Raw genomic sequence first — 46,306 nt, forward strand, 5'->3', positions numbered from 1 at the left:
CCGGTCCGTCAACCTTCGCTCGGCCTGCCGCCACCTACCGGCAGCTCCTCCCTACTGTGCAGTTCATCGAAGGAGTTCGACCATGGCACATCGCCGTACCGTTTCCCCGCTCGAGCGCGATTTGCGCGATATCCAATTCACCGTCAACCGCCTGGTGCAGCAACTGGCGCCGACGTCGCGACGCCGGTTCAACCAGGAGGCGGCGCGTAGTCTGCTGGCCGCGGTGAGCTACAAGCTGGATGTCCTGCAAGCGGTGGCGCGCGCGTAAGCGCGGCGTGAACGACGCTGCCCGGTGGGCCCGCCGGGCGCGGCTTGACCTGATTGTGGCCGGATACTATACCACCGGCACATCCAGCATGATTTCCTCGGCGCATAAGGCTACCGGCTATGGATATCCCCGAACATCTGCGCGATACGCTGCTGCTGCAATTGGCCAACAGTCAGAACGGGATTGCGGTGCTCGATCCCGACGATGTCCTGCTGTATTACAACCAAGCGTTCGCCGAGTTGTTCGCCTTTGGCCAAACGCCGATGTGCGGCCGCACGCATACCGAGGTGTTGCGCTGGATCTATCAGCACGGACTCGTTACCGACCCGATGCAGTCTTTTTCCGATTGGCTGCACATGGCTTATTACGAACACCGCGCGCATGTTTTCCATAATTTCGAGATCGCGTTGAGCGATGGCCGCTGGCTGCTGTTCAGCAAGCAGGTACATCCGACCGGCAATATGTCGCTGGTGGCCGCCGACATTACCCAGGCCAAACAAACCGCGCTTGCTTTGCAAGCCGCGCATCAGGAGCTGGAATACCTGGCGATGACCGACGAGCTCACCGGCGTTGCCAACCGGCGGCATTTCTTCAAACGCATCGGCGAGGAGTTCGATCTTTCGCGCAACCGTAAAACCGCCATCAGCCTGGCGATGCTCGACCTGGATCATTTCAAGCGCGTCAACGATCAGTTCGGCCACCCGGCCGGGGACGAGGTGCTGGTCCACTTCGGTGGCATGCTGCGCGACGTGTTGCGCGGGCGGGATTTCCCGGGGCGGGTCGGCGGCGAGGAGTTCGCCATTCTGTTCCCGGAGACGGCGCAAGCGGATGCCTGCGGCGCGCTGGAGCGGCTGCGCACGACGGTAGCCTCCTCCCCGCTGAACCAGGTGGCCGCCGGGTTCAACTACACGTTTTCCGCCGGACTCGTGGCCTTGAGCGACCAGTTCAGAACCTTCAACGAGTGGATCAGCGCCGCCGATCACGTGCTCTATCAAGCCAAAGCCGCCGGTCGCAACCGTATTGAGGCGTGTTGATGTTTTGACGTCTGAGATCAGGCCAACGGTAGTGCTTAGGAGACCTCCGTCATCGGGTGGCGCGCCCCGAAGGGTTTGGCCAACAGGCGGCCGCCTGACAGCGTTGCGTTCCTTGGCATCGCAGAATAACTGCGACCTGCGTCGCGCGCCTTGCATTCGGCCGCCTGTTGACCAAACGCAGTGGCAAATAACTTGTTCAGAGGGTCCCTAGGGGGTGGGACTGGGCGGATAACAGACCGGGCAGGCCGGGTTGCCGCACTTGAGGCCATATTTGGCCAAGGTGGCATGCCACTCTGCGCTCTTCGCCTGTTGTTCCACGGTGACCACAATGCGCATCGGCGGTTCGAGCGGCAGGTATTGGTTGGGCGGCAGCCCGGCATCGGCGGCCCAGATTGGCGCGGCGGCCAGGCCGAAGAGGGCCGGGGCGAGCCGGGATAGGTGCGATTTCAACGAGATGACCATATCCGCATCATAGTTCAGTTGGCCATCCGGTAGTTAATACATAAATTAGTATTATGTTTTATACAAATTGATTATAGTGTCTGCCGTTAATATTTAATTTAGGAACGGTAGAATGAAAGCGCTGCGAGGATGGCTGGGGGCCCTGATGGTGGTTTCGCTGCCCGTGTGCGGCATGAACGTGCTTGATTTAGCGCCGGGCATGCAGGTCGAGGGGGAGATCCAGTTCAATCAGAGCCACTATCCCTTGCCCAAGGGGGAGTGGACGGTGGTGTTGGCCACCAAGGGGGAAGGGACGATTCCTCAGGGGCGCAATCAAGTGGCGACTTTCAAGGTGGCGAATGTGTTGTTGGCCCATACGCAGCAGGGCCAGTTGGTGGCATTGCTGCGCTTTAGGGGTAATGCCACCGCGTTTCCTCCCACAGGGATTCGTGGTTGGAAAGATGACCCATGCAACCGTGCTCAACGTAATCTTTACTTGCTCAACGCCTACGATGGCAGCTTCTCTTTCCCGGAATGCTTGACCACCCAACCCGTCTACGGTTTTGCCTATAGCAACGATGCTTATTTCGGCACGGTAACGCATTGGCTGACCCAGCACGGCATCAGCGTGCCCGGCACTTTGCTCTATAGCAACTACAGCCGCTATGGCCGCGCGCAATTCATGCAGACCTCGCTGTGGATCAGCCCGAGCGCCTTCGGCTACCAGGACGACGATCAGCGTCTTAAGGATCTCAACAAATGGACCGCCGGCGGCGTCGCGGCGGACAACATCCCGCTGGTCGAGGCGCTTAACGATCTATCGGGCCATTACGCCGACGCGCTGCATCATGCCTTTGACGGCGAAGCGGCCCCGGCGGTGGATTTGGGCGTGCTCAAGCGGGTTCGCTGACCAGGCTCCAGGCCACGGCGGCCTCGGCGTGCAGGCGCGTGGTGTCGAATACCGGCAGCGCCGTGTCGGCTTGCTGAATCAGCAAGCCGATTTCGGTGCAGCCGAGGATCACGCATTGCGCGCCGCGTTCGAAGAGTCCATCGATGATCCGTCGATAGGCGTCGCGCGAGGCATCGCGGATCACGCCTTGGCACAGCTCCTGATAAATCACGTGATGGACGGTGTCGCGTTCGGCGGCCTCGGGCAGCAACACCGATAGGCCGTGCCGCTGTTCCAGCCTGCCGCGGTAGAAATCCTGTTCCATGGTGAAGCGCGTGCCGAGCAGGCCCGCGCGGCTGAAGCCGGCGGCCTTGATCGCGTCGGCGGTGGCGTCGGCGATGTGCAACAGCGGCAGCCGGGTGGCGGTCTCGATCTGTGGCGCCAGCTTGTGCATGGTATTGGTGCACAACACCACGCACTCGGCACCGCCGGCTTCAAGTTGCCGCGCCGCCTGCGCCATGCGTTCGCCGAGCGTGTCCCAGTCGCCTGCGGCCTGCAGTGCCTCGATGGGGGCGAAATCCACGGTCAGCATCAGGCTCGGGGCGTTGTGCTGCCCTCCCAGGCGTGTCCGCGTGGCTTGGTTGATCAGACGATAGTATTCGGCGGAGGACTCCCAGCTCATGCCGCCGATGAGGCCGATGGTTTTCATGTTGTGCTCGATATCGGAGAGGAAAAGGGCTTGCCCTATTATGTCCGTATCGCGCCGGCCATGCTTAGAACCTCTAAACAGAACACATTTCGCGGTTGGGTAGCGTGCGTTCGCGAAGCAACGCACGGTCGTGGGACTCGCTCAAGACGTGCATTGCCTGCGGCGAACGCACGCTGCAAGACCTGGGCGGATGCCTTGCCGGTACTTTTGTTAGAGATTCTTACTCACTGCAGACCAGGCAGTCGCGCCCGTTGCGTTTGGCTTGCAGCAGCGCCGCGTCCGCGCGTCTGAGCAGGTTTTCGATCGACTCCCCCTCGCGCCATTCAGCCAGGCCTATGCAGGCCGTGACGCCGATGCGGGCATCGCCGACGATTTCCTGATGGTGGCGGATGGTCGCCAGCACGCGCTCTGCTACGCCGCGGGCTTGTTCTAGGCGGGTGCGCCGCAACAGCAATAGAAACTCCTCGCCGCCCCAGCGCGCGCAGGCATCGCCCTCGCGCACCGCCTGCTGAATGCATTGGCCGACGGCGATCAACGTCTGATCGCCGGCCTCATGGCCATAGGTGTCGTTGATCTGTTTGAAATGGTCGACGTCGAGCATGGCCAGGGTCATGACGCCGATATCCGCGTCCGTGTGACCTTGCTCGGAACGAATACGCTCAAGCATCATGCGCCGGTTTTCCAGGCCGGTCAGCGGGTCGACATGGGCCAAGCGGGCAATATCCGCTTCGGCGGTCTTGCGTTGGGTGATATCGAAATGCGCTCCCATGATCCGCAGTGCCCGGCCCTCGGCATCCCGCTCCACGACCCGGCCGAGGTCCCATAGCCATGTGACCTGCCCATCAGACCCCAGGGTGCGATATTCGGCCTCGTATCGGGGGGTCTTGCCGTCAAGATGGTCATAGTATTTGGCCACGGTGGTATCGCGGTCATCGGGATGCAGTTTGGCATACCAAAGATCGAAATGCGGCGCCATGTCGCCCGGCTGGAAGTTCTGCAGGTTGAACACCTGCAGTTCGCCCGTTTGCGGCAACCCTTGCCATAGGCATAGACCGGTGCCGTCGAGCGCGGCATCCAGTTTCTCTGTCAGCGCGTGAATTGTCTGCCGGGCCTGCGCCAGTTCGTCGCGGAGACGCGCGATCTCGGCATACAGGTTCTGCGTATCGTTCTGCACCATGCTCCACCTTACCCTTACCCCTCGGATCCTTTGGCGGCAGGGGAAGTTGTAACGAGTGATTATTTACATCTTAACTATTTATTTATCATACACGTGCCTCGCGATGGCTTGAAATGACAATCTAATGAACGCGTGTCATTTCTCGCACGGCTAAACGTAGACATCGACAGTACCCCCTAATGGGGAGGCCCCCGAACGCACTGCACTTTGGCTCGGCACAGTAACCGTCGCGGGCTGCCGGCGTGTGTTGCGCATCGCGTCGGCTTGTTGTTGCTGATGCTTTAATTCGTCGACCTTCTGCTGCAGAGCCTTGATTTTTGCCTTGCCCTCCGGCGTCGTCCGCGATGGGCAATTTTGCCAATCGGCCAACTCCGCTTGATATTTCGCCAACTGGGCATCCAACCCCGCGGGTGGGGCATTGGCGGACGGCGAACCGTAAGCCGCAATGGATGTGGTGCAATCGCTCGATATTGCGCTGCTCATATCGCTTATCTCCGTCATGGCAGTCCATAGAAGGACTGGCGCGTGAGGCCGAGAGGACATGACATAAGTCGGATGCCGAAACGATTTCTGACGGTGTGTTCGAAAACATCGCCCGGTCCGAGGACCGGGCGTGGGTTAAGCGCGGCAGAGGTAGCGTAGCCAAAGATCGCCGTTTATCTCGGTTGGCCGGGCGCCCTCGGCCAGCAACACCTGCGCCAGGCGGTTGCGGGCTTGGTCGAGCGCCGGATCGCCGGGCTCGGCCAGGATCATCGCGTCGACGTGCGCCACCGACGGCACGGCGGCGATGGTCCGCTTCACCAAGGTCAACAAGGCTTGCACCGCCTTGCCGTCGGCTTCGCGCGCGGCGAAGTCGCACAGGATCAGCCGTGGACCTTCCTGTCGGTAGGTCAGGGTAAAGTGCTCGGTCTCGATGGTGTAACCCAGCAGAAAATCACTGGCGAGAAAGTACTCGGCCCGCGGCGAGAATCCCTGGCGCCGCAGGTGGCGGCTGACGTCATCCATGATCGGTGTGTCCACCGGTTTAGCGCTGGATGGCGTCGGACATTTTGCCGAGCAGATTGACCATGTTCTGCAGGTACTGCAGCACGTCCTGCAGCACCTGCTTGGCGTCGCCTTGGGCCGAGTCGCTCTGGCGCAGGCACTGATCGATCTGCTGCTTCAAGTACTCGGCCTGGGCCGTTTGCTGTTGACTGGCCAGTGTCTCCTTGCCGGCGGCGAGATTGGCGCCGCCATCCATGACCTGGCCGACGGCGCGGCCGGCCTCGCTGATCGGCGTGAGGCCGGAGCCGGCCGCCGCGCCGGCGCCGATCATGCCGAGCACGCCGGCGGCGATACCGACGGCGGCCTGGGTCTTGGCCGCTTGGTAGGATTTGTCCGCCGCGTCCATCTGGGTGCGGTAAGCCGCCACGGCGATCGCTTGCGAGGCAACCAGAAAGGTTTGCTGGATCTGGTTGTTGATCTTGTTCAGATCGCGGGCCGACTTTTCCGCCATGATCAGCGCGGCGGCGATCGACATGGTGACGTCAGCGCCATTTTGCAGCGGGTACGAGGCGGCCAGGCCAGCGCTGCTGGCCAAAGGGGTATTCAGGGTCGTCATAGGGTTTCTCCGGAGAAGGGTTAGGCGGCGGCAGTGATCATCATCTGCGCCGCGCCAAGTTGGTTGAGGCCGCCCAAGCCGCCTTGCAGCGCTTGGCCTGCGCTCTTGATTTCGTCTTTGGCCGCGTCCTGCTTGTTGGCGATGATGGCTTGGAACGCGCGCACCAGCGCCTGTTGGAAGTCCATGTCGGCAATGAGCCGCTGAATCGCCCGTTGCAGCTTGGCCCGGTCCAAGTCGATGGCATGCTTGCCGATCGCAGCGGACGAGGACAGCGATACCGTGGTGACTTGCTTGGCGATGTTGAGCGTGGTGGTCACCGAGGCGCCGAACACCGTCTTGGCGATTTGCTGGCGCACCTCGCGCTCGACCTGCTTGGCCACCGCTTTGAGCGTGACTTCGCCGCCGTTCTTGACGGTTTGCGTCGCCACGTCGGTGACGGCCTTCTGCACCAGTTTCTCCACATTTTCCGTGCTGAAGCGCTCGATCATGTCCTTGCTGGCCTTGGCCAGGCTCTTTTTGAGCGTTTCGCTGGTCAGTTCGGCGGTTTCCTTGGCGATTTGCTTGGCGGCCGATTCGATGCCGGCCTTGGTGCCTTCCTTGATCGCGCCCGTCAGTGCTTTGCCGGCTTCGCCGCTTTGCATGACGCGCGAGGTGGCGCGGCCGATGCCCTTGCTGCCCATCAGCCCCTTGGCGGCCTTGCCGATGTCGAAGCCCATGCCGACGAGATCGAACGACATTTCCACCTTGCCGGCAATGTCGGCGATCTTGTTGTAGGTATCGGCGTGTTTCGGATCGGCCAGCGCCAGCGTCGAAGCCACGGCCTTGACCACCCCGGCGACGCCGGCGGCCAGGTCGGCCAGGCCGCCGATCACGTTGCCGGTGACGAGTTTCGCTACCCCGACCACCAGCTTCACGGCGGCGGTGATCCAGTTGCAGATGGTGCCGAGGATGCCGGACTTCTGGGCTTTCTTCTGGTCCGCCAGCGCTTGGTCGATCTGCTGGCGCAGGTCGTCGCATTGTTTCAAGCGGATCTGGTTGGTCGCCTCGATGCGGTTTTGCTGGCCCTTGGTGTCGATTTCCGCCAGCTTGAGGTTGTTGTTGTACAAGCCGGCGGCGGCCGCCGCCATCACCTCGGCCACCGATTTGCCCTCGAAGTTGGTGGCGGTGAGCGGCAGGCCGCTCTGCGTCAGCACGCGGTCGAGCGATTGTTGCGAGGTCTGGGCCGATACGCGCTGGCGCGGCGGCGTCGGGCGAAAGCGGTCCACGCTGTCGGCCATCCGCAAGGCCTGTGCCGGCACGGGCGCGTGCGGGGCGGGTTTGGCCGGCGCGGCGGCGGAATGATCGGTTGGCCACAATGCGGCCGACCCCAATGGGGTGAGGGTGCTAATGGTCATGAGCGCTCCTGTTGTTGCGGACAAAGTGACTGCATGTGCAGTACTTGCTGTTTCAGTTCTTGATATTCCGGTTTGGCGGCACACCAGTTGAGCGCGGCGTCGAAGGCTTGCCGAGCGACGCCGAGCTGGCCGAGCGCGTGCAGGCTCAAGCCGGCAAGGTAGGCGGAGCGGGGGTCGTCCAGGCGCAATTGCCCTGTTTGGCTAAAACTATGCACGGCCTCGTCATGCTCTCCCAGCCGTTGGCAGGTCAGGCCCAACGCCAGCCAGTAATCGAACTGCCAGTGGCTGAGCCGGGTCAGGATGAGCAGCAGCTTTTTGGCGCCGATGAAGTCGCCTTGGTCAAACCGCTGGCAGGCATCGGCGTAGAGGTTGTCCAGATCCGCCGGATCGATATCCAGCAGCGCCTGCATGGTGGCGCCCTGGCGTAGCGCCTCGCGCACGAACTCCATGGATTGCGGCATGGCGGCGTCTCCCGTTCTGAGCGGGGCAAGGCCGGGCTTGCCCCGCGTGGCTTGGCCGATTAGAAGTTGCGGATGACGCCGCTCACCGCGTCGGAAATAGCTTTGATGAAGGAGCTGATCTGGCTGATGCCGTTGTTGTAGTTGCTCATGTACTGCTGCATCTTGAGCTGGTACTGGGCGGACAGGTTGCTGGCCTGATCGGCGGTGGCAGACAACGCGCTTTGAATGCGCGTCATCTGCTCCTTGTCGAGCCCCTTGCCATCGGGATGGCCGATCGACTTCAGATAGTCGTCGATGTTCATCGGACCCTTATCGGTTTGGATCACAATGTTGTTGTCGCGGCAGAACTGCAGCACGTCCGGCGGCACGTCTTGCTTGGCATTGGCATCGGTCATATTGGTAATGATGCCGTCCAGGTTGGCCGCCTGCTCTTTGGCGCCCTCCGCCAGTTTGTTTTGCTGATCCATCTGCTGGCTCACCGTCAAGATCCAGGTGGCGTTGAGATTCACGAAGTGCATCATGGTGTTGATCATGATGAGCAGCGGGTTGACGACCTGATAGATCACCGGGTTGTGCGTGACCGGCGCGGACGGACTCGGCCCTGGCGCGGGGGCCGGCGAGTTGCCGTTTTGACCGTACACGTTGGTGTCGTAGTCGACGTAGGGCGGCGGACCGAAGTTGTTGCTGATGGTTGTCATGGCATTCTCCTTTAAGGTGTTACAGGAACGAGCGACGGATGGCCGAGGCGCTCGTCTTGGGGACGGCGGCGGTCGAAGGCGAGGGGAGTGTCAGCGCCTCCTCGATCACCGCCGGAGGCTGGGATTGCACATAGCGCTCCAAGCGTGCGAGCTGCAGCCGCAGGCGCGGCTCGGCTTCTTGCCAGGCGGTTTGCACCACTTGGCTGAGCGTTTGCAGCGCGTCGCGCGCCTTGGGGTCGTTCTGGGCGCGGGCTTCCAACTGGTGGATTTGCTGTTGCAGTTGTTGCGCGCGCTGCATCTGTTCAGTCAGCTCGGCCTGGGCTTGTTGGCTCTGCAAAGCGAGTTCGCGCTGCGTCGATTCCGGCGTGTATGTCATGGGGTGGAGGCCTTGGGGTCGTTGAGCATGACAGTCATGCTAGAGAGCGCTCGGCGCCGGGGCTGTGGCAATCTGGACGCCTGTTTGGTTTTTTCCTTCGGAGAATTCTTGGTTGTCCGGCGACCCCGGCCGGGCGCCAGGCGTCCGGCCGGGGAGGGCTTAGCGCGCGTTGGGCAGCGCGCGCAGAATCGGGTCGGGGATGACCTTGAGCAAATCGCGCAGCAGCATGACGGTTTCCAGCGTTTTGTTCAGATAGTGCAGGATCGTGTCCGTCACGCCTGTGCCGGCACTGGCCTTGAGCGCGCTCAGAATGTCTTGCAGCTGCGCCTTATCCAGCCCCTTGCCGTCCGGATGGCCGATCGACTTCAGATAGTCCGTTAGCCGTCGCGGGCCGTGCTGGGTTTGGATCGAGATGCCGTTGTCGATCAGGAAAGTCATCGTGTCCGCCGGCAAGTCTTTGCGCGTTTCCGGTTGGTCCATGCCGGTGAGCATGACATTGAGCAGCGCCTGGTGATTTTTGGCGTCGTACGCCGTGGGCTTGCCAGACAGCAAGGTGGCGATGCCTTGCAGCACGCGCTTGCCGGTGTCGATTACCGGCACGATGAAGTTGTCGATGATCGTGGTGGCGATCTGCTTGAGCCGCTCGAGCAGCGTTGGTGACGCCGTCTGTTCCGCGCCTTGGGTGGCGGTTAGCGGTCCCTGTGCGGCGGGGCGAAGGGCGAGAGAGTCGGTCATGTGTTTTCCTAGCAGTGGAAGGTTAAAAAAAGGGCCGCCGGTTGGCTCGACGGCCCTGAGCATCCGCAGCGGGGGGCGCCGGCAGGTGTTGCGCCAGCTGTTGCAGCGCGGCCAGCAGCCGCTTCTGGTTTTGCCCCCAGGGGCCGCGTGTCTGGGCCTCAAGCGCCAGCAGCGCCTGTTGGGCCTGGGGATCGTCTTTGGCGCGTTCCAATAACGCGTGGATGTGTTGTTTCAACTGCTCCGCCTGGCGCAATTGGGTAATGAGCGCGGCCTGGGTCTGTTCGGCGAGCTGCGTGGCCGAGGGGTGCGCGCGGGACGACGGCATGGAAAATTCCTGTGGTTGGTTGAGTCTGCGGGCAATGCTAAACCAGCCGCTGGCGGCGCCATTTTGGGATTGGTGGCCGGAATTTTGTTTTTTGGGCCGTTGGCGCCGTTAATCGTGGGTAGATTTGATGGATATTTTTAGACTATGGGATAATCACAGCCGGATCGGCTGGTCCGACATGATTCCTTTCCGCTTTGGACTCCATGGATATAGAACTCAAGACGCTTACCGCACGGTTGCTGGCGCACCGCGTGGTGAGCCGCAGTGACCCTTTGGCGCGCCGCGCGCTGCTGGACGATATTTTCCGCAACGAGCTCGACCGCCGTTTGGCGGAGGTCGGCTTGCGCCTGGTGGAAAACCCGTATGCCGAACATATCGCCGTGGCGCTTTTGCCGCCGATGATGGAGCCGGTGTTCGGCGCGGATGACAGCTGGATCAACAACAATCTGGGCTTGCCGCGCGACGGGGTGGCGCTGCTGGTGATTCTCTGGGCGCAGATCATCTTGCCCAAGCGCGAGCGTCAGATCTCCCGCGTCGAGGCCGGACGCGAGAATCAGAGCGACATGTTCGGCGCGCAAAAGCCGGTGGAGACGGGAGAATCGGTATCGACCGGCGTGTCGGAAGACGCGCTGTACGCCGATTTCGGCAAGGCATTGGGCGGTCGTACCCGTTTTAACGCCAATTTGGGCCGGCTGGCCAATTTGGGCTTCGTCGTGCGCCGCAACCGCATGCTGCAGGAAGGTCCGATGCTGGATTTGATGATCGATTACAGTCAGATGGCGCCGCGCATTATCGAAGGGGCGCTGAGCGACGTGCTGTCGCGCCGCCAGGCGTTGACGCCTGATGCAGCGTCCGACGCGACGGGAGGCCGCTGATGTTTCAAATGAAGTCGGTGGAAATGGTGCACTGGGATTTTTGGCAGCGGCTGTCGGTGCCGCTGGATGCCCAAATCGTCACCATCATCGGGCCGAACGGCTCGGGCAAGACCACGCTGTTGGACGCGCTGCGCACGCTGTTGGCGATCAAGTGCTCCGGCAAGCGCGATTACAAGCGCTACGTGCGCAACAACCGCGAGGCGTTCGCCTATCTGCGCGGCGTGGTGGACAATCCGCGCCGCCTGGGCGGCGGGCTGTATCCGACGCCGTTTTTCCCGATCGTGAGCGACACGGTGACGCTGTTGTGCCGTATTCGTAAACAGGGCGGCGATTGGGTGCGCCATTACGCCATTCTCGACGGGGATGTGGCGCTGGAAGAGGCCGAGGGTCGCGCGCAGTGGCTGGGCGTGCACGAATACCGCCGTCAGCTGGAAATGGCCGGATTGACCTCGGCGGTGGCCGAGGTGCTGGCCTTGGAGCAGGGCGATACCGACAAATTGACCGAGTACTCGCCGCGGCAATTGCTCGATCTGGTGTTTCAGGTGTTCGGCGACAAGGACGTGCTCGACAACTATCAGCGTGCGCGTGACGAGCAGAAGGCGACCGAACTGGAACTGACCGCGTTGACGCGCCAGGAGGAGGCGTTGGAGACGCGGGTCGAGACCATGCGTACCCGCGCCAACCGCTATGTCGAATGGCGCCAACTGAACGAACGCGTGGCGCAGATCCGCGATCAAGCCTTGCCGGTGCTGAGCCACATGGACGCCAAAGCCGGCGTGGGCGGGCTGTGGCGGGATTACCGCGGTCAGCTGCAAGCGCTGCGCCTGGCGGAAAAAGCGCAGGGAGATAGCCTGGATTTGGTGCGCAAGCTGCAGCAAGCCGAGCAGAGCGCGGCCACGGCCCGCGAGGCGGCGGAAACGCGCCGCCAGCATCTGCAGGATGCCTTTATCGCGCACAAGGCCGACGTGGCGGCGGTACAGGGGCAGTTGAAGGAGCGCGACCGGCTGCAGGCGCTTGCCGGCAAACAGTACGGCGACGACGGGGCCCAGCTGGCGCAGAAGCTTACCGGCTTGCGCGCCGAGACCGAGGCTGTGCGCGACGGGCTGCGCGCCATGCGCCAGCGCCGCGCCGAGTTGACGCAGCATGTCGAGGCGCTGGAGGTCGGCCGAGGCCGTCAGCCCGACGAGGTGCGCCAGTTCCGCGCCGCGCTGGACGAGGCGAACATCCGCCACCTCATGCTGTCGGACATCGTCGAGGTGCTGGATGCGGGCTGGCAGGGCGCGGTCGAGGCGCTGCTGCGGCCGTACCGCCATGTGGTGCTGCTGGAGGACGGCGGCGACCGGCGCGCGGCGTGGGCGCTGGCCGAGCGGCTGCGTTACCGTCATTTTCTGGTGCATGAGCGCGATCAAGCGCCGAAGGCGCGCGCCGGCAGTTTGCTGGAAGTGGTGCGCTTTTCCGCCGCCGCGCCGGAATGGCTGTATCGCCAGCTGGGCAGCGTCACCAAGGTGGAGAACGTGGCGGCGGCGGAAAACGTCGACGGCGATTGGATCACCCGCGACGGCTATTTCAAGGAACGCCGCGGCGCGCGCCATATCGGCGTGGCCGCGCACGAGTACGCTTTTGGCGAGGCGGCGCGCCAGTCGCGCCTGGCTGCCTTGCGCGAGGAAGTGCGCCAGCTCAATCAGCGCATGTTGACCGAGGAGGAGCGTCACGTCGCGCTCTCGGCCGAGGCGGCGCAATTGGCCGAGTATTTGGGCGGGATGGATGCCATCGCCGCGCTCGACGCCCGCGCGGAGGAATTCGCCGCGTTGGAAACGCGTTTGGCCGGCTTGAAGGAGGAAGTGGCGCGATTGGGCGGTCAACTGGCCGAGGCGCAGCAGGAAAAGAGCGATGCCGAGGCGCGCCATGGCGATGCCCGCCTGGCGCATGACCGCGTCTGCCAGCGCGAGCAGGAAGGCCTGACGCAGTTGGCCGCGCTGCGCGCGCAGGTGGAAGGCAGCCGGCGTCAGGTGCGCCGTCTGTTGGCCGAGCTGCGCGAGGGCGCGGCGAGCTTGCCGCGCGAGCAACTCGCCCCCGAGGCGCTGGCGGCGCTGCTGGACGAATACGACAGCGCGGCCGACGCGCGCCATCAGCTCAACTATCTCCAGGAGCGGTTGCAAAGCGGCGACTGGGAAACCGACGAGACCGTGCTGGCGCTCAAGGACAAGCTGGTCGACGATCTGACCCAACTGGCCCACGAGCGCCAACGGCGTCAGCAAGAGGTCGACCGCGCGAGCGGCCTCACCGACGACGCGCGCGCGGCCTATATCAACAAGCTGCGCGCCACGGTGCGCACCTACGGTCAAAACGTCAAGCGATTGGGCGAATTGGCGGGCATCGGCGTCGAGGTCGAATTGCCGAGTCTCGACAACGATGACGCGGTGCTGGCCCAGGCCGGGTTGGTGCTGCGCTTCAATTTCGACCAGAAGGGCATGATGGGCATGAACGACGGTGAGGCGTCGGGCGGTCAACAGGTGATGAAGTCGCTGATTCTGCTCATTGCGCTGATGATGGACGAGGCCAATCCTTCCGGCTTCGTGTTCATCGACGAGCCGTTCGCGCACTTGGATATTTTCAACATCGACCGCGTGGCGGGCTTCCTCAAGGCCACCGAGGCGCAGTATTTGATTACCACACCGAACACGCACAACATCAATATTTTCGCGCCGTCCGAATTGACGCTGGCGACGCGCAAAAAACGCCCGGGCGAAGTCTGGGCGCCGCCTATTTTGCAGACGCGGCGCCGCGTCGAGAGCCGGCCGGCCACGGCGTAGGGAGGAATGGGATGTTTTATTCGATTGCGGCCATCGCCGTCGGTGGTTCGCTCGGCTGCTTGTTGCGCTGGTTCCTGAGCATACAGCTCAATAGCCTATTCCCCACGCTGCCGCCGGGCACGCTAGCGGCCAATCTGGTCGGCGGTTATCTGATCGGCGTGGCGGCGGCGTTTTTCGCCGGGCACCCCGAGTTGCCGCCGCAATGGCGTCTGTTGGTCATCACCGGTTTTCTCGGCGGGTTGACCACGTTTTCCACCTTTTCGGCGGAAACCGCCACGCTATTGCAACAGGGGCGGCTGTTCTGGGCCTGCGGCGAAATCGCCGTGCATGTCACCGGCTCGTTGCTGATGACCTTGTTGGGCCTGGCGACGGTGCAAGGGCTGCGGTCGCTGTAACCGCCAGGCGATAGCCATTATGCATTTGTGGTTGCTTTTTGCCGCTGGCGGCGCAAACTGCGCTTATCTCCACAACAGCAAAAAAGGATTGCGCAATGGCTACTGTCACCCTCAAAGGTAATCCCGTCGACGTGGCGGGCGCGCTGCCCGCCAAGGGCCAAGCGGCGCCCGACTTCCAGCTGACCGCCGCCGACCTGTCCGACGTGTCGCTCGCGACGTTCGCCGGCAAGAAAAAAATCCTCAATATCTTCCCCAGTGTCGATACGCCGACGTGCGCCACCTCGGTGCGCAAGTTCAACCAGCAGGCGTCCGGCCGCGACGACACCGTGGTGTTGTGCATTTCGGCCGATTTGCCCTTTGCCCAACAACGCTTCTGCGGCGCCGAGGGACTGGCCAACGTCAAGACGTTGTCCACCTTCCGCCATCCGGAATTCCTGCAAAGCTACGGCGTGAAACTGGCCCAGGGGCCGCTTGCGGGGTTGTGCGCCCGCGCCGTGGTGGTGCTCGATGCCGATAATCGCGTGCGTCATGCCGAGCTCGTGTCCGAAATCGCCAACGAACCGGATTACGCCGCGGCGCTGGCCGCGTTGTAATGCCCTGGCGCCGCCCGCGCCGGCATGGCCGGGCGGCGCATCTGCCTTCTTCCCGTTTTCTCCGCGTGCCGGCGCTTTGTCGGGCGCGCCAATGCCTGCCGTCGGTGGTGGTTGCGCCAGGCCGTCATTGAAATCATCGATTGGCCATCCTCGCCGCCGGTGCAGGAACTGGCGCATGCGCGGCGCACTCCTCCGGGTATCGGTCACCCACCCTCAATCTCATGGACGCCCTTTCTTATTCCGCTCATGCCCCGCGCGGGCTGGATCTGCTGTTGCGCGAAGCGTTGCTGGCCTTGCATTGCCCGGCAACGAAATTGACCAGCTTCGATCACCATTCGGCGGTGGTCATCGCGCTCAAGACGCTGCCTGATATGCGCGTCGCCGTCGTGGACGATCGGTTGTGGATCTGGAGCTGTCTGCCCGGGGTGACCGAAGCGCAGGTCATGCACGCGGCGGCGGCGGTGCTGGCGCTTTTGTTGCAGCCCATCGACGGCGTGGCCTGCGGCCAATTGAATTTGGGCCGTGGCGCAAGCGGTTATGAATTGAAAGCCTTGCTCGACGCGGATACGTTGCGCCGAAAAGGACTGCAAGCCGTATTGGGGCAGTTTTACCAGCGGCTGGCCGATTTTTGTCAAATCCTAGACGTCAGGAAATAACGCGATGGTACAAATGACGGGACTCGATCGTCGCACGGTCAATGTGGCGTCGGCCGGCGCGGTCATCGCCGCGACGGTCGGCGAATCCATTGTGACGGTCGGCAACGACACGGCGCGCCTCACCGCCAACAAGGCGAGCGGCGCGAATCCCTTTGACGACGATTGGCAAAGCGATCCCTCAAACCCTTTCCGCGATGAGGGCGACGAGCCGATGGACGTTGCTGCCCCGGCCGGCTTCGCGCCGGTTGAATGCGCGGACAGTCTTAACACGTTCAAACGGGCGCTATTGGATTTGCTGAATCTCTATTTGCGCAACGCGGATGAGGGGTTCTTGCCGGCTGGCGGCGTCAACCCGAAGTACGTCGAGAAAATCAAAAGGGATATCGCCCACCACCCAACCATCGCCAGGATGATCCGGCTCGAGGCGGATGAGGAAAATAAGCCGGTCATTCGCTGGCAACACGGCGGGCCTGCGGACAAGGCGGCGATTCAACGGTTATTGGATGCGTTCCGCGAGCGCCATAAAGGCAAGGGCGCGTTTTATAAGCTGCTGGGTCAATTCGATTTCTTGCGGGCAGGTTATCGCGTCATCGGCCAAGCCCAGCAAGAGACACTGTTGCGACAGGTGGCGCAACCGGCCCGGCACGCCCCTGGCCGGGCCGACGTGGTCAACGTCAAGGAAGCCGCCCGGCGGCGGATCGCCGAGCACTTCATCGGCGTCGGCAATCACGAGAAACCGATGGCGGATACGGCATTTGCCGAATTGATCAAATATTATGCCAATGAGATTCCGCAGCTGAATTGCGTTCAAAAAAAGGTTGCAGCGCTGGCCCGCACACACGTCATGCATTTGAACGATCAGGGCTTATTCGACGCGTTGATGCGTGAGTTGCATCAGGTGAAGACGGATAACCGCATCGAACGGTTCAGCGATGGCTTGGCGCACGGCTTGACTGCGTATGAGAAAGCGCTGGATGAACAGATAAACCATATCGTGTATGAATATTCACCGGACGGCGTGGCACAAAAGCTGCTGGAACGGATCGTCGGCGACGTGCTCGACAAGGGGACCGGTCAATATGCCAAAGTGGAGCCGCATAGCCGCAACCCTTTCGACACGACGTGGTTGCTGCAGCGCTCCCCTGTGGTCGGACAAATACGCGAGCTGACCAAGCGTAACCACGAGGCGCTGTTAAATCAGGTGTCGGCAGGCTATGCCTCGGCGTTGACCGATAATTTGATCAAAACCGTTTCGACTTTCTCGGCGGGCGACTTCTTTCAAGGCAAAAGTTTGGAACGGGTGGCGCTCAATGTGGCCAAGCTCAATAACGCGCTGTGCCAAGTCGAGGCATGCAGTACGGCATTTTACCAAAAGCGGCGTGGCGCCTTAACCGAGCATGGCGTCGCGGTATCCTCGCTGGACAGCGTCTTCCGTGATAAGCAGGGCCATTTGCATGCCGCGATCGGTGATAAGTTGGTCGACAACAACAAAGCGGTGCTGGCCTTTTTTAACCGCGATATTGCGGCCATATCGCCCGCGCGGCCCGATCAACCTCGCGCGGCGGTGGGCAATGCCCGACAGTTGCTAGTGCTTGCCCGGCAGGCGGCCGACGCGCTCGGCGATATTCAGCAACAGTCCTGGCCGGCATGGCTCGAACCGCGCCGGCAGGCGATGCGCAATGAGATGCGGCAGGCTGTGGTCCCGTTGCAAAGCGCCATTTTGGACAAAGTGCCCCCGGTCAAGACATGGCGCGAAACGCTGCAGGCCGGCTTGCGCCAGGCATTCCAGTTCACTTGGCCCCGGATTGCCGCCGGTGCCGCCGGGCTCGGGGCGGGGGTGGCGCTATTGGCGGTGGCGGGATTTGCCTGGCCGCTGTTGGCCGGTCTCTTGGCGGCGGGTGTCGTCGTTCTGGTGGGCTGGGTCGGCAAAAATCTCTACGATAGTCTGCAGTGCCGCCGCGAGCTGGCGGATTTACGGCTGCGGATCGACAAACAGCTTGAGCGCATGGCCGCCGTTTAGCCGCGTGACGAGCCCGCCTTGCGCCGGATGACCACGGTGCGGGCGATCTTGTCATGCAGCGCCTGTTTGCGCGCATCGACGATCACCCAGGCGTGGCCTAGGCCTAGAGTGAGATACGACAGCGTGCATGCCAGCGTGCGCAGCCAAGCCTGGCGTTGCCCCAGCGTCGCGCCGGTGTCGGCGTCGACCACTTCGGCGCGCAACAGATATTTGCCTGGCGTCGCGCGGATGCGGGTCAGGCAAAACACCGTCAGCACGGCGGGCAAGAGCCAGCGTGCCAGCGCCATGGCCACCAGCGGCAACGTGGCGCGCCAGCAGGCGCCGTCGGCGCCGCAGGCGGCCAGGACGTGCCAGGTCAGCCCCGGCACCGGCCAGAGCTTGGCCATCAGGCTCGTCAGTCCCAGCACCAGGAGTTTGTCGACGAGCCAGGCGCCGGCGCGTGGCACGAAGCCTACGTATTCAACATCGTTCATCGTGGGGAAACGGCTGTGCGTCGGCCGGTCAGTGTAGCCGGCCAACATGACGGCATTATTCGGCCGCGTCGGCGATGAGGCTTTCGCGGTGCTTTTGCGCCAAACGTTGATAGTGCTCGGCCGAATAGCGGAAGTAGGCGATCTCCTCGGCGCTGAGCGGGCGCACCGGCTTGACCGGGTTGCCGAGATACAGATAGCCGGACTTCAGATGCTTGCCGGGCGGCACCAGGGAGCCGGCGCCGATGAGCACGTGCTTTTCGATGACCGCGCGGTCGAGCACGATGCTGCCGATACCGATCAGCACCTCGTCGCCGATGGTGCAGCCGTGCAAGGTGACGTGATGGCCGATGGTGACGTGCTCGCCGATGACGAGCGGCGCGCCTTGCGGGTCCTCCGCGCGCTTGTGGGTGACGTGCAGCATGGCGAAGTCCTGCACGTTGCTGCCCTTGCCGATCTGGATGCGGTTGACGTCGCCGCGAACCACGGCGCAGGGCCAGATCGAGGTGTGCTCGCCCAAGGCGACGTCGCCGATCACGACCGCGGCGGGGTCGATGTGGCTTGTCGCGTCGATTTGCGGCTTGATCCCGTCGTAAGATCGGATATTGTGATTCATGGCCTCGGTCCTCATATAACTGACATTGCTTAGGGCCTGTCTGCAAACTATTTGTGAACTGCGCTGGCCTGGCAAATGGCCAGATGCTAGGCGGGGGGCGCCGGCCTTAGTCATTCTAAGGCCAAGCCGCGCAACGACGCAGATGGCCGTTTGCCAGGCCAGCCCTTCGGGGCCGGCGTCTGCCGGCGCATCGCTTTGTCGTTTGCCCCTGGCAGTGAATGACACTGCGGCGGGGCGCACTCCTCGCGCTGCATCCGGCGGACACCGGCCGCAGCCGCAAATAGTTTGCAGACAGGCCCTAGTCCCCTATGATACCCAACGCAAAGGGATGCCAAAAGAATGACAGTCAATCCGCTTCTTGATTTTTCCGGTCTGCCGCGTTTCGGCGAGATCCAGCCTGAACACGTCACCCCGGCGGTGGACGCCCTGCTTGAGGCGGCACGCGATACGGTGGCCCAGCTGACGGCCGCTGACGCGCCGACGGACTGGGACCATTTTGTCGAGCCGCTGAACGACGCCACCGAACGGCTGTCCCGCTGTTGGGGTGTCGTCAGCCATTTGAACGCGGTGGTCAACACGCCGGAAATCCGCGATGTCTACAACGCCAATATTCCCAAGCTGTCGGCGTTTTGGAGCGAGCTGGGACAGAATCTGGCGCTGTATGCCCGGTTCAAGGCGTTGCGCCAGTCGCCGGCCTATGCCGGCTATAACGCGGCACGGCAGAAGATCGTCGAAAACAATCTGCGCGATTTCCGGCTGTCGGGCGCCGAGTTGCCCGAGGCGCAAAAAGCGCGCTTCGTCGAGGTGCAAAGCCGCCTGGCCGAACTGTCGGCGCGCTTCGAACAGAATGTGCTCGATGCGACCGACGCGTTTACCCTGTATCTCGATGACCGGAACGACCTGGCCGGCGTGCCGGAAGACGTCTGCGCCATGTTGGCGGCCAACGCGGCGCAGGACGGCCGGGACGGCTTCAAGCTGACGCTGCAGTTCCCCTGCTATTTGCCGATCATGCAATACGCCGATAACCGGGAATTGCGCCACACGCTGTACGACGCCTACGTCAAGCGCGCGGCCGAGTTCGGCCCGGCCGAGCACGACAACGGTCCGGTCATGCGCGAGAAACTGCAATTGCACCGCGAGGAAGCGAGCCTGCTCGGCTTTGCGCACTTTGCCGATTTGTCGTTGTACACCAAGATGGCCGAGAGCCCGGCGCAAGTGATCGGCTTTTTGCGTGATCTGGCAGTGCGTGCCCGGCCGTTCGCCCTGCGCGATCGCGCCGAGCTTGAGGCCTTTTCGCGCGATGAACTCGGCTTGCCCGAGCTCGCCGCTTGGGATCTGGCCTATGCGTCCGAGAAATTGCGCGTGGCGCGCTATGCCTTCTCCGACCAGGAGGTGAAGCAGTATTTTCCGGAACCGACCGTGCTGGCGGGATTGTTCCAGGTGGTGCGCACGCTGTTCGCGGTGGAAGTGCGCGAGGCCAAGAGCGCGGTTTGGCACCCGGAAGTGCGTTATTACGAAATTCTGCGCGACGGCAAGGTGATCGGCAGTTTCTATTTCGATCTCTATGCCCGCGAAGGCAAGCGCGCCGGCGCGTGGATGGACGATGCGCGCGGCCGCCGCGTCCGCGCCGGCAAGCTGCAGACGCCGGTGGCCTACCTGACCTGCAATTTCAGCGCGCCGTTCGGCGGCAAGCCGGCGCTCTTCACCCACGATGAGGTGATCACGCTGTTCCATGAGTTCGGCCATGGTTTGCATCACCTGCTCACTTGCGTCGACGAACTGTCCGTCGCCGGCATCAACGGCGTCGAGTGGGACGCGGTCGAGCTGCCGTCGCAGTTCATGGAGAACTTCTGCTGGGAATGGGAGGTGTTGCGCGGCATGAGCGCCCATGTCGACAGCGGCGAGCCGTTGCCGCGTGCGCTCTACGATAAGATGATCGCGGCGCGCAATTTCCAATCGGGCATGCAGACCGTGCGGCAGTTGGAGTTCGCGCTGTTCGATATGTTGCTCTATAGCGACTTCGACGCCGACCGTGGCGATTGGCTGCAATTGCTCGACACCGTGCGCGCGGAAGTCGCCGTGAATTTCCCGCCTGCCTACAACCGTTTCCCCAATAGCTTTGGCCATATCTTTGCCGGTGGTTACGCGGCGGGGTATTACAGCTACAAGTGGGCGGAAGTGCTGTCGGCCGACGCTTATAGCGCTTTCGAGGAGGCTGGCGGCGCCAATGGGCAAACCGGCGAGCGCTTCTGGCGCGAGATTTTGGCGGTGGGCGGTTCGCGCCCCGCGCTGGCGTCCTTCCGTGCCTTCCGCGGACGAGACCCGCAGATCGATGCCTTGTTGCGTCACGCCGGCATGGTGGAAGAATTAGCGGGTGCTGGGAACTAATTTCAATCGCGATAACTCAAATGAGTCTGTTGTGTAACCAACAGCAGCGAGCTTGGACGTAAAGTCTTCCCCAAGGACTCAAATCGTCGGCCCCCGTTTTTTAACGGGGGCTTTTTTTGGGCCTCGTCTCGCCTGCGGCGGCAAGCGGCCATGCGCTGTCCTCGGCCAGGGATCACCGTTATCCGCAGCGGATACGACAATGCCAACCGGCCAGGACGCGCAGACGCGTTCTATCAGTCTTTTTTGGGCTGTTGTTGCGGCGCGTCGCTCTCGGGACGCTGATTGAACGACGGGGTGCGAATCGAAAAGCCTGGCATGATGGGCGCCAGCGTGGAACGCGAAGGACGGGAGGTGGTGGTGCTGGGTTGCTTGCTGAAATGGGGCATTCGACTGGAAGGGCCTGTCATGATGGTTCTCTGGTTACGAAGACGATTTCATTGTATGAACTGGCGGATTGTCTGACAACACAAATCCTCCTTTCCTATGCCAAAGGCGTGTTGTATCCAATATCCAAAGTACCAATACATGGAATGAGTTGTGTAGTTCGTTGAAAAATAACGACAAATTGGAATATAACCGTAATATCCTAATATGCGCCTAAATCCGTCTTGGTGTGGTTAATTTGGTTGGCCGTCGATCCATGATGACGGAATGCCGCGGCGTATGCGGTTTGCGCGCGGTCAAACCTCTCTGTAGATTTGCCTGTATAATCAATTCATTATATTAATACATGACTTGCATGCCTTCCCTCGCCATACCCGCCGTGCCGTCACGCGCCTTGCTGCAGCTGTCCGCCGGCATCATTTGCCTCGCTTTTTCGCCCGTGCTGGTGCGGCTGGCCGATGTCGGCCCGGTGGCGGCGGCGTTTTATCGCCTGCTGCTGGCGCAGCCTATCCTGGTATTGCTGTTGATCCCGCGCTTCAAGAGTGGCGAATCGCTGGCCTGCTCCTGGTGCGCGCGCTGGTGGGCTTGGTTATCCGGGGTGTTTCTGGGCTTGAATCTGGTGTTGTGGAATCAGTCGCTCTCGATGATCAGCATTGCCAACGCGTCGCTGGTCGATAGCCTCGCGCCGCTGTTCATCACGTTGTTCGCCTGGTGGGGCATGGGGGAACGTCCGTCGCGGCAATTGGCGCTGGGCATGGTGTTGGCTGTGGTGGGAACGTTTTTGCTGATCCTGGGCGAGGGCGGCGGATTTGCCGGCATCCATGACAGCCGACTGGTGGCCGGTCATCTGGTGGCGCTATTCGGCGCGCTGCTCTATGCCGCGTATTTCCTGGCGCTCAAACAGGCGTTGCGCCGCGGCGCGTTTCCGCGCGTCATGCTGGCCAGCTGCATGGCGGCCACGGTGACCTTGGTGCCGCTCTTGCTGTGGCGAGGCGGCGCGCTGTTGCCGCATGGCTGGATGGCCTGGAGCATGTTGGGCGCGATGGCGCTTTTGGTGCATTGCGCCGGGCAGGGGTTGGTCGGCAAAGGATTCGACCGCCTGCCCGCTGCGACGGCCTCGTTGATGCTGTTGGCTCAGCCGGTGGTGTCGGCCCTGCTGGCATGGGGTTTGTTCAGCGAAGCGCTGGGCATGCTGCAGATCGCCGGCGCCGGCACGGTGCTCGCGGGCGTGTACTGGGGCGGTAAAAAATAAGCGCAGGCGCCATGCCGTCGTTATGCTTGAGTTGATTTGCTTGAATCATGCATCATCGGGACGTCCGACCTTGATGATGGAGTTGCCTTGAAGCTTGCCACCTGGAATGTCAATTCACTGAAAGTCCGCCTTCCTCACGTGCTCGACTGGCTGGCGTCCAGCCAAACCGACGTGCTGTGCCTGCAAGAGCTCAAGCTGGAGCAAGAGGCGTTTCCCGAGGCCGAGCTCGCGGCGGCGGGCTATGGCGCGGCCTGGTTCGGCCAGAAAACCTACAATGGCGTGGCAATTTTGACCCGCCTGCCGCTTGCGCCACGCGATGTGGTGCGCGGCATGCCCAACTATCCGGATCCGCAAAGCCGGGTCATTGCCGCCACGGTGGGCGACATACGCGTGATCTGCGCCTATTTCGTCAATGGCGAGGCGATAACGTCGGATAAATACCAATATAAGCTGGCGTGGCTTGCTGCAATGCAGCATTATGTGGCGGGCGAGATGCGGCAGCATGATGGCCGCGTGGTGCTGCTGGGCGATTTCAATATCGCGCCGGCAGACAGCGACGTCTACGATCCGGCCGCTTGGCAAGACAAAGTGTTGTGCTCGCAGCCGGAGCGCGCGGCATTCGAGGGGCTGCTGGCCCTCGGGTTGACCGATGGTTTCCGCCGCTTCCACCCGGATACGGTGGCCTACAGTTGGTGGGATTACCGCGCGGCGATGTTCCGCCGCAATCTTGGCCTGCGCATCGATCACATCCTCTACGGCCACGCGTTGGCCGAGCGCGTGCGCGACGCGGCGATCGATACGACGCCCCGCCGCTGGGAGAGGCCTTCCGACCATACGCCGGTATGGCTCGCGCTGGACGATTCATTTTCGACTTGATTGGACCCCATGACCCGCAATCCACCGCAACTGGACGATGATTTTTATTACCGGGATGTCCCGGATTACATGACCGAGGTTTACGACTGGGCCTACGTCAATCCGCGGCATGCGGCGCTGCTGGACCGCAACGTGGTGGTGCGGGTGTTGTTGTTCGGCAATGATCAGCGCCTGATGCGCGCCTATCTCGACCGCGTGCGGCCCGGCATGCGTGTTTGGCAGGTGGCGCACGTCTATGGCGACCTGGTGACGCGCGTCGCGCGCCGTGTCGGCGTGGCGGGGGTGTTCGATTTGACCGACGTGACGCCGGTGCAGATCGCCCATGCCTCGCGCAAGCTCAGCGGCCTGCCGCAGGCGCGTGTGGTGCAGACCGATGCCGCCACGTTTGAAGGCGAGCGCGACTATGACCTGGTCACCAGCTTCTTCCTGCTGCACGAGGTGCCGGACGCCAAAAAACGCGAGGTAGTGGACAATATGTTGCGCCATGTGCCGCCGATGGGGCGGGCGCTGTTCGTCGATTATCACCGGCCTGCGCCGTGGCAGCCGATCGGCTGGTTGCTGCGCTGGGTGAATCGCTATCTGGAGCCGTTCGCCTACGCGCTGTGGCGGCACGACATCCGCCATTACGCCAGCGACGCCGCGGCATTCGACTGGCACAAGCGCACGGTGTTCGGCGGCGTGTACCAAATCGTGGAAGCGACGCCCAAAGCGCTTGGGTAGCGTGCGTTTGCGAAGCAACGCACGGCCTGCGGGCGTGCGCAAGACGTGCATTGCCTGCGGCGAATGCACACTACAGAGTCGAGTGGGTTATTTTTCCACGAACGCGCGCTCGATCGCGTAGTGGCCGGGTTCGCCCATGCGCGGCGATTCCATGAAGCCCATGCTGTCCAGGATGGCGCAGCTGTCTTGCAGCATGTTCGGACTGCCGCAAATCAGGACGCGGTCGTTGGCCGGGTCGAGCTGCGGCAAGCCGATGTCGGCCGCCAGCTTGCCGCTCTTGATCAGATCGGTCAGCCGTCCCTGATTGCGGTAAGGTTCGCGGGTCACGGTCGGGTAGTAGATCAGCTTGTCGCGCACGACGTCGCCGAAGAATTCGTTGTTGGGCAATTCCCGGACGATGTAGTCCTCGTACGCCAGTTCGCTGACCCAGCGCACGCCGTGTATCAGCACCACCTTCTCGTAGCGGTCGTAGACTTCCGGATCCTTGATGATGCTCATGAACGGCGCGAGGCCGGTGCCGGTCGACAGCAGATACAGATGTTTGCCCGGCAATAGGTTGTCTTGCACCAGCGTGCCCGTCGGCTTGCCGCTGACGATGATGTCGTCGCCGACCTTCAGGTGCTGCAGCCGCGACGTCAACGGGCCGTTTGGCACCTTGATGCTGAAAAACGCCAGGTTTTCTTCCCAGTTGGCGCTGACGATACTGTAGGCGCGGATCAGCGGGCGTCCTTCCACCTCCAGGCCGATCATGACGAACTGACCATTGATGAAGCGTAGCCCCGGGTCGCGCGTCGTGGTGAAGCTGAACAAGGTATCGTTCCAGTGATGAACGCTGAGAACGCGTTCGGAAGTCAAAGTCGCCATATGCCAAATCTGTCTGATATTTAACTGAAATGTTTGCCATTCTACCGTTGAATGGACTGGCGCGATAGAACAGATACGACCTGAACATGCACATTTAGGGCATATGTGCGGCTATGACCATACCTATAGTATGGTTATAAGATGTTGATTGGTCGTCGTTTTTTGTGGCGATGGTTGTGGCCGTGTATCGTTCGATTGCCGGACAGCGCAGGCTGTGCGCCTGCAGCGGAAGCGTGTCATGTCGCATGACAAATGAGAAATTAAAAGGGCGAACCTAGCGGTATCGCCCTCTGGTTGGTGCATCACACAAACTGTCTCATTTATCCTGCATGCCAACCGTGCATGCAATGAGACGCCAACGACGTACGAAAAGACCGACGCTGCGTTGCGCAGCCCAACTACATCCTCACAACCAGACACTCCATCAAGCGCGCCTAAAGGGTTTTGCGCCCGGGCGCCGCGAGCCCATCACGGGCTTAGTAGCGGGGAACCCCGCTTGTTCGATGACGCTTACAACGTCTTGGCTGTTTACGTAATCTGGCCTATCGGCTGCCAAGCGACCTGCATCGTCAGTGATGCTCCAATATGCTACCTTGTGGCGCACAATCTCAACCGAGAAGGAAACGGTCTGCAGCCGAACAACTGCCCCAGATGCATGCATTACCTCCTTGCTATAACCTGATTGCAGTATAGATTCCCTTGTCCTCGCCGCAAGATTTTTATCGCGAATTTTGCACCGCGTCAGGGTGCGCTGCCGCCAACTCGGCCTGGTGCGCATTCGGGTGCAGGTGCTGCTCGAATTGGCGGGCGGCCGCCTGCCAGGAAAAGCCCTCCGCGACCGCACGCACATGCTCGCGGTCAAGCGCCAGCGCTTGCAGGCACGCTTGACGCAGGTCGGTGCCGAGCACGCCGGCGCCGCTGTCGCCCACCACATCCAGCGGGCCCGCCACCGGGTAGGCCGCCACCGGCGTGCCGCACGCCATCGCCTCCAGCAATACCAGGCCAAACGTGTCGGTCAGACTCGGGAAGACGAACACGTCGGCTGCGCGGTAAAAGCGCACGAGTTCAGGCTGGGGAAAGATGCCGGCGAAGTGAACTTCGGGATACTGTTTTTTCAGTTTGGCCAGCAGCGGGCCATCGCCCACCACCCACTTGCTGCCCGGTAGATCCAGACGCAAGAAGGCCTCGATATTTTTTTCCACCGCCACGCGGCCGATGTAGACGAAGCGCGGCGGCTGGCTTTCGTCGAGCCGTTCGCGCGGGCCGGGCGTAAACAGTCCGGTATCGACTCCCCGGCTCCAGAGCACGACATTGCGGAAGCCGCGCGCGCGCAAGTCGTCGACGATCGACTGCGTCGGCGCCATGACCGCGCTCCCGGCGTTATGGAAGCGGCGCATCCAGGCGTAGCTGATTGCCAGCGGCAGCCGGGTGCGCGCCTGGATATATTCCGGGAAACGGGTGTGATAGGCGGTGGTGAATGCCTTGTCATGGCGCCGGCAGAAGCGGCGCGCCGCCAGGCCGAGCGGGCCTTCGGTGGCGATATGGATGGCGTCGGGGTTAAAGGCGGCGATCATGCGCGCCACCTTGCGATAGGGGAACAGCGACAGGCGAATATCCGGGTAGGTGGGGCAGGGCAGCGTGGTGAACGATTGCGGCGTGATCATTTCCACCGTATGGCCGAACCCTTGTAATTCTCGGATCGTCTCCGTCAGCGTGCGAACCACGCCATTGACCTGGGGACGCCAGGCGTCCGTCACGATCAGGATGCGCATATCTTCTCCTGTGCGGGGGCTTGTTCGATTGCGGGTTCAGCATCGGCGACGGCGTCGCCGCTGAGAATATCGGTCCAGTACACCACCGACAGCGTACCGTCGGCCGATTCGACCAGCGCCGACAGGCTCTCCACCCAGTCGCCGCTATTGCCGTAGAGCGTGCCGTCCAGGTCGCGCACCTCCGGCTTGTGAATATGGCCGCAAATCACGCCGTCGTAACCGCGGTGGCGTGCTTCGGCGGCCAGAATCTTCTCGAAGTGGCTGATGAAATTCACTGCGTTCTTCACCTTGTGCTTCAGATACTGCGACAGCGACCAGTAAGGCAGGCCGAGTTTCGCCCGGCACCAGTTGAAGCCGCGATTCAGTTGGAGGATCAGGGTGTAGAGCGAGTCGCCGATATACGCCAGCCACTTGGCGTATTGGATGACGCCGTCGAACTCGTCGCCGTGCGTGATCAGCAGGCGCTTGCCGTCGGCCGTGACGTGTTCGTCCTGCATGCGGATGGCGATGCCGCCGAAGTCGAGTCCGGCGAACTGGCGCGCCATCTCGTCGTGGTTGCCCGGGATATAAACGACGCGCGTGCCTTTGCGCGCCTTGCGCAGTACTTTTTGCACCACGTCGTTGTGGCTCTGTTTCCAATACCACGATTTCTTCAATTGCCAGCCGTCGATGATGTCGCCGACCAGATAGAGCGTGTCGGATTCGGTGTGGCGTAGAAAATCCAGCAGATGGTCGGCCCTGCATCCCGCTGTGCCGAGGTGGACGTCGGAGATCCAGATGGTGCGAAAGCGCCGGTGCGTCAGGTCGATGTCGTCTCGTTGCATGGCAGTCTCCCGGGCGATGGTCTCGCGCCCATCCTGCCTGTGACCGGTGACAGAAAGATGAGTTTTTGATGAAGACAACATGAAACTTAAGCCGTGATTAATCGGGTTTTGTTGCAATTCCTGCTCGAATGGGAGGGCCGGAAAGGGGTAGCATCAAAGCTTGCTGCCCAACCGGTGAGGAGAAATGGCAATGCGCATTCTGGTCGTGGAGGATGACCCCTTGATCGGCGACGGTCTCAAGGCGGGGCTCGCGCAGCTCGGTTTCGCCGTCGATTGGCTGATCTCCGGCAAGGAGGCGTTGCATGCGATGGATGCCGCGCCGTATGACGGGGCCGTGCTCGACTTGGGGTTGCCCGGCTGTGATGGCATGACGGTGTTGGCGGCGTGGCGCCGCCAGGGCCACAGTCTGCCGGTATTGGTGTTGACGGCGCGCGACGCCATCAACGACCGGGTGGCCGGGCTTGATGCCGGCGCCGACGATTATTTGATCAAACCGTTCGCGCTGATCGAGGTGGCCGCGCGGCTCAGGGCGATGCTGCGCCGCAGCCAAGGGCTGAGCAGTCATCTGTTGACGCATGGCGATGTCAGCTTCGACCCCGCTGCGCGTTGCGCCTATTTGTGCGACCGCCCGGTCGAGCTGACCGCGCGGGAATTGGCCATTCTCGAAGTGCTGTTGCTCAACAAGGGCCGGGTGCTGCCGCGCGAGTTGATCGAAGAGAAACTCTACAGCTGGGACCACGATCTGGAGAGCAACGCCATCGAGGTCCACATTCATCACTTGCGCAAAAAGCTGGGCCGGCATTTGATCCGCACGGTGCGCGGCATCGGCTATACCCTGGGGAGCGAAGCGTGAGCCGCGTCAGCTTACAGCGTCGCATCGTCGTGGCGCTGTTGTTGATTGCGCCGATGATGTGGCTGTTGTCGACCGTGGTGGCGCTTTACCAGACTCGCGAGGAGATCAACGAGCTCTACGATGCGCAACTGCAGATGCTGGCGCATCAGTTGATGACCAGCGTGCGCGCCGAAGCGAACGCGCGGCCGCCGATGCGCGGTTATGTCGACGTCGATGGCGACGAGGATGGCGACGCGTTGGCGCAAGCCGTTTGGCGCCGTGACGGCCAACTGATCTGGGCCGACGGTATCGACGCCGATTGGCAGCCGCCGCCTGGAGAGGGCGGTTTTGTTCTTCGCCGCACGCACCATGGCGAGTGGCGCGTTTATGTTCTGCGCGCCACGGATGGCGAACGGGTGGTGGCGGTGGGCCAGCGCGTCAAAGCGCGCAACCGTGCCACGTTGAAAGTGGTGATCAGTCAGTTGTGGGCGTGGCTGTTGCCGTTGCCGCTGCTGTTGTTGGCGCTGGTGCTGGCGGTACGCCGCGGCCTGGCGCCGCTGAGCCGGCTGGCGGGCGAGCTGGCGCGGCGGCGTTCGGACGATCTCAGTCCGGTCGATCATCCGGTGCCGGCCGAGGCGCAGCCACTGATCGCCGCGCTCAATCAATTGTTCTCCCGGGTCGAGCAGAACCTCGAACATGAGCGGCGCTTTACCGCCGATGCCGCGCATGAGCTGCGCTCGCCGCTGGCCGCGCTGCGGGTGCAGGCGGAGGTGGCGCAATTGGCGCGCGAGCCCGAGGTGATGACGCATGCGTTGGATAACCTGACTGTCGGCATCGAACGCGCCACGCGGTTGGTGGATCAGCTTTTGGCCTTATCCCGTCTTGACCCTTTGCAGGGGCTGGCCAACGCGCAACCGATCGACTGGGCGGCATTGGTCGATGGCGTGCGCCGCGAGGTGGCGCCGCTGGCGGCGCGGCGCGGCTGTTCGCTGCAGGTCGTGTGGCACGATCCGGCGAACCAGGTGTTGCCGCTCTCGGGCGATGCCACGTTGTTGTCGCTGATGTTGCGCAATCTCTTGGAAAACGCCTTGCGCTACAGTCCGCCGGGGGCCGCCGTGCAGCTGATATGCGACCGTGGCGGTCTGGCGGTGGAGGACAACGGGCCGGGCATTGACGCCGCCTGGCTTGAGAAGGTGCGGCAACGTTTCGTGCGCGAGCCCGGCCAACGCGAACCCGGCAGCGGGCTGGGGCTCTCGATCGTCGAACGCATCGCCGAGCTGCATGGGTTGCATTTGACGCTGAGCAACCGATCGCCCAACGGCTTGCGCGCGGCGCTGACGCCGCAGGATGCCGCCTGACGCGAAGGACCCTCTGAATAAGTTATTTACCGCTGCGGCACGGTGGGGAATGTTACAGTAGCGCTTCTATGCCGACAGTATTTTCCTCCCTTTCCAGCGAGAGCATCGACCTTGGACGCGCCCAGCAGCGGCTGACCGCCTTGCGCTGGGGCATGCTCGGTTTGTGTCTGTTGCTGCTCGCCGCTGCCGCCGCCGTGCCGGTGCGCCTGGCGTGGTTGCCCATCGGTCAGGCGTTGGCGACCTTGGCGCTGATCAACGCCGTGCTGCCGCAGCTCAAACGGCGCGGCGTTGCGCCGCTGTTGTCGATTCGCATCGGTCTGTTGGCCGACGTGGTGGCGTTAAGCGAAGTGTTGGCGTTCAGCGGCGGCGCCGCCAACCCGCTGGCCTCGCTCTATCTGCCGCCGGTGTTGTTTGCCGCCCTGTTGAGCCCCGGGGTGTTTTCCTGGGGGCTGTCGGCGCTGGCGCTGGCGGTGTATGGCGCGCTGTTCGTCTGGCATCTTCCTTGGCCGGTGGCCGACGCCGATGCCGCCTATGCCTTTCATGCCCACCAGATGGGGATGTGGTTCACTTTCGCCTTGTCGGCGCTGTTGATGACGGGCTTCATATCCTGGCTGGCGCGGCAATTGGCCGACCGTGAACGCGAGTTGGCGGTGGCGCGCGAAAGTCAGCTGCGCGACGAACAACTGGTCGGCATCGGCATGCAGGCGGCCATGGCGGCGCATTCGTTGTCGACGCCCTTAAATACCCTGACGTTGCTGGCCGACGAATGGGCCGAACTGCAGCCTGCGGGGCTGGCGGCGGACGAATTGGCGCTGATGCAAAGTCAGCTGCGGGTCTGCCGCGACGCGCTCGCGCGGTTGAAGTCCAATGCGCAGACCGGGGCCGTGCCGGTGCGACTGTTCAGCGCCATCACCGAACGGCTCGAAGGATGGCGCTCCCTACGTCCGGACGTCACCTTGTCCTGGCAGCCCTACGATTGCCAAGACCCCTGGGTCGTGTTGGATGCGGCCTTCTGGCCGGCCCTGTTCAACCTGATCAACAACGCCGCCGAAGCCGGCGGCGGCCAAGTCGGCATCGGCGCCCATTACCAGGCGGGGACGCTGCGGGTGGACATCGTCAATCGAGAAGGCTGCTTGAGTGACGCCCAACTGCACGCGGCCGGGCTGGGTCAACTGCAGTCGGGCAAGCCGGCCGGCCTGGGCCTGGGCGTGATGCTGTCGCATGCCACGCTGGCGCGGCTGGGCGGCAGCCTGACACTCGACAACCGGCGTGCCGGCGGCGTGCACGCGCGCATCACCCTGCCTTTGAGAGCGTGCCCGCCATGAGATTTCTGTTGATCGACGACGACGATGTGTTTGCCGGCGTGCTGGCCCGGGCGCTGACCCGGCGCGGTTACGTGGCCGATCGGGCTGCAAGCGAGGCTGAAGCGCTGCTGGCCTTGCCGCGCGGGTACGACCGCATCGTGCTCGATCTGAACTTGGGCGGCGACAGCGGGTTGCGGCTGCTGCCTTTGCTGCGCCGGCAAAGCCCTGGCAGCGCGGTACTGGTGCTGACCGGCTACGCCAGCATCGCCACCGCGGTCGAGGCTACCAAGCTCGGCGCGGTGCAATACTTGGCCAAGCCGGCATCGGTCGAGGAAATCCTGCAGGCCTTCCTGCAAGTCGAGCCCGATGCCGCATTGCCTGTCAGCGCCAGGCCGATGTCGGTGCGTCGGCTCACCTGGGAGCATGTGCAGCGCGTCTTGGCCGAACATGACGGCAATATTTCCGCCACGGCGCGCGCATTGAACATGCATCGCCGTACCTTGCAGCGCATGCTGGCCAAAAAACCGGTTAGCGAATAATGCCAATAGCATAAAATTATCGTTGAGCAATCACTCTATTCGTTCTAGGGTTATTTCATGGCGTGCCGGAAAAACGCCACCAACCCGGGGAGAAGGAGAGCGATGCAATACGGACAGATGATGGATCAGCCGCTGCTGATCTCGAGCCTGATCAAGCATGCCGAGCAGTACCATGGCGACACGGAGGTGGTCTCCCGCCTCAGTGACGGCAGCATTCACCGCTATACCTGGGCCGAAGCCGCCCGCCGCGCGCGGCAATTGGCCAACGCGCTCGGCACGTTGGGGCTGAAGCCGGGCGAATGCATCGGCACCATGGCCTGGAATACCTATCGCCATCTGGAAGCGTATTACGCCATTTCCGGTCTCGGCGCGATCTGCCATACGGTCAACCACCGCTTATTCCCCGATCAGGTTCGTTACATCGTCGACCATGCCGAGGACCGCGCGCTGTTGTTCGACGCCGACTTCCTGCCGTTGGTGGAGCGGCTGGCGCCCGAGCTGCCGCATGTGCGGACCTGGATCTTGCTTGGCGCGCGCGCGCAAATGCCGGCGCACAGCCCGCTCGCCAATCTGCTGTGTTACGAGGACCTGGTCGCGAGCCACAGCGACCATTACGCGTGGCCGCAATTCGACGAACGCACGGCGAGCGGGCTGTGCTACACCTCCGGCACCACCGGCCATCCCAAAGGCGTGCTGTACGCGCATCGCTCGACGGTCCTGCACGCCTTGGCGAGCTCCTTGCCGGATGCCTTCGATCTATCCGCCGGCAGCTGTGTGCTGCCGGTGGTGCCGATGTTTCACGTCAACGGCTGGGGACTGCCTTATAGCGCGGCGCTCAATGGCATCAAGCTGGTGTTGCCCGGCAACCGGCTCGACGGCGCCAGCATCCATCAGCTGATCGTCGAGGAAGAGGTCACCATGGCCACGGGCGTGCCGACAGTGTGGCTCAATCTGCTGCAGCATTGCGAAACCAACCGATTGCGCCTGCATGGCCTCAAGCGCGTGGTGGTGGGCGGGTCGGCGGTGCCGGATTCGATGACCGGACACTTGGCCGAGCACGGCGTAGAGTTGCGTCAGTTGTGGGGCATGACCGAAATGTCGCCCTGCGGCACCATGAGCGCGCCCAAGTTCAAGCATCGCCACGGCGGCACCGCCCTGATGCGGCAGCTGCAGGCGACGCAAGGCCGGCCGCTGTTCGGCGTCGAGATGCGCATCGTCGACGGCGCCGGCGAGCCGCTGCCGCATGATGGCGTGGCCTTCGGCAATCTGCAGGTGCGCGGGCCCTGGGTGCTGTCGCGATACTTCAAGCGCGACCTGGACGCCAGCCATACCGATGACGGGTGGTTCAACACCGGCGACGTGGCCAAGCTGGATGCCGACGGCTACATGCGCATCACCGATCGCACCAAGGACGTGATCAAGTCCGGCGGCGAATGGATCAGCTCGATCGAGCTGGAAAACATCCTGATGGGGCATCCGGCCGTGGCCGAAACCGCCGCCGTCGCCGCGCCGCATCCGAAGTGGGACGAGCGGCCGGTGATGGTGGTGGTGCTCAAGCAGGGGACGCAGGCAACGCGGGACGAACTATTGCAATTCTTTCAAGGCAAGGTGGCCAAGTGGTGGATTCCCGACGACGTGCTGTTTGTCGACGAACTGCCGCACACCGCCACCGGCAAGCTGCAAAAGCTGAAGCTGCGCGAGATGCTGCGCGATCACCGCTGGCCGAATGATCAGTAGACCATGTAACGATGAATGGTTGGACATATTTGAGTTTTTGCACTAAATTAATGCTGTTTGCAAATTCATCCACGGCACGCGGCGGCAACGCCACGTGCCGCGTTGAATTCACAATGGCTGAGAAGCTGTTGTGATGTTAGCCCCTCGAAGCATCGCAAGATGCTTCTTCCTCGTGTTGACCCCTGCCGCGAGAGCGGTGGGGGGCCTTTTCTCCTTGCCGCGAAAAAACTAGCCGCATTTTGCTTAAATCAAATTTCTGTGATTTATGTCGTATTAGTAATTGACAGTTAAATGTTATCCTTACGGTTTGAGTCACTATGATGCGGTCGGCGCGTGCGCGCCGTGCGCATCGCCGCACCTTTCCAGAGGACTGACATTTCATGCTGAAATCACTAAGAAGCCGACTTATCGTCTTCAATGCCTTCATGCTGGCCATTTTCGGCCTCGTGCTGGTTTCCATTACCTACGTGCAGATGCGCAGCGAAATCCTGTCCAACGTGGATAAGGAATTCAACGCCTTGCTGTACGGCGAGCAGACGGTGGTCGCCAACTGGATCGACAGCAAGGTCAGTCTGGTATCGGCGCAGGTAACCAACATCAACCGCCCCGACGCGATTCCGTTTTTGGCGCAAACCGCCGCGGGCGGGCACTTCGGCGGCGGCGTGTACGCCGGCTTCGAGGACGGGCGCAAGCCGATCTTCAACGACAACTGGCAGCCTCCGGCCGACTACAAGGCCGCCGACCGGCCGTGGTACTCGCAGACCAAGGCCAATAACCGCATCACGCTGACCGAGCCGTACATCGACTCCGAAACCAAGAAGATGGTGATGACGATCGGCGTGCCGTTCACCACCAATGGCAAGTTTGCCGGCGTCGTCGGCGGCGACGTGTTCGTCGAGGACCTGGTGAAGACGGTCTTGAACGCCAAGATCCGTTCCGGCGGCTATATGTTCATCGTCAACCACAACGGCAATCTGATCGGCCACCCGAAGGCGGCGCTGACCATGAAGCCGCTGACCAGCATCGCCCCGGCGTTGACGCCGGAAGAAGTCGACCGCGTCGCCAAGGTCGACCCGGTGCAGAACGCGACCATCGACGGCACCGACGTGCTGTGGCAGGCCGTGCCGGTGCCGGGCACCGACTGGTACATCTGCGCGGCGATGGATAAGGCGCAAGTGCTGGCGCCGCTGCACACGCTGCTCTACACGATGCTCGGCCTGGGCATCCTGGTGCTGATCCTGATGGTGCCGGTGGCGAGCTACGTGATCGCGCGCATGTTCGGCGGTCTGATGGTGTTGAAGAACGCCATGGTCGAAGTCTCCAAGGGCGAGGGCGACTTGACCCTGCGCCTGGAAGAAACCGGCGCGGCGGAAATCGTCGAAACCGCGCACGCGTTCAACCAATTCGTGGCGCGGCTGCAGAATATGTTCAGCTTGTTGCGCAATGACGCCTCGTCGCTGATCGGCGGCGTGACCCAGGTCGGCCAATTGGTTGGCGGCGTCGCCAGCAGTTCGCGTGAAATGTCCGACGTGTCGTCGTCCAATGCCGCCACGCTGGAAGAGATCACCGTCAGCATCTCGCACATCGCCGAAAGCGCGCATCAGGCGGACCAGCTGGTCAACGAAACCGAACGCCGCCTGGGCGAGAGCGCCGCCAGCATCAGCCGCTTGTCGTCCGGCATGGAGGGCACGGTCAATTCGGTGCGCGGTCTGGAGACCATGCTGACTGCGCTCGATAAGCGCTCGGAAGAGATCAGCGGCATCACCAACGTGATCCGCGACATCGCCGACCAGACCAACCTGCTGGCGTTGAACGCCGCCATCGAAGCGGCGCGCGCCGGCGAGATGGGCCGAGGCTTCGCCGTGGTGGCCGACGAAGTGCGTAAGCTGGCCGAACGCACCGGCGGCGCGACTCAGGAAATCGCCGGTATGGTCGATGCCATCCGTCAGGGAACCAGCCGCGCGGTCAGCGACATGAACCAGACTATCAGCTCGGTGGACGAAGGCGTGCAGTTGACGCGCGACGCGGTCGAGGGCATCGGCGTGATCCGCTCGGCGATGGACAAGGTGGTGGACAAGATGCATGAAATTGCCCACTCGACCAACGAGCAGCACAACGCCTCGACGCTGATCGCGCAGAGCACCGAGAACATCAATAGCCGCATCCTGGAAAACGACGGCCGTTTGCAAAGCGCCAGCGACGAGCTGGGCCGCTTGTCGAACGCCGCCAAGCAAATGCAGGACGCGTTTGGCCGCTTCAAGCTGTAACCGGCCGCGTTGGAACGTAGAAGCCCGCTTGCGCGGGCTTTTTTTGTGCCATCAAGATCGGCGTTGCATCCGACGCGAATGCGCCTCCCACTGCGTAGGGCGCAATCGCCGCGCGACGCGCGGCATTGCGCCAAATACCTCAGGGCGCCAGCCACTTGCCCGGGTTCATCAGGTTGTCCGGGTCGAGCAAGGTCTTGAGCGAGCGCATCAACGACAGCGCCAGCGGGTCTTTATAGGCTTCGAGCCAATGGGTCTTGAGCTGGCCGACGCCGTGCTCGGCCGCCAGCGTGCCGTTCAGGCGGTAGACGATGTCGTAGACGATGCGGTTGACCTCGGCTTCGTCGTCGAACAGATCGACGTTGCCTGGGCGGGTGAACGAAACGTTGTAGTGCAGATTGCCGTCGCCGGCGTGGCCGAAAGCCATGATGCTGCAGCCGGGGAAGGCTGTCCGCAATGCCTGGCCGGCCTCGTCGAGGAAACGCGGGATGGCGCTCGAAGGCACGCCGATATCGTGCTTGATGCTCGGTCCGCGCCGCTTTTGCGTTTCCGACATATCTTCGCGCAATTGCCATAGCGCCAGGCGCTCGCTCTCGCTCTGCGCGATGACGCCGTCCTCCATGTCGCGCGCCGACAGCCATTCGACCAGCGCTTCTTCCAGCGCCGCTTGGCCGTCGCTGTCGGACAGCTCGATCAACAAGGTCCATGGCGCGATGAACGGCACTTTGTCGCCTTGATAGTCGCGCAGCAAGGCCAGGCAGTCGGCCGACATGATTTCGAAGGCGGTCAGGCGGTCGGCGAAACGCTCGCGCAAGGCGCCGAGCCAATCGATGGCGGTGTGCGCATCGGCGACGCCGACCAGCGCGGTGGCGCGCGCGCGCGGCCGGGCGAACAGTTTGAGCGTGGCGGCGGTGATCAGGCCCAGCTGGCCTTCCGAGCCGATGAACAGTTGTTTGAGATCCAGGCCGCTGGTGTCCTTGCGTAGCCCGGACAGTTGATTGAGCACCCGGCCATCGGGCAGCACCACCTCCAAGCCGAGCGTCAGCTCGCGCATGGTGCCGTAGCGCAATACCGCCAGGCCACCGGCGTTGGTCGCCAGGTTGCCGCCGATCTGGCAGCTGCCCTCGCTGGCGAGCGACAATGGAAACAACCGGTCGGCCGACTCGGCGATTTGCTGCGCGCGCGCCAGCGTCACGCCGGCCTCCAGCGTCATGCTGTTGTTGGCTGCGTCGACTTCGATGGTGCGGTCAAGCCGGCGCAGGCCGACCACCAGCGCCCGGCCGCTGCCGTCCGGCGTGGCCGCGCCGCAGGTCGAGGTATTGCCGCCTTGCGGCACCAGCGGTACATGAAACTGACGCGCCAGGCGCACGAGTTCGGCCACTTCGGCGCGCGTGCCGGGCAGCGCCACCGCCAGCGGCTGGCCCAGATAGCGCTGGCGCAGATCCACGCAAAACGGCTCGATGTCGAGAGGGGCTTGCAGCACGTGGCGCGCGCCGATGAGGTTGCTCAACGTGGACAGAAATTCGGTGGACATCGCGCACTCCTCACTGACGGGTGAAACGGGAGACCGCCCAGGCGGTGACGAACGCCAGCGGCACCGAGCACAGCGCGGGGTTGGCCAGCGGGAACAGCGGGTGGGCAAATCCGAGCACCGCGACCCATACCGCCGGGCCGGCCACGATCAAGGCCGTGGCGCCCAACAGGCCGGCCAGACCGCCGGCGACCGCGCCGCGGGCGGTAAGACCCGGCCAGAATAGCGTCAACAGCAGCACCGGGAACGGGCCGCTGGCGGCCATGCCGAAGGCAAGCCCCATCATGATGGCGATATTCTGGTTCTGAAACCAGGTGGAGAGCCCTACCGCCAGCAGAACCAGCACGATCACCGACCAGCGCGAGGCGGCCAGTTCGCCGGCCTCGCTGGTTTGTCCTCGGCGCAACAAGCCGGCGTACAGGTCGTGGCTGAGGCTGCTGGCCCCGGCCACGGTCAGTCCGGCGATCACGGCCATGATGGTGGCGAACACCACGGCGGCGACGATGTCCTGCAACGCCGTGCCGCCGATGGCGCGCGCCAGATGCAGCGCCGCCATGTTGTCCCCGCCGATCAACTTGCCGTGGACGTCGAGAAAAGCTGGCGCGTGGCTGACGAAGACGATGGCGCCGATACCGATGACGACGTTCAGCGTGAAGAACAGGGCGACGATGCCGGTGGCCCAGCAGGCCGAGGCGCGCGCAGCACGCGCGTCCGGCACGGTGAAAAAGCGCATCAGCACGTGCGGCAGCCCCAGCAGACCGAGCACCAGCCCCAGGCCGAGCGACAGCACTTCCCACGGGTTATGCATCGCCTTGCTTGGCAGCCATACCCCGTGGCCGGCCGGATGCAGCGCTTCCGCGTGGGCGATCAGCGCGGGCAGGCTCGCGCCGCTCTTCAGCCACACGCCGGCCGCCAGCACCAAGCCGCAGATCAGCATCAGGCAGGCTTTGGCGATCTGCACCCAGGTGGTGGCCAGCATGCCGCCCAACGCGACGTACACGATGGCGAGCAGCCCCGCCAGCAGCACGGCGGGCAGATAAGGCAAGCCGAACAATAGGCCAAGGAGCTTGCCGGCGCCGATCAACTGCACCACCAGATAGAATAGAACGATCAGCAGTGAACTGATGGTTGACAGCGCGCGTACCGAGGACGTATCGAAGCGGCTGGTCAGGATGTCGCCCAAGGTGAAACGGCCGCGCTCGCGCAGCTTCTCGGCGAACAGCAGCAACAACAGCGGCCAGCCGGCCAGCGTGCCGACAGCGTAGATCAGCGAATCGTAGCCTTGGCGCATAAAGAGCCCCGCCGCGCCGAGAAAGGCGGCGGCGGACAGGTAATCGCCCGCTAGCGCAAGCCCGTTCTGCCAGGCGCTGATGCGCCCCGAGGCGGCGTAGAAGTCGGCGCGCGAGCGCGTGCGCCGCGCCGCCCACAGCGTCAGCGCCAGACTGAACGCCAAGAGTGTCAGAACCGCGCATTGCGCCAGATTCATGGCCGCCCCTCGCGCCGACTGGCCTGACGGACGTAAAGCAGCGTGACGATAAAGCCAAGCCAGATCAGACCAAGCGCCAGCGGCAACGACAGGGGCAGCGGGCCGCAGGGCAGGTCGAGCCAGGCAGGGAAAAACGCCACTACGCCATAGTAGGCGGCGATCGGCAGCAACAGCAGGACAAGCAACCACTTCATGCGTTTATTTTTGCCAATAGGTTTTGACGTTGACGAATTCGTATAGGCCGAATTCAGATAATTCGCGGCCGTAGCCCGAATCCTTGACCCCGCCGAACGGCAGCCGCAGATCGGAGCTGGTATGGCGGTTGATGAACACGCTGCCGGCCTGAATCTGGCGCGCCAATGTCCAGGCGCGCTCGGTATCGGCGCTGTAGATCGTGGCGCCGAGGCCGAACGGGGTATCGTTGGCGAGCCGGATCGCGTCCTGCTCGTCGCGGGCGCGCAGGATGCTGGCCACGGGACCGAACACTTCCTCGCGATAGACGCGGCAGCGCGGGCTGACGTGGTCCAGCACCGTGGCCGGATAGAAGAAACCGGGGCCTGCCGGCAGCGTACCGCCCAAGCGCAGCGTCGCGCCATTGGCCACGGCGTCCTGCACCTGATGGTGTAATGCCGCGCGCAGATCGTCGCGCGTCAGCGGCGAGAGCGTAGTGGCCGGGTCGGTCGGCGCGCCGGGACGCAGGGCCGCGGCTTCGGCCACGAACAGCTCGATGAAACGCTCTGCGATCTCCGGCACCACAATCATGCGCTTGGCCGCGTTGCACGATTGGCCGGCGTCGCGAAAGCGCGAATGCGCGGCTTCGCGCGCCGCGGCGTCGACGTCGGCGTCGGCCAGGACGATGAACGGATTGCTGCCGCCTAATTCTAGCACGGTCTTTTTCAGGTGCCGGCCGGCCAGCTCGGCCAGATGGCGGCCGGTGGCGGTCGAACCGGTGAAAGCCATGGCGTCTGACAGGCGGATGGCCTCTTCCACCTGGTCATGATCGATCCAGGCGATATCCAGCACGTCGAGTCCTGCCTGGCGTACGCAATCGAGCAGCAACTGCGTGCATTGCGGCACCACCGGCGCCGGTTTCACCAGACAGGCATTGCCGGCCATCAGCGCCGGCACGGCGAAACGCAGCACCTGCCAGATCGGATAATTCCACGGCATGATGGCGAGCACGGTGCCGAGCGGCTCGAACGCCACACCGCTGCGGCTGCCATGGGTCGGAATCGCCAGCGGCTGCAGCAGGCTGGGGGCCAGGCTCGCGTAATAGCGGATCAATTTTTCCGATTTGTCGATTTCCGCCAGGCATTCGGCGGTGCGCTTGCCGACTTCCAGCGTCACCAGATCGGCCAAGGACCGGCGGTGCGCCATCAGCGTGTCGGCGAGCCGCATCATGCGCGCTGCGCGGGCTTCGGTGTCGAGTCGCGCCCAGTCTTGACGCGCATGGCGCAAGCGGTCGACGCAGGCCGGCAGGTGTTCCGGCGTCCAAGCGGCGCGGGTGAAGACGACTTCGCCGCTGGCGGGATTGCAGGACGTAAATGCTGTCATAGCCTATGTGGCTTTGTTAGTTGGGAGCAATAGTCCACTTTAACAAAAAGCCCCGCTGCCGGACAGCAGCGAGGCGTCGTGAATGGACGGGACGGTGACGTGGCTACAAGACCGGCTTGCTCTCCAGGTCAGGCGGCATGACGCCGGTCAGCAGGTAGTCGATGGTTTCGCGCACGCTGCGCATCGCCGATCCGAACGGCAACGGCTCGGCGCCGCGGAAGAATAGCCCCTTGCTGACTTCGCCACGGAAGGCCGCGGCCAACTTCAGGTCGATGCAGAACTGGCCCACTTTGGACAAGCCGTCGCGCAAGCCACACACGCTCAAGCAGTTGAGCCCCTGGGTGCAGCGGCGCGGATCGGCTTTGGCATTGGCCTGCAGCTTGGCTTCGCGGCTCAGGTAGCTCTTGAGGAACGGTGTGAGCACGCCGCGCGCCGGCAGGCCGGCCACGCTCATGAACTCGGTGATGTCTTCCGGCCGCGCTTCGGCCAGGGTGCGCTTGAAGTTGTCGTGCGCGTCGCCTTCGCGCGTCACGGCAAAGGCGGTGCCGACTTGCACGGCCGCGGCGCCGAGTTCGGAAATGAACGTGCACACTTTTTCAAAGCTGTTGACGCCGCCGGCGACGATCAACGGAATACGTTCGCGCTCCAGTCCCAGCGTGCGGAAGAGTTCGAAGGTCTCTTCCAGTACACGGCGGAATTCGAAACGCTCCTCGCCCAGGTTTTGGATGTGCGCCGCGCCCAGGTGTCCGCCCGCATGATTGGGGTGCTCAATGACGATGGCGTCGGGCAGCCGGTTCTTTTTCATCCAGCGCTTGAGTACGATGCCGATGCCGCGCGACTCGGACAGGATCGGGATCAACGCCACATCGGGATGCTCGGCCGCCATTTCCGGCAGATCGAGCGGCAGGCCCGCGCCCATGACCACGGCGTGCGCGCCCGATTCGCAGGCTTGACGCACGTAGGCGGCGTGCGAATCGACCGCCTTCATCACGTTCACGGCGACCATGCCATTGCCGTCGGCACGTTCCAGTGCGCCTTTGACCTCGCGATCCAGGGCGATCAGGTTCAATTGATCCAGTTCGGCTTGGCCGTGGGCTTGTGCCGAGCGAGCCATCAAATCTTCATGCAGATGCCGCAGGTCGACACTCGCGACCGTGCCGACACCGCCTTCGTGCGCCACGCTACCGGCGAGGCTTTTGGCGGAGATGCCGACCCCCATGCCGCCTTGCACGATGGGCAACAAGGAGCGGCCGCGGATGACCAGCGGGGAGAATGCATGTTTCATGGGATCAAACCCTGCGTCGAGCAAAAACACTAAGTCTACAGCAAAAAGCGCCACACTCGAAGTTTCGGACTCACTAGATTGATGAATCTCAAGGAAAAGTCGCGTTCACGCCGCAACGGCCCGGCAGGATGGGCGTCTGTTGGGCGCTGAGAGATTCGCAGACATAAAGGCTTGATTATAACGTTTTTTTCGTCGGAATGCCGGCAGAAACGTGCTGGCACAAAGGACAGATGATCAGAATTTTTCCTCCCTTTTAGAGTTCGGTTTTTCCGTTAAATCTGAAATGGGGATAAGAAAATGGTGAAAGATCTGTCTGTACTGGCCAGTAAAGAGGGTTACCGTCTGGAGCAGGTGCGCGGCGGGCGGAAAGAAACAGCGCTGTTGCGCTTCCGTCACCGGATTTTTCGCGAGGAGCTGCGGTGGGTGCCGGTGTCGGTCGACGGCTTGGACCGGGACGAATACGACGGTTTTTCCGAGAATTTGGGGGTCTTCGTCAATCAGCGCGTCGTCGGCTCGGTGCGGATGACGCCCGGGCATCAGCGTTTCATGATCGAAAAGGAGTTTTCCGCACTGTTGCCGGCAGGGTGGTCTTTGCGCAAGGGCGCGGATTGCGCGGAGGTGACGCGTTTTGCCGTCGAGGCCGATCAGCGTGGCCGGCGGCTCGAGCCGGCGGCCATGCTGCTGTACCACTGTTTATACCGCTGGGCTGAACTCAACCATGTGCGCTGGATGTATTTCGTGGTCGAACCGCCGTTCTACCGCCGGCTGGCACGGATGGGGTTTCCGATTTTTCCGATCGGCGAAGCCAAACCGCTAGACGGCGGCGTGGTGTCCCAAGCCGCCTACTTCGACTGGCGCCATGCCAAGCCGGAATTTATCCGTTGGCTGCGACAGGCGGTCGAATACCCTGTTGCAATCCAAGCACAATCGCATGCGTCCGGTTATTGGCATTGAGCTTGCGGATGATATTGGCAACATGAAATTTCACCGTACGCTCGCTGATATCCAGGATCGTGGCGATTTCCCAGTTGGTCTTCCCTCGGCTCATCCAGTGGAAGATGTCGTACTCGCGATTGGAAAGCAGCATGGCGTTGGCCGACATCGGCGCCAGGTTGGTGACGCGCGTCATCGCCTGGTGCAGGTGGGGCACCAGGCAATTGAGCATTTCCACCAACTGGGTGTCGCGCGTGATTTCATCGCCGGTGACGGAGATCACGCAGGCCATGTTCTGGCGCGTGGAAGCCGAGCTGAACGTGACGCCGGTGCCGAGCCCCACCGAGGCGGCTTCGGCGATGAATCGCTTGGCCAGCGGACTGCGGGCGACGGAAAACGAATCCTGCCAGAAAATCGGTGCGGACCCCATCGGGTGATGCAAGATGGGGTCGCAATTGGCGAGATTGTCTTGCATGTAATGGTCGAGCCAGCCGAGCGGGTAGCTGACGTCGATCAGCTTTTCGACTTTCTGCATGTGCTGCTGCGCGTTCAGCCGTCCGAGCGCCAGCACCATGTGCTCGGACGGTATCTGATGTTGCATCAGATCGAGAAAGTGTTTCAGGCTCTGCTCATCCTCGATGTGGCCGAGAGCATGGATCCACTCCAGGAGCATCCATAGCCTGTCAGCCGGCAGATCCCCGGGTAACGGTCTTGTATTGAGTGTGTGTACAGATGTCATGAGTGGTGATAAGCGCTGATAAAGGGTTGAGTACAAAAATCATAGCAGAGGCCTACAGCCTGCGCTGTGACAATCTGTCTTCCCATGCGTATTTTCTCCCGGCTTTTAGATCAGTTAAACCCGTGATTAACACGAGTGCCGAAATGCGCCTGCTGGCAGGTGGTGCAGGTGCGCGCGCGGCCTGAAAGCGTCAGGCTTCGCGGCGGTGGGCCATGGCCGCCCGGGGAGGGCGTCGCTGCCGTGCAAGCCCCTTGACTGACGGTGTTTTCTTGGCATGCCTTGGGCGCTATTGTTTCACAGCTGAGAGCCGCGCAGATCCACCTGTTAGGTAAGAAAATACGTATTTTTACTGTTAATTTTTACTTTAATAACTACAAATATTGGTGTAACCTTTTTTAAGAAAATCCATTTAATTATGCCTCTCGCAATTTCGTTGTCATCGAGTTGCCGCGGGCTCAATCCATCGCTGAGTTATGGACACGCTGAAAGCCTTGATGGTCTTCATGACCACTGCCGAGAACGGCAGTTTTTCAGACGCGGCACGCAAGTTGGGTGTGTCGCCGGCTGCGATTAGCCAAAGCATCGCCCGCCTGGAACAGGAACTGGAAGTCCGCCTGTTCAACCGTACGACACGCCAATTGACCCTGACCGAGGACGGGCGCCGGTTCTACGCGCAATGCCGCGGCCCGGTCAACAACCTCGATTCGGCCATCAACCAACTCAAAGCCAGCCGTGACGAGCCTGCCGGTCACCTGCGGGTGAGCATGCCCAATTCGTTTGGCCGTCGCTTCATTCTGCCGCTGATGGAAGAGTTCTGCGATCTGTATCCCAAGATCAAGGTCTTTTTCGGTCTGGATGATCACTTCAGCGATTTGGTGGAGGATGGCTACGACGTCGGCGTGCGCACCGGCATGATGCCGGATTCGCGCATGGTGGCGCGCAATTTGGCGCAGATGCCGCTCTATGTCGTGGCGTCGCCGACGTATTGGCAGCGTTTCGGCCGGCCGGAGAAGCCGGAGGATTTGGCCAACCACGATTGCATCAACTTCCAGTTTCCGACCTCTGGCCGGTTGTTCAAATGGGAGTTCGACCGTGACGGCGAGCGCATCCCGCTGGAAGTGACCGGTACCTATACGCTCAATGAAATGGAAGCGGTGTGCGAATTGGCACGGCTCGGCATGGGCGTGGCGCAACTGCCGGGGCATGAAGTGGTGCATTACATCCGCACCGGCGAGCTGGAAGCCGTGTTGACCGACATGGTCTCGCTCGAGCGCTCGATTTACATTTGCTTCCCGCACCGCGATCACATCGCGCCGCGGACCCGGGTGTTCGTCGACTTCATCGTCGAAAAGCTGTCGGACCATCCCGATATCATTGCCGATTTACCGGGGGTGGACCTCACCGCCAAGCGTTCCGCGCTGCGGCAACAGGCCGGCGTCTAAGCGTCGTTTCCCGAAAACCCGGCATAGCGATATGCCGGGTTTTTCTTTGCCTGCAATCTGTCTGATTTTGGCCTCATTGCGTGTCGGCTTGATACGTCGCGCTAGCCAAGTCGCCGCCGATTTGTTAAGAATATTAAACGCCATATGAATATTTTAATCGGCAAGATCAGCCGAAAGGGGAGACTATGAGCGAGCAACAATATCCCGCTTCCTATTACGCCGCGTCGGCCAATGGCGCCGTGGCACGGCCGGTGCTGGAAGGCGCCCATCAATGCGACGTCTGTATCATCGGCGCCGGGTACACCGGATTGTCGGCGGCGCTGGCGCTGGCGGAGGCCGGGTTATCGGTGATCGTGCTGGAATCGGCGCGGGTCGGTTTCGGCGCCTCGGGGCGAAACGGCGGGCAGATCGTCAACAGCTACAGCCGCGATCTGGATGTGATCGAGCGCCGCTATGGCCACGACAAAGCGACCGCGATGGGCGCGCTGGCATTCGAGGGCGGCCGCATCATTCGCGAGCGTGTCGCCAAGTACGGTATCGCCTGCGACCTGAAACCCGGCAATATTTTCGCGGCGATGACGTCCAAGCAGCTGGACGAGCTGGCGGAGAAGAAAGCGCTGTGGGAACGCTATGGGCATACCGGCCTGACGCTGATCGATGCCGGCGCGCTGCCGCAATACATCGGCAGCGAGCGCTATGTCGGCGCATTACTGGACCAGTGGGGCGGGCACATTCATCCGTTGAATCTAGCACTGGGCGAGGCCGCCGCATTCGAGACGCTCGGCGGCCGTCTCTTCGAACAGTCCGCCGTGACCCGCATCGAACAAGGCGTGCCGGCCGTGGTCCATACCGCGGGCGGGCAAGTGCGGGCCGAGTTCGTGGTGGTGGCGGGCAATGCCTATCTTGGCAATCTGGTGCCAATGCTGGCGGAGCGAAGCCTGCCCTGCGGCACGCAAATCCTCGCCACCGAACCGTTGCCCGAGGCCGTGGCGCGGCAGCTGCTGCCCGGCGACCACTGTGTGGAGGATTGCAATTACATGCTGGACTATTACCGGCTGAGCGCGGACCGGCGCTTGCTTTATGGCGGCGGCACGGTCTACGGCGCGCGCGATAGCGCCGTCATCGAGGCGCAAATCCGCGCCAACCTGAAGAAGACCTTTCCGCAATTGGCCAACGTGCGCGTCGATTACACCTGGACCGGCAACTTCCTGCTGACGCTGTCGCGTTTGCCGCAAGCCGGCCGTATCGGCCGCAACATCTACTATTCGCAAGGATGCAGCGGCCACGGCGTCACCTATACGCACTTGGCTGGGGTGATGCTGGCCGAAGCCATCCGTGGCGAGAGCCGGCGGCTGGACGTCTTTGCCGGGCTGCCGCATCACAATTTCCCCGGCGGGCGAGTCTTCCGGGTCCCGATGCTGACGATGGGCGCGTGGTATTACGGCTTGCGCGACCGGCTGGGAATGTGAAGGTAGGGAGTGGGGAGTCGAATGTAGCGTGCGTTCGCGCAGCAACGCACGTTTCAACGCACGGTGACACCGGGTTCGGGGAGCGTTCGCTCCCCGCCTCCAGGTTAGGGTGTTAATCGGCGGTCAACACCAAGCATCCCGCCACCTCGCGCAGGCGCGCGGCGTTTTTCAGGTATAACCACGACGACTGGGCATCGACCGGCATCGA

46 protein-coding genes are annotated in these 46,306 nt (G+C 62.6%); 22 read left to right on the forward strand and 24 right to left on the reverse strand.

The genetic code is table 11. The annotated features are described in order from the left end of the window. Positions 1 to 82: 82 nt before the first annotated feature. Both JOZ06_RS01900 and JOZ06_RS01905 read left to right on the forward strand, forming a co-directional pair. Positions 83 to 268: a hypothetical protein gene (locus tag JOZ06_RS01900; RefSeq protein ID WP_293228112.1), complete on the forward strand. Its 186-nt coding sequence runs from the start codon at positions 83 to 85 to the stop codon at positions 266 to 268. A 119-nt stretch (positions 269 to 387) separates the two neighbouring features. Beyond that, positions 388 to 1,302, forward strand: a complete 915-nt coding sequence (locus tag JOZ06_RS01905) for a sensor domain-containing diguanylate cyclase (protein WP_293228114.1) — start codon at positions 388 to 390, stop codon at positions 1,300 to 1,302. A gap of 207 nt (positions 1,303 to 1,509) precedes the next feature. On the opposite strand, the gene JOZ06_RS01910 is transcribed toward JOZ06_RS01905, so the two are convergent. Then, entirely contained in the window at positions 1,510 to 1,764 is a 255-nt protein-coding gene (locus JOZ06_RS01910) for a hypothetical protein (RefSeq protein WP_293228115.1), read from the reverse strand. Between the two features lie 112 nt (positions 1,765 to 1,876). Between JOZ06_RS01910 and JOZ06_RS01915 the strand changes: the two genes are divergently transcribed. Next, on the forward strand, positions 1,877 to 2,653 hold the full coding sequence (locus JOZ06_RS01915) for a hypothetical protein (RefSeq protein WP_293228117.1): 777 nt from the start codon (positions 1,877 to 1,879) through the stop codon (positions 2,651 to 2,653). Here JOZ06_RS01915 and JOZ06_RS01920 read toward each other — a convergent pair. From JOZ06_RS01920 to JOZ06_RS01970, 11 genes are all read right to left on the reverse strand, one after another. After that, positions 2,637 to 3,341 (reverse strand): aspartate/glutamate racemase family protein, encoded by a 705-nt coding sequence (locus tag JOZ06_RS01920; RefSeq protein WP_293228118.1) that lies wholly within the window; start codon positions 3,339 to 3,341, stop codon positions 2,637 to 2,639. The genes JOZ06_RS01915 and JOZ06_RS01920 overlap by 17 nt on opposite strands. A gap of 220 nt (positions 3,342 to 3,561) precedes the next feature. After that, positions 3,562 to 4,518, reverse strand: a complete 957-nt coding sequence (locus JOZ06_RS01925) for a sensor domain-containing diguanylate cyclase (protein WP_293228119.1) — start codon at positions 4,516 to 4,518, stop codon at positions 3,562 to 3,564. 150 nt (positions 4,519 to 4,668) lie between these two features. Next, positions 4,669 to 5,019 (reverse strand): hypothetical protein, encoded by a 351-nt coding sequence (locus JOZ06_RS01930; protein WP_293228121.1) that lies wholly within the window; start codon positions 5,017 to 5,019, stop codon positions 4,669 to 4,671. A gap of 117 nt (positions 5,020 to 5,136) precedes the next feature. After that, positions 5,137 to 5,523 (reverse strand): hypothetical protein, encoded by a 387-nt coding sequence (locus tag JOZ06_RS01935; RefSeq protein WP_293228122.1) that lies wholly within the window; start codon positions 5,521 to 5,523, stop codon positions 5,137 to 5,139. A 19-nt stretch (positions 5,524 to 5,542) separates the two neighbouring features. Then, positions 5,543 to 6,118, reverse strand: a complete 576-nt coding sequence (locus JOZ06_RS01940; RefSeq protein ID WP_293228124.1) for a hypothetical protein — start codon at positions 6,116 to 6,118, stop codon at positions 5,543 to 5,545. A 20-nt stretch (positions 6,119 to 6,138) separates the two neighbouring features. Beyond that, entirely contained in the window at positions 6,139 to 7,512 is a 1,374-nt protein-coding gene (gene sctE, locus JOZ06_RS01945) for a type III secretion system translocon subunit SctE (RefSeq protein WP_293228126.1), read from the reverse strand. Next, a complete protein-coding gene (locus JOZ06_RS01950; RefSeq protein ID WP_293228127.1) occupies positions 7,509 to 7,973 on the reverse strand; it encodes a SycD/LcrH family type III secretion system chaperone in 465 nt (154 codons plus the stop codon). The genes sctE and JOZ06_RS01950 overlap by 4 nt, the downstream gene beginning before the upstream one ends. A gap of 59 nt (positions 7,974 to 8,032) precedes the next feature. After that, positions 8,033 to 8,671 (reverse strand): hypothetical protein, encoded by a 639-nt coding sequence (locus JOZ06_RS01955; protein WP_293228128.1) that lies wholly within the window; start codon positions 8,669 to 8,671, stop codon positions 8,033 to 8,035. A 19-nt stretch (positions 8,672 to 8,690) separates the two neighbouring features. After that, a complete protein-coding gene (locus JOZ06_RS01960; protein ID WP_293228129.1) occupies positions 8,691 to 9,047 on the reverse strand; it encodes a hypothetical protein in 357 nt (118 codons plus the stop codon). 159 nt (positions 9,048 to 9,206) lie between these two features. After that, positions 9,207 to 9,782: a hypothetical protein gene (locus JOZ06_RS01965; RefSeq protein ID WP_293228131.1), complete on the reverse strand. Its 576-nt coding sequence runs from the start codon at positions 9,780 to 9,782 to the stop codon at positions 9,207 to 9,209. A gap of 22 nt (positions 9,783 to 9,804) precedes the next feature. Further along, on the reverse strand, positions 9,805 to 10,107 hold the full coding sequence (locus JOZ06_RS01970; protein ID WP_293228133.1) for a hypothetical protein: 303 nt from the start codon (positions 10,105 to 10,107) through the stop codon (positions 9,805 to 9,807). Between the two features lie 203 nt (positions 10,108 to 10,310). Between JOZ06_RS01970 and JOZ06_RS01975 the strand changes: the two genes are divergently transcribed. The 6 genes from JOZ06_RS01975 to JOZ06_RS02000 all read left to right on the forward strand — a co-directional run bounded on the left by JOZ06_RS01975 (position 10,311) and on the right by JOZ06_RS02000 (position 17,459). Then, entirely contained in the window at positions 10,311 to 10,982 is a 672-nt protein-coding gene (locus JOZ06_RS01975) for a hypothetical protein (RefSeq protein WP_293228135.1), read from the forward strand. Then, complete coding sequence (locus tag JOZ06_RS01980; RefSeq protein WP_293228137.1) at positions 10,982 to 13,795, forward strand: AAA family ATPase; 2,814 nt, start codon at positions 10,982 to 10,984, stop codon at positions 13,793 to 13,795. Before JOZ06_RS01975 ends, JOZ06_RS01980 begins: the two co-directional genes overlap by 1 nt. Before the next feature lie 11 nt (positions 13,796 to 13,806). Continuing rightward, a complete protein-coding gene (crcB, locus tag JOZ06_RS01985; protein ID WP_293228139.1) occupies positions 13,807 to 14,190 on the forward strand; it encodes a fluoride efflux transporter CrcB in 384 nt (127 codons plus the stop codon). A 95-nt stretch (positions 14,191 to 14,285) separates the two neighbouring features. Then, positions 14,286 to 14,783: a thiol peroxidase gene (gene tpx, locus JOZ06_RS01990; RefSeq protein WP_293228140.1), complete on the forward strand. Its 498-nt coding sequence runs from the start codon at positions 14,286 to 14,288 to the stop codon at positions 14,781 to 14,783. 140 nt (positions 14,784 to 14,923) lie between these two features. Then, on the forward strand, positions 14,924 to 15,439 hold the full coding sequence (locus JOZ06_RS01995) for a hypothetical protein (protein WP_293228142.1): 516 nt from the start codon (positions 14,924 to 14,926) through the stop codon (positions 15,437 to 15,439). Between the two features lie 4 nt (positions 15,440 to 15,443). Further along, positions 15,444 to 17,459, forward strand: a complete 2,016-nt coding sequence (locus JOZ06_RS02000; RefSeq protein ID WP_293228144.1) for a hypothetical protein — start codon at positions 15,444 to 15,446, stop codon at positions 17,457 to 17,459. On the opposite strand, the gene JOZ06_RS02005 is transcribed toward JOZ06_RS02000, so the two are convergent. Next, positions 17,456 to 17,980, reverse strand: coding sequence for an RDD family protein (locus tag JOZ06_RS02005; RefSeq protein ID WP_293228146.1), 525 nt, complete (start codon positions 17,978 to 17,980; stop codon positions 17,456 to 17,458). The two genes, JOZ06_RS02000 and JOZ06_RS02005, sit on opposite strands and share 4 nt — an antisense overlap. A gap of 7 nt (positions 17,981 to 17,987) precedes the next feature. Continuing rightward, positions 17,988 to 18,545 (reverse strand): gamma carbonic anhydrase family protein, encoded by a 558-nt coding sequence (locus JOZ06_RS02010; RefSeq protein ID WP_293228148.1) that lies wholly within the window; start codon positions 18,543 to 18,545, stop codon positions 17,988 to 17,990. A gap of 339 nt (positions 18,546 to 18,884) precedes the next feature. On the opposite strand from JOZ06_RS02010, the gene JOZ06_RS02015 reads away from it, so the two are divergent. Then, positions 18,885 to 20,933, forward strand: coding sequence for a M3 family metallopeptidase (locus JOZ06_RS02015; protein ID WP_293228150.1), 2,049 nt, complete (start codon positions 18,885 to 18,887; stop codon positions 20,931 to 20,933). Positions 20,934 to 21,166: 233 nt separating this feature from the next. Here the strand turns inward: JOZ06_RS02015 and JOZ06_RS02020 are convergent, their stop codons facing one another. Further along, positions 21,167 to 21,340 (reverse strand): hypothetical protein, encoded by a 174-nt coding sequence (locus JOZ06_RS02020; protein ID WP_293228152.1) that lies wholly within the window; start codon positions 21,338 to 21,340, stop codon positions 21,167 to 21,169. Between the two features lie 332 nt (positions 21,341 to 21,672). Here JOZ06_RS02020 and JOZ06_RS02025 point away from each other — a divergent pair, with 332 nt between their 5' ends. The 3 genes from JOZ06_RS02025 (at position 21,673) to rquA (ending at position 24,165) form a co-directional block, all read left to right on the forward strand. Then, positions 21,673 to 22,569: a DMT family transporter gene (locus JOZ06_RS02025; protein ID WP_293228154.1), complete on the forward strand. Its 897-nt coding sequence runs from the start codon at positions 21,673 to 21,675 to the stop codon at positions 22,567 to 22,569. A gap of 87 nt (positions 22,570 to 22,656) precedes the next feature. Beyond that, the gene (xth, locus tag JOZ06_RS02030; protein ID WP_293228156.1) at positions 22,657 to 23,445 is read left to right on the forward strand and encodes an exodeoxyribonuclease III; all 789 of its coding nucleotides are present in this window, start codon (positions 22,657 to 22,659) and stop codon (positions 23,443 to 23,445) included. A 9-nt stretch (positions 23,446 to 23,454) separates the two neighbouring features. Continuing rightward, a complete protein-coding gene (rquA, locus tag JOZ06_RS02035) occupies positions 23,455 to 24,165 on the forward strand; it encodes a rhodoquinone biosynthesis methyltransferase RquA (protein WP_293228158.1) in 711 nt (236 codons plus the stop codon). Positions 24,166 to 24,252: 87 nt separating this feature from the next. Here rquA and JOZ06_RS02040 read toward each other — a convergent pair whose 3' ends face one another. From JOZ06_RS02040 to JOZ06_RS02050, 3 genes are all read right to left on the reverse strand, one after another. Beyond that, positions 24,253 to 25,029: a ferredoxin--NADP reductase gene (locus JOZ06_RS02040; RefSeq protein ID WP_293228160.1), complete on the reverse strand. Its 777-nt coding sequence runs from the start codon at positions 25,027 to 25,029 to the stop codon at positions 24,253 to 24,255. A 719-nt stretch (positions 25,030 to 25,748) separates the two neighbouring features. After that, the gene (locus JOZ06_RS02045; RefSeq protein ID WP_293228162.1) at positions 25,749 to 26,801 is read right to left on the reverse strand and encodes a glycosyltransferase family 1 protein; all 1,053 of its coding nucleotides are present in this window, start codon (positions 26,799 to 26,801) and stop codon (positions 25,749 to 25,751) included. Continuing rightward, the gene (locus tag JOZ06_RS02050; RefSeq protein WP_293228164.1) at positions 26,789 to 27,625 is read right to left on the reverse strand and encodes a UDP-2,3-diacylglucosamine diphosphatase; all 837 of its coding nucleotides are present in this window, start codon (positions 27,623 to 27,625) and stop codon (positions 26,789 to 26,791) included. The genes JOZ06_RS02045 and JOZ06_RS02050 overlap by 13 nt, the downstream gene beginning before the upstream one ends. Positions 27,626 to 27,815: 190 nt before the next feature. Here JOZ06_RS02050 and JOZ06_RS02055 point away from each other — a divergent pair, with 190 nt between their 5' ends. The 6 genes from JOZ06_RS02055 (at position 27,816) to JOZ06_RS02080 (ending at position 35,662) form a co-directional block, all read left to right on the forward strand. After that, positions 27,816 to 28,478 (forward strand): response regulator, encoded by a 663-nt coding sequence (locus JOZ06_RS02055; protein ID WP_293228165.1) that lies wholly within the window; start codon positions 27,816 to 27,818, stop codon positions 28,476 to 28,478. After that, positions 28,475 to 29,815: an ATP-binding protein gene (locus JOZ06_RS02060; RefSeq protein WP_293228167.1), complete on the forward strand. Its 1,341-nt coding sequence runs from the start codon at positions 28,475 to 28,477 to the stop codon at positions 29,813 to 29,815. Before JOZ06_RS02055 ends, JOZ06_RS02060 begins: the two co-directional genes overlap by 4 nt. Positions 29,816 to 29,883: 68 nt before the next feature. Then, complete coding sequence (locus JOZ06_RS02065) at positions 29,884 to 31,140, forward strand: ATP-binding protein (RefSeq protein WP_293228169.1); 1,257 nt, start codon at positions 29,884 to 29,886, stop codon at positions 31,138 to 31,140. Further along, a complete protein-coding gene (locus tag JOZ06_RS02070; RefSeq protein WP_293228171.1) occupies positions 31,137 to 31,658 on the forward strand; it encodes a response regulator in 522 nt (173 codons plus the stop codon). Before JOZ06_RS02065 ends, JOZ06_RS02070 begins: the two co-directional genes overlap by 4 nt. A gap of 102 nt (positions 31,659 to 31,760) precedes the next feature. Continuing rightward, positions 31,761 to 33,395 carry a 3-(methylthio)propionyl-CoA ligase gene (locus JOZ06_RS02075; protein ID WP_293228172.1) on the forward strand — a complete coding sequence of 545 codons (1,635 nt, stop codon included), beginning with the start codon at positions 31,761 to 31,763 and terminating at the stop codon, positions 33,393 to 33,395. A 380-nt stretch (positions 33,396 to 33,775) separates the two neighbouring features. Beyond that, positions 33,776 to 35,662 carry a methyl-accepting chemotaxis protein gene (locus tag JOZ06_RS02080; RefSeq protein ID WP_293228173.1) on the forward strand — a complete coding sequence of 629 codons (1,887 nt, stop codon included), beginning with the start codon at positions 33,776 to 33,778 and terminating at the stop codon, positions 35,660 to 35,662. 139 nt (positions 35,663 to 35,801) lie between these two features. Here the strand turns inward: JOZ06_RS02080 and JOZ06_RS02085 are convergent, their stop codons facing one another. The 5 genes from JOZ06_RS02085 to JOZ06_RS02105 all read right to left on the reverse strand — a co-directional run bounded on the left by JOZ06_RS02085 (position 35,802) and on the right by JOZ06_RS02105 (position 41,515). Continuing rightward, positions 35,802 to 37,193, reverse strand: coding sequence for an FAD-binding oxidoreductase (locus tag JOZ06_RS02085; protein WP_293228174.1), 1,392 nt, complete (start codon positions 37,191 to 37,193; stop codon positions 35,802 to 35,804). Between the two features lie 10 nt (positions 37,194 to 37,203). Next, on the reverse strand, positions 37,204 to 38,676 hold the full coding sequence (locus tag JOZ06_RS02090) for a sodium/solute symporter (RefSeq protein WP_293228176.1): 1,473 nt from the start codon (positions 38,674 to 38,676) through the stop codon (positions 37,204 to 37,206). Further along, positions 38,673 to 38,870: a DUF485 domain-containing protein gene (locus JOZ06_RS02095; protein ID WP_293228178.1), complete on the reverse strand. Its 198-nt coding sequence runs from the start codon at positions 38,868 to 38,870 to the stop codon at positions 38,673 to 38,675. Before JOZ06_RS02095 ends, JOZ06_RS02090 begins: the two co-directional genes overlap by 4 nt. A 4-nt stretch (positions 38,871 to 38,874) precedes the next feature. After that, positions 38,875 to 40,230, reverse strand: a complete 1,356-nt coding sequence (locus JOZ06_RS02100) for an aldehyde dehydrogenase family protein (RefSeq protein WP_293228180.1) — start codon at positions 40,228 to 40,230, stop codon at positions 38,875 to 38,877. Positions 40,231 to 40,333: 103 nt separating this feature from the next. Continuing rightward, positions 40,334 to 41,515 (reverse strand): nitronate monooxygenase family protein, encoded by a 1,182-nt coding sequence (locus JOZ06_RS02105; protein WP_293228181.1) that lies wholly within the window; start codon positions 41,513 to 41,515, stop codon positions 40,334 to 40,336. A gap of 297 nt (positions 41,516 to 41,812) precedes the next feature. On the opposite strand from JOZ06_RS02105, the gene JOZ06_RS02110 reads away from it, so the two are divergent. Next, positions 41,813 to 42,469: an acyl-homoserine-lactone synthase gene (locus JOZ06_RS02110; protein WP_293228182.1), complete on the forward strand. Its 657-nt coding sequence runs from the start codon at positions 41,813 to 41,815 to the stop codon at positions 42,467 to 42,469. Here the strand turns inward: JOZ06_RS02110 and JOZ06_RS02115 are convergent. After that, positions 42,390 to 43,121: a LuxR family transcriptional regulator gene (locus JOZ06_RS02115; protein WP_293228183.1), complete on the reverse strand. Its 732-nt coding sequence runs from the start codon at positions 43,119 to 43,121 to the stop codon at positions 42,390 to 42,392. The genes JOZ06_RS02110 and JOZ06_RS02115 overlap by 80 nt on opposite strands. 539 nt (positions 43,122 to 43,660) lie before the next feature. Here JOZ06_RS02115 and JOZ06_RS02120 point away from each other — a divergent pair. Both JOZ06_RS02120 and JOZ06_RS02125 read left to right on the forward strand, forming a co-directional pair. Continuing rightward, on the forward strand, positions 43,661 to 44,629 hold the full coding sequence (locus JOZ06_RS02120; RefSeq protein ID WP_293228185.1) for a LysR family transcriptional regulator: 969 nt from the start codon (positions 43,661 to 43,663) through the stop codon (positions 44,627 to 44,629). Between the two features lie 185 nt (positions 44,630 to 44,814). Next, the gene (locus tag JOZ06_RS02125) at positions 44,815 to 46,098 is read left to right on the forward strand and encodes an FAD-binding oxidoreductase (RefSeq protein WP_293228186.1); all 1,284 of its coding nucleotides are present in this window, start codon (positions 44,815 to 44,817) and stop codon (positions 46,096 to 46,098) included. Positions 46,099 to 46,306: the final 208 nt, after the last annotated feature.

Origin of the sequence: Paludibacterium sp., from assembly GCF_019232825.1 — a bacterium.
In the GTDB taxonomy this organism is placed as follows: domain Bacteria; phylum Pseudomonadota; class Gammaproteobacteria; order Burkholderiales; family Chromobacteriaceae; genus Paludibacterium.

Excerpts from the sequence above, each read along its gene's own strand:
- JOZ06_RS01910 (WP_293228115.1), bottom strand. The coding sequence starts at position 1,764 with ATGGTCATCTCGTTGAAATCGCACCTATCCCGGCTCGCCCCGGCCCTC.
- JOZ06_RS02075 (WP_293228172.1), top strand. The coding sequence starts at position 31,761 with ATGCAATACGGACAGATGATGGATCAGCCGCTGCTGATCTCGAGCCTG.
- JOZ06_RS02045 (WP_293228162.1), bottom strand. The coding sequence starts at position 26,801 with ATGCGCATCCTGATCGTGACGGACGCCTGGCGTCCCCAGGTCAATGGC.
- JOZ06_RS01930 (WP_293228121.1), bottom strand. The coding sequence starts at position 5,019 with ATGACGGAGATAAGCGATATGAGCAGCGCAATATCGAGCGATTGCACC.
- JOZ06_RS02090 (WP_293228176.1), bottom strand. The coding sequence starts at position 38,676 with ATGAATCTGGCGCAATGCGCGGTTCTGACACTCTTGGCGTTCAGTCTG.
- JOZ06_RS02115 (WP_293228183.1), bottom strand. The coding sequence starts at position 43,121 with ATGCTCCTGGAGTGGATCCATGCTCTCGGCCACATCGAGGATGAGCAG.
- rquA (WP_293228158.1), top strand. The coding sequence starts at position 23,455 with ATGACCCGCAATCCACCGCAACTGGACGATGATTTTTATTACCGGGAT.
- JOZ06_RS02025 (WP_293228154.1), top strand. The coding sequence starts at position 21,673 with ATGCCTTCCCTCGCCATACCCGCCGTGCCGTCACGCGCCTTGCTGCAG.
- JOZ06_RS02110 (WP_293228182.1), top strand. The coding sequence starts at position 41,813 with ATGGTGAAAGATCTGTCTGTACTGGCCAGTAAAGAGGGTTACCGTCTG.
- JOZ06_RS01915 (WP_293228117.1), top strand. The coding sequence starts at position 1,877 with ATGAAAGCGCTGCGAGGATGGCTGGGGGCCCTGATGGTGGTTTCGCTG.
- JOZ06_RS02120 (WP_293228185.1), top strand. The coding sequence starts at position 43,661 with ATGGACACGCTGAAAGCCTTGATGGTCTTCATGACCACTGCCGAGAAC.
- JOZ06_RS02125 (WP_293228186.1), top strand. The coding sequence starts at position 44,815 with ATGAGCGAGCAACAATATCCCGCTTCCTATTACGCCGCGTCGGCCAAT.
- JOZ06_RS02105 (WP_293228181.1), bottom strand. The coding sequence starts at position 41,515 with ATGAAACATGCATTCTCCCCGCTGGTCATCCGCGGCCGCTCCTTGTTG.
- tpx (WP_293228140.1), top strand. The coding sequence starts at position 14,286 with ATGGCTACTGTCACCCTCAAAGGTAATCCCGTCGACGTGGCGGGCGCG.
- JOZ06_RS02020 (WP_293228152.1), bottom strand. The coding sequence starts at position 21,340 with ATGACAGGCCCTTCCAGTCGAATGCCCCATTTCAGCAAGCAACCCAGC.
- JOZ06_RS02085 (WP_293228174.1), bottom strand. The coding sequence starts at position 37,193 with ATGTCCACCGAATTTCTGTCCACGTTGAGCAACCTCATCGGCGCGCGC.
- JOZ06_RS01925 (WP_293228119.1), bottom strand. The coding sequence starts at position 4,518 with ATGGTGCAGAACGATACGCAGAACCTGTATGCCGAGATCGCGCGTCTC.
- JOZ06_RS02010 (WP_293228148.1), bottom strand. The coding sequence starts at position 18,545 with ATGAATCACAATATCCGATCTTACGACGGGATCAAGCCGCAAATCGAC.
- JOZ06_RS02095 (WP_293228178.1), bottom strand. The coding sequence starts at position 38,870 with ATGAAGTGGTTGCTTGTCCTGCTGTTGCTGCCGATCGCCGCCTACTAT.
- JOZ06_RS01940 (WP_293228124.1), bottom strand. The coding sequence starts at position 6,118 with ATGACGACCCTGAATACCCCTTTGGCCAGCAGCGCTGGCCTGGCCGCC.
- crcB (WP_293228139.1), top strand. The coding sequence starts at position 13,807 with ATGTTTTATTCGATTGCGGCCATCGCCGTCGGTGGTTCGCTCGGCTGC.
- JOZ06_RS02005 (WP_293228146.1), bottom strand. The coding sequence starts at position 17,980 with ATGTTGGCCGGCTACACTGACCGGCCGACGCACAGCCGTTTCCCCACG.
- JOZ06_RS01920 (WP_293228118.1), bottom strand. The coding sequence starts at position 3,341 with ATGAAAACCATCGGCCTCATCGGCGGCATGAGCTGGGAGTCCTCCGCC.
- JOZ06_RS01975 (WP_293228135.1), top strand. The coding sequence starts at position 10,311 with ATGGATATAGAACTCAAGACGCTTACCGCACGGTTGCTGGCGCACCGC.
- JOZ06_RS01965 (WP_293228131.1), bottom strand. The coding sequence starts at position 9,782 with ATGACCGACTCTCTCGCCCTTCGCCCCGCCGCACAGGGACCGCTAACC.
- JOZ06_RS01980 (WP_293228137.1), top strand. The coding sequence starts at position 10,982 with ATGTTTCAAATGAAGTCGGTGGAAATGGTGCACTGGGATTTTTGGCAG.
- JOZ06_RS01960 (WP_293228129.1), bottom strand. The coding sequence starts at position 9,047 with ATGACATACACGCCGGAATCGACGCAGCGCGAACTCGCTTTGCAGAGC.
- JOZ06_RS02065 (WP_293228169.1), top strand. The coding sequence starts at position 29,884 with ATGCCGACAGTATTTTCCTCCCTTTCCAGCGAGAGCATCGACCTTGGA.
- JOZ06_RS01970 (WP_293228133.1), bottom strand. The coding sequence starts at position 10,107 with ATGCCGTCGTCCCGCGCGCACCCCTCGGCCACGCAGCTCGCCGAACAG.
- JOZ06_RS02080 (WP_293228173.1), top strand. The coding sequence starts at position 33,776 with ATGCTGAAATCACTAAGAAGCCGACTTATCGTCTTCAATGCCTTCATG.
- JOZ06_RS02040 (WP_293228160.1), bottom strand. The coding sequence starts at position 25,029 with ATGGCGACTTTGACTTCCGAACGCGTTCTCAGCGTTCATCACTGGAAC.
- JOZ06_RS01950 (WP_293228127.1), bottom strand. The coding sequence starts at position 7,973 with ATGCCGCAATCCATGGAGTTCGTGCGCGAGGCGCTACGCCAGGGCGCC.
- JOZ06_RS02070 (WP_293228171.1), top strand. The coding sequence starts at position 31,137 with ATGAGATTTCTGTTGATCGACGACGACGATGTGTTTGCCGGCGTGCTG.
- JOZ06_RS02055 (WP_293228165.1), top strand. The coding sequence starts at position 27,816 with ATGCGCATTCTGGTCGTGGAGGATGACCCCTTGATCGGCGACGGTCTC.
- JOZ06_RS02015 (WP_293228150.1), top strand. The coding sequence starts at position 18,885 with ATGACAGTCAATCCGCTTCTTGATTTTTCCGGTCTGCCGCGTTTCGGC.
- JOZ06_RS01905 (WP_293228114.1), top strand. The coding sequence starts at position 388 with ATGGATATCCCCGAACATCTGCGCGATACGCTGCTGCTGCAATTGGCC.
- JOZ06_RS02050 (WP_293228164.1), bottom strand. The coding sequence starts at position 27,625 with ATGCAACGAGACGACATCGACCTGACGCACCGGCGCTTTCGCACCATC.
- JOZ06_RS02000 (WP_293228144.1), top strand. The coding sequence starts at position 15,444 with ATGGTACAAATGACGGGACTCGATCGTCGCACGGTCAATGTGGCGTCG.
- JOZ06_RS01955 (WP_293228128.1), bottom strand. The coding sequence starts at position 8,671 with ATGACAACCATCAGCAACAACTTCGGTCCGCCGCCCTACGTCGACTAC.
- sctE (WP_293228126.1), bottom strand. The coding sequence starts at position 7,512 with ATGACCATTAGCACCCTCACCCCATTGGGGTCGGCCGCATTGTGGCCA.
- JOZ06_RS02100 (WP_293228180.1), bottom strand. The coding sequence starts at position 40,230 with ATGACAGCATTTACGTCCTGCAATCCCGCCAGCGGCGAAGTCGTCTTC.
- JOZ06_RS01900 (WP_293228112.1), top strand. The coding sequence starts at position 83 with ATGGCACATCGCCGTACCGTTTCCCCGCTCGAGCGCGATTTGCGCGAT.
- JOZ06_RS01935 (WP_293228122.1), bottom strand. The coding sequence starts at position 5,523 with ATGGATGACGTCAGCCGCCACCTGCGGCGCCAGGGATTCTCGCCGCGG.